Origin of the sequence: Streptomyces sp. NPDC050564 (assembly GCF_044457265.1) — a bacterium.
Lineage (GTDB): Bacteria > Actinomycetota > Actinomycetes > Streptomycetales > Streptomycetaceae > Streptomyces.
The window spans coordinates 57672-114116 of record NZ_JBITGS010000008.1 but is presented as its reverse complement, the minus strand read 5'-3'; the positions used below and the strand labels follow the sequence as shown (position 1 = coordinate 114116).

Below are 56445 nucleotides of genomic sequence, written 5' to 3'. Positions count from 1 at the left end.
TTGGGACGGCACACCGTCGAACAGCTCCGTCACCGACGCGGAGCCGGGCATCCGCCTCACCCCTTCCGGCGGAGGGACGGCCAGTCACCCTCTCCGAGTGCCCGTCGGACGAAGCCGCATGCAGGCCCCAGCGGGGAGGCGCGGGGTGGTGGGTGCCAGCGAGGTCGCCCTCCCGATGAATGATCAGGCTCGATAAAATGAGACGGAAGGGGGTTCGATCATGGCAAAGCAGATCAAATACCGCAGAGTCTATGAGGAGACCTCGCCGCGCGACGGCAGACGGATCCTGGTCGATCGTGTCTGGCCGCGGGGCATGCGCAAGGAGGAGGCGGACATCGACGAGTGGCTGCGCGACGTCGCGCCCTCGACCGAACTGCGGAAGTGGTACGGCCACCAGCCCAGCCGCTTCACGGAGTTCCGCCACCGCTACCTCGATGAACTGCGCGACTCCGAGCACCGAGAGGCGGCCGGGCACCTGCGTGACCTCGCCGACCACGACAAGCTCACGCTGCTGACCGCCACCAAGGACGTGGACCACAGCCAGGCGGCCGTCCTCGCCGAGTGGCTGACCGGTGCGGCCCGACCCACGTAGCGCACGCGCTACGCGATCATGCGACGAGGACCACCGCCACGCCGACCGGGGCCGCCAGAGGGGAGTGGGAGCCGTCCATCGAGTACGCGCCGCGCCTGCCGGAGTCGGACCGGAGCACGCGCCGCACAGCCGCACAGCACGCACAACGGAAGCCGGAATCCTCGGGGGTTCAGCCCGAGCCGCAAGTCGATGCGTGCACTCGCTGTCCTCCTCGGAGAGCTCGTTCAGAGTGCGGCCAGTGCGTACGGAGTCGGGGTCGGTGCTCACCGGGTTCCGGCGGGCGTCGGCCCCTTCGTCGGACGGCTTGATCATGATCCAGCGCTCACGCTCGCCATCATGTCCCGTCCGGGTCAGCGCAGAGTCGCCGCGCAGCTTCTCGCCCTCCAGCCACACCTTCACGGACCGCGCGGGACGGCGTATTCGGAAAACCGGTGAAACGTTGAATCGGTGAATTGGTGAATTGGTGATGACTACGAAGACCGATGGGAAGCCCGGCAAGAAGGCGACCCACGCGACAGACAAAGCAGTGGTGCGCGCACTGCTCGACCGACAGCGGCGCACTTATACGGCGCGGGCCGGAATACGACTGCGCAATACCCCGGCCCCCCTGTACCAGACGCTCGTGCTGGCGATACTCCTCAGCGCCCGCATCAGGGCCGACATCGCCGTGGCCTCGGCCCGGGCGCTGTTCGACGCCGGGCTGCGCGACGCGCGGTCGATGGCGGACGCATCCTGGCAAGACCGTGTCGATGCACTCGGCAAGGGCGGCTACCGCCGCTACGACGAGCGCACTTCCACCCTGCTCGGCAAGGGAGCGGAACTGTTGCTGGAACGCTACGACGGCGATCTGCGTCGCCTGCGCGAGGAATCCGATCCGAAGAAGGCCCTGTTGGACATACCCGGGATCGGGCCCACGGGCGCCGACATCTTCTTGCGCGACGTGCAGGGAATCTGGCCCGAGTTAGCACCGTACATCGACCGCAAGGCCCTGGACGGCGCTCGACGACTCGGACTCCCCGCCTCGCCGAAGAAGCTGAGCGGCCTCGTCGCCGAGCGCGATATACCCCGCCTGGCGGACGGCCTCGTCGACGCGGCCCTCGACAAACCGCTGGCCGACGAGGTGCTCGCCGCCGCCGACGCAGCGTGAGCCGTCCCCGGCTGGCCCTCTGGAGCGCGAGCCGTCCTCGGCTGGCCCTCTGGAGCGTCAGCGGACGGAGTCCCGGTGACACGCCTCCACAATGCGTGGGCTGGACGGGTGCGAGCGGTTCGAGGCGACGCGCGCGGTGACCCGGGCCGAGATCGACGGCGGCTTGCGGCCTGCGCGGACGGGAGGGCAGGGCCGCGGTCCTGTGTGTCCGCGTGTGCCGGAGGGTGAGGACGTGCTGGAGCGCCGGTGAGCGACGTGGCACGTCAATGACGTGCCACCCCGAACACCGGCGCTCCATCGGGTTGATCGCCCGGCTTGTGGGGTCAGCCCCGGTCCAGGATCGCCATGAGGGCTTGCTCCAACGCCGTCTTCGGGTCCGCCGACGGCCCTTCCGACCGCCACGCGACGAACCCGTCGGGGCGGACCAGTACCGCACCGTCCGCGGTGACGCCGTGGACCTCCGCCCAGTCCATGCCGTCCTCGGGGGACAGCTCCGCGTCGGACCCGCTGCCGATCCGGTACGAGTCGACGGGCACGGACAGCCGTTGCGCGACGTCCTTCGCCGCGGAGTGCCACCCGCCGGCGCCGTCCGCTGAGCTCAGGAGCACCATCGACCGCTCGTACAGGTCCAGGGTGGAGACCCGGGTGCCGGACCGGTTCAGCCACATGTGGGGCGCCCGGCTCCCGGGCTCGCCGGTCAGCCGCATGCCGTCGGGTACGACGGGCATCGCCGGGTCGGCACCCAGAATCGCGCCCCGCCGATAGCGGTAGCCCAGCGCCACGTTGAGGATTCCGTTCTTCCCGCCGGGACCGCCGGGACCGCCGGGACCACCAGGACCGCCAGGACCGCCGGGACCACCAGGGCCCCCATTGCCACCGGGCCCACCGACGCCGGGGCCGGGGGTGAACCCGGGGTGGCTGTGCTCGACCGAACGCGACGAAGCGCGGGCGCTGGTCGCCTCCGCGACCGGCCGGCGCTCCGCGTCGTAGGACCTCAGCAGTCCGGGACCGGCCCAGCCGCCCAGCACGGCGGCCAGCTTCCAGGCGAGGTTGTGCGCGTCCTGGATACCGGTGTTGGAGCCGAACGCCCCGGTGGGGGACATCTCATGGGCCGAGTCCCCGGCGAGGAACACCCTGCCGTCCGTGTACCGCTCGGCGACCCGCTCGGCGGCGTGCCAGGCGGCTCTGCCGGTGATCTCCACATCGAGATCCGGCACTCCGACGGCCCGCCGGATGTGCTCCACGCACCGCTCGTCGGTGAACTCCTCCAGGGTTTCGCCGTGTTCGGGATGCCAGGGAGCGTGAAAGACCCAGTGCTCCTTGTTGTCGACCGGCAGGAGCGCCCCGTCGGCATCCGGGTTGGTCAGGTAGCAGCAGATGAAGCGCCGGTCACCGACGACGTCCGCCAGAGCGCGGGACGTGAACGTGAGGCTCACGTTGTGGAACAGGTCACCCGGTCCGGTCTGCCCGATGCCGAGCCGCTCGCGGATGGGGCTGCGCGGACCGTCCGCGGCGACGAGGTAGTCCGCGCGGATGGTGGTGTGCTCGCCGGAGTCGCGGCTCTTGACCTGTGCGGTCACCCCGCTGGCGTCCTGGTCGAACGACATCAACTCCGTGGAGAAGCGCAGATCTCCGCTCAGCTCCCGCGCACACTCCAGCAGCACCGGCTCGAGGTCGTTCTGGCTGCACAGACACCACGCGCTCGGGCTGAAGCGCGCAAGCCCGCCGCCGGGGTCGATCTCCTTGAACAGCCACTCGCCGGCATCGCCCACCAGGGTCGGCGTCTGCATGATGCCGTGGTTCTCCGCCAGGATCGATGCGGCGTCCCGGATGCGCTGCTGAGCCCCGGCCACCCGGAACAACTCCATGGTGCGCACGTTGTTTCCACGCCCACGCGGATGGATCGACGTGCCCGAGTGACGCTCGACGAGCATGTGCGGCACGCCAAGACGCCCCAGGAACAGAGAGGTGGACAGGCCCACCAGAGAGCCGCCGACGATGAGGACGGGCGTGTGGTGACCGACCTCGCCGGCCTCTTCCGATCGGTTCATTGAATGCCTCCAGCGTCACCTGCGAGGTGAGTCAGGGATGGGATGCAGTTTCCATGCCCTGTGCTGACCGGTTCGCTCGCTCGGGGCACCCGGATGGCACGCGGTTCACTCGTCCGCCCCGTGGGGCTCGCGCACTTCGGAGGTCCCGTCAACGATCGGCTCATGGCGACCCCGGCCTTTCGGGACACGGCGGTCGTTCCTGACCTTCCGTAATGAAGAGGAGAGGTGTGCCGGATGACCACCACGGGACGTATATCGCAGTCGGCGTTCGACGGCTCCAGGCTGCGGGTGATCCTGCTGCTCGATCTGTACGAAGGAGCCCAGCAGCAGTTCCTCGACGCGTATGAGCACATGCGCAATCAGGTCGCGTCGGTGCCCGGTCACCTCAGTGACCAGCTCTGCCAGTCGATCGAAAACCCTTCGCAGTGGCTCATCACCAGCGAGTGGGAGAGCGCTCCGCCCTTCCTGGCCTGGGTGAACAGCGAGGAGCATGTCGAAACGGTCCGGCCGATGCACGACTGTGTCCGGGACACCCGGTCGATGCGCTACAGCATCCTCCGGGAGACCAGCCCGGCTCAGCCGCTCACGCCGGAGTCGGCCAAGGCGGCCATGCAGGTGGAGGCCCGAGTGGGCGACGGTGTGGCACGCCACGCGCTCACCTTCACCGTCAAGCCGGGCTCCGAATCGAAGGTCGCCGAGATCCTGGCGGGGTACAAGTCCCCCCAGGCCCAGGTCGACGACACCACGCGGCTGCGCCGTACTTCACTGTTCATGCACGGCAACCGTGTTGTGCGGGCGGTGGAAGTGGAGGGCGACCTCCTTGTGGCCCTGCGCCACGTCGCGCGTCAGCCCGAGGTGCGGGCGGTCGAGGAGGCCATCAACCCGTATCTGGAGCAGGAGCGGGACCTGACCGACGACGGCTCCGCGCGGGTCTTCTTCACCCGGGCGGCGCTCCCGGCCGTGCACCACGTGGTGGCCGGTCGGCCGGAACCCGCGAACCTGCGGCGGCATGCGCTGTACTACCCGGCCAAGCGGGGCTGCGGGATGGAGCTGGCCCGGTTGCTCGCCCACCAGGACGAGGCCGCGGCGGACGACCCGAAGAGCCCGGTGTACGGAAGCACCGTCTTCCAGCGTGACGACACCGTGGTGCGCCTCATCGACCTGGTGGGCGACTTCGACGCGGACCCCGTCGCCTCGCTGGGCCTCAAGGGTCCCAAGAAGGCGGCGGAGCTGGAGCGCCTCCTCGACGGTGCCGCGATCGGCGTCGAGGGCTCCCTGGAGACGGAACGCAACATCAACCGCCTCCTGTCGCACGCCGACATGATGCCCATCACCGACCGCAGCTCGGCGGATTCCTGACGGAACGGCCGCGGGCCCCTGGCCCGCGGCCGCTCCACCCGGACGTCCCAGCCACACCCGGAGGTATCAACCATGATCAAGCAGCATCCACGCATCGTGGACCTGAGCGAGACGGAGCCCAACCGCAGGCGCGGAGGTGACATCCGGGCCATGCTCACGCCCGCCACGGCGGGTTCCACCAGCGGCTTCATGGGCCTGGCCCTCATCCAGCCCGGCGAGCGCATCGGCGAGCACTACCACCCGTACTCCGAGGAGTTCGTGTACGTCGTCACGGGCGCGCTCGAGGTCGACCTGGATGGCGACACGTACGCGCTGAAGCCCGATCAGGGCCTCTTGATCCCCATCAACATGCGGCACCGTTTCCGCAATGTCGGCGACACGGAAGCCCGCATGGTCTTCCACCTGGGCCCGCTCGCCCCGCGTCCGAGCCTCGGTCACGTGGACACGGAGGGGACCGACGACACCGTGCCCAGCCGCGAGTTCGCCACCGCAGGGACGGATCTGTCCGCGTCGGACCACGGACAGCCGTCCGAGCGAAGTGGGGCCATAAAGTGACCCGGCGGGTGGCCGTCACCGGTATCGGTGTGGTCGCTCCGGGCGGCACCGGGGCGACGGCGTTCTGGGACCTGCTCTCCCACGGCCGCACCGCGACCCGCGGCATCACGCTGTTCGATCCGGCGGGCCTGCGCTCGCGGATAGCCGCCGAATGCGATTTCGACCCGCTCGCGCACGGTTTGGACCCGGAGCTGCGCGACCACGCCGACCGGTACATACAGTTCGCCGTGGTCGCCGCCGGAGAAGCCGTACGCGACTCCGGCCTCGACTCCGGCCGGGAAGACCCCTGGCGCGTCGGAGTGTCGCTGGGCAGCGCGGTCGGCGGCACCACCCGCCTGGAACACGACTACGTCCAGGTCAGTGAGCGCGGCCGGCGGTGGGACGTGGACCACCGCGCGGCCGACCCGAAACTGCACCTGGCGTTCTCGCCCAGCACGCTCGCCTCGGTGGTCGCCGAGCAGTTCGGCGCTCAAGGCCCGGTACAGACCGTATCCACCGGCTGCACCTCCGGACTCGACGCGGTCGGCTACGCCTTCCACACCATCGAAGAGGGCCGGGCCGACGTCTGCATCGCCGGGGCGTCGGACTCGCCGATATCGCCGATCACCATGGCGTGCTTCGACGCCATCAAGGCGACGTCGCCCAACAACGACGACCCCGAGCACGCCTCCCGGCCCTTCGACGCACACCGCAACGGCTTCGTCATGGGCGAGGGCGCCGCGGTGCTGGTCCTGGAGGAGTACGAGCACGCCCGAGCCCGCGGCGCGCACGTGTACTGCGAGATAAGCGGCTACGCCACCTACGGCAACGCCTACCACATGACCGGTCTGACCGGTGAGGGGCTGGAGATGGCCCGGGCGATCGACACCACGCTCGACCAGGCCCGCCTCGACCCCACGCTGATCGACTACGTCAATGCGCACGGCTCGGGCACCCGACAGAACGACCGGCACGAGACCGCCGCGGTCAAGCGGTCCCTGGGCGCGCATGCCTACGACACGCCCATGAGCTCCATCAAATCCATGGTGGGGCACTCGCTGGGCGCGATCGGGGCGATAGAGGTCGTCGCCTGCGTCCTCGCCCTGAAGCACCAGGTCGTGCCGCCGACGGCGAACTACGAGACTCCCGACCCCGAGTGCGACCTGGACTACGTGCCGCGCACCGCCCGCCCACGGAAGCTGAAGAACGTGCTCTCCGTCGGCAGCGGATTCGGCGGCTTCCAGTCCGCGGTGCTCCTGACCGGGCCGGGTGGGAGGACACCATGAGCACTCAGCGCCCACCTCGTGCGGCCATCACCGGAATCGGTGTGATCGCGCCCAACGGCCTGCGCGTCGACGCGTACTGGAAATCCGTCAAGGAAGGCCTCGGCGTTCTGGACCGGATCACCCGCGAGGGGTGCGAGCATCTGCCGCTCCGCGTCGCTGGCGAGGTCCGGGCCTTCGACGCCGCGGCCCTCATCGAGGAGCGATTCCTCGTCCAGACCGACCGGTTCAGCCACTTCGCCATGGCCGCGGCCGCCCTCTCCCTCGACGACGCCGGGCTCGCCAACGGTGACCCCGCGGAGCCCTACGACATAGGCGTGGTCACCGCCGCCGGATCCGGCGGCGGCGAGTTCGGGCAGCGGGAACTGCAGAAGCTGTGGGGACAGGGATCCCGGTTCGTCGGCCCGTACCAGTCCATCGCCTGGTTCTACGCCGCCAGCACCGGCCAGATCTCCATCCGGGGCGGCTTCAAGGGGCCGTGCGGAGTGGTCGCGAGCGACGAGGCGGGTGGTCTGGACTCCATCGCGCATGCGGCCCGGGTGGTACGGCGCGGAACCGCCGCGGTGGTCGTCGGAGCCGCGGAGGCGCCGCTGGCCCCGTACTCGATGGTCTGTCAGCTCGGCTACCCCGAGCTCAGCACCGTCGAGGACCCCGAGCGCGCCTACCGGCCCTTCACTGCGGGAGCCTGCGGCTTCGCTCCGGCGGAGGGCGGCGCCATGCTCGTCGTGGAGGACGAGACCCGCGCCCGCGACCGCGGGGCGGCCGTCCGGGCCACCGTGGCCGGCCATGCCGCCACATTCACCGGCGCCTCCCAATGGGAGCGGTCCAGAGAGGGGCTCGCCCACGCGATCCGGGGTGCCCTCGACGAGGCCCACTGCGCCCCGGAGGAGATCGACGTCGTGTTCGCCGACGCCCTGGGCGTACCGGAGGCGGACCGCGCCGAAGCGCTGGCCATCGCCGACGCGCTGGGGGCGCACGGTACCCGCGTGCCCGTCACCGCGCCCAAGACCGGAATGGGGCGGAGCTACTGCGCGGCACCCGTACTGGACACCGCGGCCGCGGTGCTCGCCATGGAACACGGCCAAGTACCCCCTACTCCGAACGTGTTCGACATCTGCCACGACCTCGACCTGGTGATGTCTCGCGCTCGCCCCGCCGAACTGCACACGGCCCTGGTCCTCAGCAGGGGACTGATGGGCTCCAACGCGGCGCTGGTCGTGCGCCGCGGCGGCGACTCCGCCCGGTAGTACCGGGCGGGAAGGAGAACAACATGATCATCGAAGTGACTGTCGACGAACTGGCCAGGCTGATGAAGAAGGCGGCCGGCGTCACCGTCGACCCCAAGGACCTCGCGCACTCGTCGGACTCGCCCTTCGGCACCCTCGGCCTCGACTCGCTCGGCCTGCTCGGCATCGTCGGCGAGCTGGAGAACCAGTACAGCAAGCCGCTGCCTCCCGACGCGGAGCGCTGCAAGACCCCCCGTGAATTCCTCGACCTCGTCAACACGACCCTCAAGGCTGGAGCCTGAAGTGGTAGGACACACCGAGAACAGCATCACCATCGACGCCCCTCTCGACTTCGTCTGGGACATGACCAACGACATCGAGAACTGGCCCCAGCTCTTCAGCGAATACGCCTCGCTGGAGGTGCTCTCCCGCGACGGCGACACGACGACCTTCCGGCTGACCATGCACCCGGACGAGAACGGGAAGGTCTGGAGCTGGGTCTCGGAGCGGACCATGGACCGCGCCAAGCGCACGGTCCGGGCCCGCCGCGTCGAGACCGGCCCCTTCGCCCACATGAACATCCTGTGGGAGTACAAGGAGACCCCGCAGGGCACCCACATGCGCTGGGTGCAGGACTTCGCGATGAAGCCCGAGGCCCCGGTCGACGACGCCTGGATGACGGACAACATCAACCGCAACTCGCGCGTCCAGATGGCCCTCATCCGGGACCGGATCGAGCAGGCCGCCCGCGACCGTCAGGCCGCCCCCGTCATGCCCCGCTGATCGCCGGCCCAGAAAGGACACTCGATGCACCACGCCCTGATCGTCGCCCGCATGGCGCCGGATTCGGCGCCGGCGATCGCCGACGTCTTCGCCGCATCCGACCGCGGCGAACTCCCTCACCTGATCGGCGTCAACCGTCGCAGCCTCTTCCAGTTCGGCGACGTGTACATGCACCTGATCGAAGCCGACCAGGACCCCGCGCCCGCCATCGCGAAGGTGGCCGGACACCCCGAGTTCCGGAGCATCAGCGAGCAGCTGTCGGCGTACGTGAGCGCGTACGACCCGCAGACGTGGCGCAGCCCCAAGGACGCCATGGCGCAGTGCTTCTACCGCTGGGAGCGGGACGCCTCCGCTTCCTGAACGGGCGCCCGAGAGAAAACCCGAGGCCGCCGGCTCCGCGACAGACGCGGAACCGGCGGCCTCGGGTTTTCTCCGGGGCAGAAAAGCTCAGCTGGGGATGGTGCACTCGAAGGCGTGGAGGTAGGCGTTGACCGGGCGGATCTCGCCGATGACCAGGCCGGCGTCCGTCAGCCGTTCGACCATGCTCTTCTGCGTGTGCTTGGCGCCGCCGACGTTGAGCAGCAGCAACAGGTCCATGGCCGTCGTGAACTTCATCGACGGGGTGTCGTCCACGAGGTTCTCGATGACGACGACGCGGGCACCGGGCCGGGCCGCCTTCCGGACGTTCGCCAGCGCCCTGCGGGTGCTCGCGTCGTCCCACTCCAGGATGTTCTTGATGATGTACACATCCGCCTGGACCGGGATGTCCTCGCGGCAGTCCCCGGCCACGATGCGCACCCGATCGGCCAGCGAACCGCCGCTCCGCAGACGCGGATCGGCGTTCTCCACCACACCCGGCAGGTCGAGCAGCGTGCCGTGCATCTTGGGGTGCTTCTCCAGCAGACTGGCCACGACCTGCCCCTGACCGCCGCCGATGTCCGCGACCGAGGACACGTTCCGCAGGTCGAGCAGGTTGGCGACGTCCCGCGCCGACTGCTCGCTGGACGTCGTCATGGCCCGGTTGAAGACATACGCCGACTCGGGGGCCTCTTCGTTGAGATACTCGAAGAACTCCCTGTCGTACACGTCCTCGAAGACGTTCCGGCCGGAGCGCACCGCCTCGTCGAGCTTGGGCCAGACGTTCCACGTCCACGGCTCGGTGCACCACAGCGCGATGTACCGCAGGCTGTGCGGATCGTCCTCGCGCAGCAGCCGGGACATCTCCGTGTGCGCGAAGGTGCCGTCGGGGTGCTCCATGAAGACGCCCTGGCAGGACAGCGCGCGCAGCAGCCGGCGCAGTGTCCGCGGCTGGGCCTTCACCGCTGTCGCCAGGTCCTCCACGCTCATGGGCGTTTCTTCCAGGGCGTCGGCCACACCCAGGCGGGCGGCCGCGCGTACGGCGGCGGCGCACGCCGCCCCGAAAACGAGCTCGCGCAGCCGCATGGGCGGCGGGGGAGCCGGATCAACGGTCGTCATCTGTTGCCTCGCTTCTGCTGTCGTGCTGTAAGTGGGGTGGGGAGCGGACCGGTCAGCACATTCCGGCGGGCTCGGAGACCGCGCACGTGTTGCCGTGGAAGGTGTTGCCGCTGCCGGTGTCCCTGTTGGCCAGATCGGCGGTGCCGTTGCGCATCGCCACGTTGTCGCGGATCTCGTTGCGCTGGTTGTGGGCGCCTACGAAGCTCTTGAACAGCACGATGCCGCCCGACAGCGGGGAGGTGCCCACGTTGTCCTCGACCCGGTTGTCCGTCACCCGCGTGTCCTCGGCGCCGGTGAGGACGATCCCCGACCCCTGCAGGAAGGGCAGCCGGGCGGTCTTGGGACAGTTCTTGTTGTTGGCGTGAAGGTAGTTGTGGTGCACGCTCAGGGCCCCCACGGCCGGCTTGTTCTCGTCGCCCACGACGAACAGCGCGGTGCAGTTGCCGGTCGCTTCGTTGTGATCGACGGTCAGGTTCCGCAGTCGCCGCACCGTGACACCGATCCGGTTGCCGACCAGACGGTTGTGACTGACCACCGTTCCCTTGGTGTCGCGGGCGCCCTCCTCGGTGTTGACCGTGTTGGACACGAACAGGCCCGCGTCGCCGTTGTTCTGGGCGGTGTTGTAGCGGAACACGCCGCGGATCGACTTCTCCTGGGCGATGCCCCACTGACCGTTCTTCTCGGCGGTCACGTTCCGCACGGTCAGCCGATCGGTCCCCGACGCCCACAGGCCCTGCTTGGCAAAGCCTCTGAGGGTCAGTGAGCGTACGGTGACGCCCGCGACGCGCTTACTGTCGGTCCCGGTCACGCAGATGCCGTTGCCGGCCTTGGCACATGCGCTGTCGGCGGAGGCGGGGCCGGGCACGATGACGGTGGACTGGGCGTCGGAGCCCCGCAGCGTCAGGTTGGACACGGTGATGCTGACGCTCTCGTGGTAGGTGCCGGGGGACAGGATGATGGTGTCCCCCGGTTTGGCGGCGTTCGCAGCCTTCTGGATCGATTCGCCGGCGCTGACCCGGTGCACCGTCAGGCTGTGGGCCGGCGGGGCGCAACCCAGTCCCGACGCCACGACAGCCGCGATGCAAGCGAGGTAGGCCATCTGTCGTTTGGTCATAGGCCGAAGCTATGAGCGGGAGTTCCGGCTCGCCACCGCTGATCACCCAGGTGGGCAGCCCCCGTCACAGAGCCAGAGCCAGGGCGGTGACGCGGTGAGAAAACGGGCCGCCGAGTGGTATGCATCGCGTGAGCACCCCCGGAGCGGCCACAGGCCGAGTCGTCGGCACCGCTTCGGGTGAAAAGAGAGACGATCATGGCTACAGGCACCGTGAAGTGGTTCAACGCCGAGAAGGGATTCGGATTCATCGCCCAGGACGAGGGCGGCCCTGACGTATTCGCCCACTACTCCAACATCAGCGCATCGGGCTTCAGGGAGCTTCAGGAGGGCCAGAAGGTCGAGTTCGACGTCGTCCAGGGCCAGAAGGGTCTGCAGGCAGAGAACATCCGCCCGATCTGACGGACCTCGTCCTCGGTCTGCAACCGACCGTGCAAGAAGGTCGGTTCGTACGAGCGCAGGGCCTGCGTCGGACTCCGGGCCCGCATGCCGGACGGGTGTGACCCCCGTGTCATGCGGCGCACACGGTTGAAGACATGAGGCCGACCGAGCACCCGTCATACGCAACCGCCCCGACCGGAGGATCCGGCCGGGGCGGCACCGTCACGGACCGGGGTCCGCGGGGTGGTGCGTGTGTCAGGCGAGGGTCGCCAGCGCCTGGTTCCAGGTCGTCGACGGGCGCATGACCGCCGCGGCCTTGGCCGGGTCGGGCTGGTAGTAGGCGCCGATGTCGGCCGGGGAGCCCTGGACCGCGATCAACTCGTCCACGATCGTCTGCTCCTGCGCGGTGAGCGTCTCGGCGAGCGGGCCGAACGCCTTGGCGAGGTCGGCGTCGTCGCTCTGCCCCGCCAGCTCCTGAGCCCAGTACAGGGACAGGAAGAAGTGGCTGCCGCGGTTGTCGATACCGCCGACGCGACGGGTCGGGGACTTGTCCTCGTTGAGGAAGGTCGCCGTGGCGCGGTCGAGGGTGTCCGCGAGGACCTGGGCGCGCGCGTTGCCCGTGGTCGTCGCGAGGTGCTCGAAGCTGGACGCCAGCGCGAGGAACTCGCCCAGGCTGTCCCAGCGCAGGTAGTTCTCCTTGACCAGCTGCTGCACGTGCTTCGGTGCGGAGCCGCCGGCGCCCGTCTCGAAGAGACCGCCACCCGCCATCAGCGGGACGATCGACAGCATCTTGGCGCTGGTGCCCAGCTCCAGGATCGGGAAGAGGTCGGTCAGGTAGTCACGCAGCACGTTGCCGGTGACGGAGATCGTGTTCTCGCCGCGGCGGATGCGCTCCACGGAGAGCTTGGTCGCCTCGACGGGGGACAGGATGCGGATGTCCAGGCCCTCGGTGTCGTGCTCCGGCAGGTACTGCTTGACCTTCTCGATGAGCACGGCGTCGTGCGCGCGGGTCTCGTCCAGCCAGAAGACCGCCGGGTCGCCGGTCGCGCGGGCGCGGGTGACGGCCAGCTTCACCCAGTCCTTGATCGGGGCGTCCTTGGTCTGGCAGGCGCGGAAGATGTCACCGGCGGAGACGACCTGCTCCAGGACGACGTTCCCGGCCTCGTCGACGAGGCGGACCGTACCGGTGGTGGGGATCTCGAAGGTCTTGTCGTGGCTGCCGTACTCCTCGGCCTTCTGCGCCATCAGACCGACGTTCGGGACCGAGCCCATCGTGGCCGGGTCGAAGGCGCCGTTGGCACGGCAGTCGTCGATGACGACCTGGTAGACACCGGAGTAGCTGCTGTCCGGCAGAACAGCGAGGGTGTCGGCCTCCTGGCCGTCCCGGCCCCACATGTGACCGGAGGTGCGGATCATGGCCGGCATCGAGGCGTCGACGATGACGTCGGACGGGACGTGCAGGTTGGTGATGCCCTTGTCGGAGTCGACCATCGCCAGCTCCGGGCCCTCGGCGAGCTCGGCGTCGAAGGAGGCCTTGATCTCGGCGCCCTCGGGCAGCGCCTCCAGGCCCTTGTAGATGCCGCCGAGACCGTCGTTCGGGGTGAGGCCGGCGCCGGCGAGGATCTCGCCGTACTTCGCGAACGTCTTCGGGAAGAAGGCGCGCACCACGTGACCGAAGACGATCGGGTCGGAGACCTTCATCATCGTGGCCTTGAGGTGCACCGAGAACAGCACGTCCTCGGCCTTGGCGCGGGCGATCTGCGCGGTGAGGAACTCGCGCAGCGGCGCGACGTGCATGACGGACGCGTCGACGACCTCGCCCGCGAGGACGGGTACCGACTCGCGCAGCACGGTGGTGGAGCCGTCGTCGCCAGTCAGCTCGATACGGAGCGTGCCCGGCTCGGTGATCACCGCGGACTTCTCGGTGGAGCGGAAGTCGTCGACGCCCATGGTGGCGACGTTCGTCTTCGACTCCGGCGTCCACTTGCCCATGCGGTGCGGGTGGGTCTTGGCGTAGTTCTTGACCGACGCGGGGGCGCGGCGGTCGGAGTTGCCCTCGCGCAGCACCGGGTTCACGGCGCTGCCCTTGACCTTGTCGTAACGGGCGCGGATGTCGCGCTCCTCGTCCGACTTCGGGTCGTCCGGGTAGTCCGGAAGCGCGTAGCCCTGCTCCTGCAGCTCGGCGATCGCGGCCTTCAGCTGCGGGATCGACGCCGAGATGTTCGGCAGCTTGATGATGTTCGCCTCGGGCGTCTTGGCCAGCTCACCGAGCTCGTGAAGGGCGTCCGCGATGCGCTGGCCCTCCTGGAGGAACTCGGGGAAGAGGGCGATGATGCGCCCGGCCAGCGAGATGTCACGGGTCTCCACAGTGACACCCGCCTGCGAGGCGTACGCCTGGACCACCGGCAGGAACGAATACGTCGCCAGGGCCGGGGCCTCGTCAGTGTGCGTGTAAATGATGGTCGAGTCAGTCACCGGGTGCTCCGCTCCACGTCTGCAACATTGCTCGACATCAAGATATCTCGTGAGCGGCCCCGACTCGACAGGGGTCCGCGCCGGGTTGGTCGGGCGGTGTCCTCCGACCGCCGCTGATCAGCGGCCGAGGCGCCAGTGAAAACACAAGCGCAAGTGAAAGCGGGAAGTGGTGCGCCGCGGGCAACCGCACTGCCCGCTCTCGCGTACCTCAGGTAGATCACCCGCCTGATCCGACGGCAGGGCCACCGGCCCCGACCCCCCCGAACGAAAGCGAACCATGAGATATCGCACCAGAGTGACGGCCCCCGCGGCCGCCTTTGATTGGCGGGATTCCGCCGTGGTGACGTGAACCACACAGTATGGTGATCGCGTGGTTACGGAATGTGTGCAGGAGCAGCGGCAGTTCGGGCATCGCGCCCGACTGGCGCTGACGCCTGCGCAGATCCGGCTCATGGACGATCAGGCGCACGCGGCCCGCACGATGTGGAACTGCCTGCACGACTGGTGGACGATGCTGCCGAAGCAGAAGCGTTCCCTGGCCGCGGCCGACGCGGCGATCCGCCAGGCCCGCAAGGAGATCGACTGGCTCGGCGTGCTTCCCGCCCAGGCCGCGCAGGCAGTACTGAAGACCTACTTCCAGGCGTGGAAGAACTGCTGGGACCACCACGCCGACGCACCGAACTTCAAGGCGCGCCTGCACACGGTGATGTCGGTGGACATCCCGCAGGGCCGGGACCTGAACATCACCCGTGTGCACCGCCGCTGGGGCATGGCCAACATTCCCAAGATCGGCCGTATTCGCTTCCGCTGGACAAAGGATCTCCCGGTCGGCCGGCACGCCGACACCGACAACCGCATCACCGGGGCCCGGCTGGTCAAAGACGCGCTCGGCTGGCACATCGCCTTCCGCGTCCAGACCTTGGAGCCGAAGCCCGAGCCTCACCCAGGGCCGGAGGTCGGTATCGACGTCGGCGTCACGGTGCCTTTGGCCCTCTCCGACGAAAACCACCAGGACCACGGGCGCCCGGCCAGGACCCGGGACGGCACGGCCGACCGGGACAAGTGGCTGAACGCCGACGAGAAGGCCAAGCTGCTCCGCCTTCAGCAGCGGGCCGCACACCGCAAGAGCTTTGGCAGGCCGGGGCAGAAGACCTCGAACCGGCTGCGGGCCACCTACGACCAGATCGCCAGCCTTCGTGCGAGAGCCAAGCGCAGGGCAACCGACTGGCAGCACCGGACCACCACCCAACTCGCCCGCACGTGCGGCGTGATCGTGGTGGAACAACTGGACATCACGAACATGACCAAGAGCGCCAGGGGCACCGTCCAGGAACCCGGGACGAGGGTCGCTCAGAAGTCCGGCCTGAACCGCTCCATCAGCCAGGAGGCCTGGGCCCGCACCATCACGATGCTGACGTACAAGACCGCCCGCCAGGGCGGCACCCTGCACAAGGTCCCCGCCCCCGGCACCTCCCAGCGCTGCTCCGCCTGCGGCGCCACCACACCGGGCAACCGGGAGTCCCAGGCCGTGTTCGTCTGCAAGAACGAAGACTGCGGATGGCCCGGCAACGCCGACCACAACGCAGGCCGGAACATCTTGCACCTGTACCGGATGGGCCACACGCTCATCCCGGCTGCCGGGAGTGCAGTCGTCAGGCGTCCCCGCGGCGTCAAGCCCGCCACAGAAAGGTAGGCAGGAATCTCCCGGCTTCAACCGAGAGAGCACTTCAAGGACTGCTCTACCGCTACGAGCGGGGCTGGGCCGACTCGCTCGGCCTGACCAGTATGGAAGCCCGCATGAAGGACACCTACGCCAAGGGCGACCTGTGGCGACAGTCCTCCGGTCCTGTCGCCGCGCCGAACGCCGCCAACCTCTTCGACAGCCAGCGGTACCTGGGCGGCGTCCTGGTCCTCTACGCGCTGCGCGAGGTCGTCGGCGAGGACGTCTTCAACCGCATCGAGCGCACCTTCCTGGAGTGTCACCGCAACTCCGCCGCGACCACCGAGGACTACATCGCGGTCGCCTCCGAGATCTCCGGCCAGGACCGGTCCGGCTTCCTCAGGGACTGGCTTTACGGCACGAGGACACCACGTATGCCGAACCACCCCGACTGGCCGGTCACCCCGGTGACCCCGAGCCTGGTCGCACCCCGCCACCGTGAGCCCGGCCACTACCCGGACTCGTCGGCCACGCTCTGAGCCCTGACACCGGAGCCGGGCGGACGAGCTCCGTCCGGCTCCGGTGCCGTGTCGTGCTCTACGTGCGTGCCGTGGCGTCGCGCTGATGGGGGATGACCGGCTCGAGGAGCCCGGCGCCGCCCGGCTGCAGCGCCACCGTCCGCGCGGGCGACGGAATCCGGATGCCCTCCTCCCGGTAGCGCTTGTGCAGGCGCTTGATGAACTCGTGCTTGATCCGGTACTGGTCGCTGAACTCGCCCACGCCGAGGATCACCGTGAAACCGATACGGGAGTCGCCGAAGGTGTGGAAGCGGACGGCGGGCTCGTGGTCCGGGACGGCGCCGGTGATCTCGGTCATCGTCTCGGTGACGACCTCGTTGGTCACGCGCTCGACATGCTCCAGGTCGCTGTCGTAACCGACCCCGACCTGGACGGTGAGGGTCATCTGCTGCTCGGGCCGGGTGAAGTTGGTCATGTTGGTGCCCGAGAGCTGGGCGTTGGGGATGATGACCAGGTTGTTGGAGAGCTGACGGACCGTGGTGTTGCGCCAGTTGATGTCGACGACATAGCCCTCCTCTCCGCTGCTCAGGCGGATGTAGTCGCCCGGCTGGATCGTCTTCGAGGCGAGGATGTGCACGCCCGCGAAGAGGTTGGCGAGGGTGTCCTGGAGGGCGAGGGCCACCGCCAGACCGCCCACGCCCAACGCCGTGAGCAGCGGGGCTATCGAGATCCCCAGCGTCTGCAGCACGACGAGGAAGCCGATCGCCATCACCACGACCCGGGTGATGTTGACGAAGATCGTGGCCGAGCCGGCGACTCCCGACCGTGACTGGGTCACGGACCGGACCAGGCCGGTGATCGCCCGGGCCGCGGTGATGGTGGACGCAAGGATCAGCAGGACGGTCAGCGATCGGTTGACGGTGCGCCCGACCTGCGCGGTCAGCGGCAGCACCGCGGCTGCCGACGCGAGCCCCCCGGCGATCGCGGCCCAGGGCACCAGCGCGCGCAGCGCGTCCACGATGACGTCGTCGCCGCTCCAGCGGGTGCGCGAGGCATGCTTGCCCAGCCAGCGCAGCAGCATGCGCAGCAGGAACGCGGCCACAAGGCCCGCCGCGACGGCGATTCCGGCGACCATCAGGTCGTCCAGGGTGAGGGAGCGCTTCACCGGTGACCTCCCTGGTGACCGGAGAGAAGGCCCGCGGGCCGGATGTGCTGTGTCGTCACTTGCCACCTGCTCGAATCCGGGAATGCACGATCAAGCCCGGACCGGTGTTCGTCGTCCGGGGCGACCGCTCATCCTGCCGCATCCACCTGCCCTCCCGTCACCGGGCCGCCGCGGACCCGCCATTGACGGCCGGGGGCGCCCTGAAGCAGGCTGGCAGGCGGTGATCACAGGGGAGGGTCATGTCCGGTTCGGTGCTCGCGATCGACCAGGGGACGTCCGGGACCAAGGCCCTGGTGATCTGTCCCGACCGCGGTGTGATCGGTTCCGGGACCGCTCCCGTACGCCCCCGTCATCTGCCCGGCGGGCGTGTCGAGGTCGATCCGGTCGAGTTGTACGAGTCCGTCGTCGACGCCGGGCGCCGGGCACTTGCTCAGGCGGGCGAGTCCGTGGCGGCGGTCGGGCTCGCCAACCAGGGGGAGACCGTTTTCGCCTGGGACCCGTCGACCGGCGAACCACTGACCGACGCGTTGGTGTGGCAGGACCGGCGGGCGGAGAGCGTGTGTGCCGAACTCGCCCCGCACGCCGAGGAGTTACGCCATCTCACCGGCCTGCCCCTCGACCCCTACTTCGCCGCCCCCAAGATGGCCTGGATACGCCGTCACCGGACCCGGGCCGGAGTCGTCACGACCTCCGATGCCTGGCTCGTGCACCGGCTCACCGGCGCGTACGTCACCGACGCCGCCACCGCGGGGCGTACCCAACTCCTCGACCTGGACCGGGTGGGGTGGTCGCGCGAGGCGCTGGACGTCTTCGGACTCTGCGACGAGCGACTGCCGGAGGTCGTCGACGCGGACACCCGGGTCGGCACCACGTCCGTCTTCGGGAGGGAGATTCCCCTCACCGGTCTGCTCGTCGACCAACAGGCAGCGCTCCTCGCCCAGCGCGTCACCGAGCCGGGAAACGCCAAGTGCACCTACGGCACCGGGGCGTTCCTCCTCGCGCAGACCGGAACGACACCTCGGCGCGGCGACTCGGGCCTGGTGAGCTGTGTCGCGTGGCGCCTCGCGGGGCGGACGAGCTACTGCGTCGACGGCCAGGTGTACACCGCCGCGTCCGCCGTCCGCTGGCTCACCGACCTCGGCGTCATCTCCGGGGCGGCCGACCTCGACCCGGTCGGCGGCGCGGTACCCGACAGCGGTGGTGTCACCTTCGTCCCGGCCCTCGCCGGGCTCGCCGCACCCTGGTGGCGGGGCGATCTGCGCGGCTCGCTCACCGGGCTCGGCCTCGACACCGCGCCCGGGCATCTGGTGCGTGCCCTGTGCGAGGGCATCGCCGCCCAGGTCGTCGAACTCGCCGACGCGGCCGCCGCCGACCTGGGCGCACCGCTCACCGCGCTGCGCGTCGACGGCGGTCTGACCCGCTCGGCGCTGCTCATGCAGACCCAGGCCGATCTCCTCCAACTCCCCGTCGAAGTATCGGCGTTGCCCGACGCCACCGCCCTCGGTGCGGGTGCCGTGGCCCGGCTGGGCCTCGATCCGGCACTGACCGTGGACGAGGCGCTCCCCGACCGGAAACCCTCCGCCGTGTACGAGCCGCGCATCAGCCGGGACGAGGCCGCCGAACGCCTCGCCGGCTTCCGCTCGGCCGTGACGGCCCTGCTCGACCGGACCCCCGCATGACGGTCACGGCGCACGGCTCGCTGCCGGACGTGACGTACGACGTCGTGATCGTCGGCGCGGGTGTCGTCGGCTGTGCCATCGCCCGGGAACTCGCCCGCCATCGGCGGCTGCGCATCGCGCTCGTCGAGGCGCAGGACGACGTCGGACAGGGCACGTCGAAGGCCAACACGGCCATCCTGCACACGGGTTTCGACGCCGTCCCCGGCTCGCTCGAAGCCCGCCTCGTACGAGAGGGCTCCGGTCGACTCGCCGGGTACGCGGCCGAGTCGGGGATTCCCGTCGAACCCGTGGGTGCCCTGCTCGTCGCCTGGGATCGTGAACAGCTCGCCGCATTACCGGAGTTGGCGGCCAAGGCGGAGAAGAACGACTACCGCCAGGCCCGCATGCTCGACCCCGACGAGGTGTACGCGCGCGAACCACACCTGGGGCCCGGCGCGCTCGGCGCGCTCCACGTCCCCGGCGAGAGCATCATCTGCCCGTGGACCACGACGCTCGCCTACGCCACCCAGGCGGTACGCAACGGCGTCGACCTGCACCTCGACTGCCGTGTGGAGAGGGCCGACGGCGGGGTTTTGCGCACGAGCCGTGGGACCGTCCGCACGCGCCACCTCGTCAATGCCGCGGGCCTGTACTCCGATGAACTCGACCGACGGCTCGGCCACCGCGACTTCACCGTCACCCCGCGCCGGGGCCAGCTCCTCGTCTTCGACAAGTTCGCCCGCGAACTGGTCCGACACATCCTGCTGCCCGTCCCGACGGCGCTGGGCAAGGGCGTACTGGTGGCACCCACGGTGTACGGGAATGTGCTGCTGGGGCCCACGGCCGAGGAGGTGGACGACAGGACAGCCACCGGATCGACCGAGGCGGGCCTCGCCCTGCTGCGCGACAGGGGGCGCCGGATCCTGCCGGATCTGCTTGACGAGGAGGTCACCGCCGTCTACGCCGGGCTCCGCGCCGCCACCGAGTACGACGACTACCGGATCCGCGCCCACCCCGACCAGGCATACGTCACCGTCGGCGGCATCCGCTCCACCGGCCTGACCGCGTCCATGGCCATCGCCTCGCACGTCACCGGCCTCCTCGCCGACTGCGGCCTCGACCTCGGCGAGGCCGACGACCTGGAACCCGTCCGCATGCCCCACCTCGGCGAGGCCTTCCCGCGCCCCTACCAGCGCCCCGAACTCATCGCCGCCGACCCGGAGTACGGCACCCTGGTCTGCCACTGCGAGCGCGTCTCGCGCGGCGAGATCCGTGACGCCCTCGCGAGTACGATCCCGCCGCGCAGCCTGGAGGGGCTGCGGCGCCGGACGCGTGCGCGGGGCGGGCGCTGCCAGGGGTTCTACTGCGGCGCCGCGTTACGAGAGCTGTTCGAGGGGCGGGCATGAGTCAGCGGCATGTGGACGTCCTGGTCGTCGGCGCGGGACCTGCCGGTCTCGCTCTCGCCGCCCGGCTCGCGGCCGGGGGAGACACCCGCGTCGAGGTGCTGGAGCGCGAACAGGAAGCCGGCGGGGTGCCTCGCCACTGCCGTCGCCGAGGCTTCGACGGGCCGGGCTTCGCGCGGCGATACGCCGAGGCCGCGATCCGGGCCGGGGCCGCCCTCCGCACCGGGGTCACCGCCCTCGGCTGGTGCGGACCGCTGGCGTTGGACACCGTCGGCCCGGCGGGACTGGAGACGGTCACCGCCACGGCCGTCGTCCTCGCCACGGGAGCCCGCGAACGGCCCCGCGGCGCGCGGCTGGTGGCCGGGACCAGACCCGCAGGAGTGTTCACCACGGGAGAGCTTCAGCAGGCCGTGCACCTCTACGGGCAGCGCATCGGCCAACGCGCGGTCGTCGTCGGCGCAGAAGCCGTCAGCTACGCCGCCGTGGACACCTTGCTGGATGCTGGGGTCGACGTCGTCGCGATGGTGACCGACCTGGCGCGTCACCAGGGCAACCGACTGCGGGCGGTCAACTCCCGCCTGGGACAACGGATTCCGCTCCTCACCCGAACGACCGTCATCGAACTCTGGGGGCGCGGACGCCTGAGCGGAGTCGCCCTGCGCCACCACGACGGCCTGACCGCGAGCCTCGCATGCGACACCGTCGTGTTCACCGGAGACTTCGTGCCGGACCATGAACTCGCCCGGCGCGGCGGCCTCACCCTCGACACGGGCACGCGCGGACCCGCGGTCGACGGCGCCTTCCGCACGTCACGCGAGGGCGTGTTCGCCGTGGGCAACGTGCTGCACGCCGTGGAGAGCGCCGCCGCCGTGGCCCGCGAGGGCGTACGGGCGGCGCGGTACGTACGAGATCACCTGGCGGGCGCGCCCTGGTCCCCGACGGTTCCGCTCCTCGTGGCGCCGCCTCTGCGCTGGGCCGCCCCGAACCGGCTCGCGCCCGCGATGCCGTACGGCCCCTTCGTGCTCGGCGCGGCGGAGTTCCTCACCCGGCCGGTGCTGGCCGTCACGCAGGACGGTCGGGTCCTGCACCGACAACGCCTTCTCACCACCGTCGTACCGAATCGGCCGCTGCGTCTCGACGGACGCTGGGTCGGTTCGGTCGATCCGGCCGCAGGCCCCGTCCGCGTCACAGCTCGCTGAACGAACCGTGCCGACCGGCACCCGACGCGAAGCGGGCGGCGCCTTCCAGGCTCTCGGCCAAGACGTCCATGCCGTAGTGGAGTTCGGTGCGCATGGCCACCTTCTCGACCAGGCCCTCCTGGTCGAGGACGGAGGCACGGTCGCTGCGCAGACAGGACTGGGGGAACTCGGCGATCTCGGCCGCCAGGCGCTCCGCCTCCGCGCGGGCGCGGCCGGCCGGGACGAGGCGGTTGGCGAGCCCCATCTCGTACGCCTCGGGAGCGGGGACCGGGCGGCCGGTGAGGATCATGTCCATCGCGCGGCTGGTACCGATGAGACGGGGGAGCCGGACCGTGCCGCCGTCGATGAGCGGCACACCCCAGCGGCGGCAGAAGACCCCGAAGACGGCCTCCTCCTCCGCGACCCGCAGATCGCACCAGAGAGCCAGTTCCAGGCCGCCGGCCACGGCGTGTCCCGCGACCGCCGCGATGACCGGCTTGGTCAGGACCAGCCGGGTGGGGCCCATCGGTCCGTCGCCGTCCTCGGTGACCTGGTTGCCGCGTTCGGTGCCGATCGCCTTGAGGTCCGCGCCCGCGCAGAACGTGCCGCCCTCGCCCCAGAGCACCGCGACCCGCGCGCCATCGTCCGCCTCGAACTCCCTGAAGGCGTCGGCGAGTTCGGCGGCGGTCGGTCCGTCCACCGCGTTGCGGGCCTCGGGCCGGGAGAGGACGACCGTGGTGACGTAACCCTGGCGCTCGATCCGGACCGGCATCGTGGTGTCCCTTCTCCGACGGTGTACGCCGAGGTTACCCCTCGGTAGCGCAGCTTCGGGTGGCATGGACGGCCCGCGCCGGGAACGGGTCGTCGTACACCGCTTTCGCGGACAGCTCGTCCTCGGTCAGCAGGCACCGCGACAGCGCGAGCGGCAGCGACCGGTGCCGGGGGCCGGCAGGAGGTCGTCGCCCTCGACCGGGGCGATCGCGCCGTACATCCGGAGTTCGCCTCAGATCACCTTCCAGCGGACCAGCGCCCCGAGCGTCAGGGCCCCCGGCAGCAGCGGGACCCACACCGTGATGATCCGGTACGCCAGCACCACCGCCGTCGCCACGGCCACCGGACCGCCCGCCGCGACCAGTGCGACGACCAGCGCGGCCTCCACCGAACCGATCCCGCCCGGCGTCGGCACCAGTGCGACCGCGACCGTCGCCGCCAGATACGCGACCGCCATGTGCACCGGCGGTACCGGCAGCCCCAATGCCTGCCCCACTGCGGCCAGTCCGGTCGCCTGGAGCAGCGGGAAGGCGAGCGATCCGCCCCACAGGGCGAGTGCGCGGGACGGGCGGGAGTGCACCGAGCGGGCCTCCCCGAGCGCGGTGCGCAGGAAGGAGAGGACGGCCGTACGGAGCCGTCGTAGGAGGAGGAGTGTCGTCACGGCGGCGCACAGCACCAGGCCGACGCCGAGCAGCAGGGGGCCGATCGCCCCGTCCGGCAGGAGGCTGCCGAGCCGCAGCGCCCCCGGGAACGCGATCAGCAGGCCGAGCAGCAGGCTCAGCCGGGCGATCGACTCCGCCAGCATGTACAGCGCGAGCGCGGCCGACGAGCGGGCGAGCGGCACACCGCACACCGTCATGAACCGCAGATTGACCGCGCCGGCGCCCAGGCCCGTCGGCAGCAGATGGTTGGCCGCGCCCGCCGCGAACTGGGTGGCGAGCAGCCGGCGCGCGGGCAGCCGCTCGATGACCGCCCCCTGGCGGGTGAAGGCCGCCGCGACCCAGGTCAGGCAGGTCGCCGCGGCCGCGGCCGCGAGCCAGGGCCACTCGGCCGACTTCAGGTGGCCGAAGCCCTCCACGAGTACGGAGCGGTGGCGTACCGCGACCACCAGCACAAGGGCGAGCGGGAGCAGACACAGGACCGGCCGGACGGCAGCCCGCAGGGGCGGGCGTCGGGGGAGTCCCTCGGGGAGGCGTACCGCTGTCACATCGGGAGAGGGTTTCCACACCGCACCAACGTGGGGTTGCGGGCGCGGAGACGGCGGCTGACACGCCGGGCAAGGGGAGGGAGGTGGCGCCAGGCGGTTGACCCCAACTTCGCTTGAGGTCTTAGTGTCTCTTGCATGAGCATGGAGACCACAGCCTGGACACAGCTGCACAGCGTCATGAACGCGCAGCAGGAGCGCCGTCCCTTCGCCCGCGCGACCCTGCGCCGCATCGCCGCCTTCGCCCGCCCGCACCGCCGCCGCATCGGGCAGTTCGTGGTGCTCAGCGTGGTGACCGCGCTGCTGGCCGTCGCGACGCCGGTGCTCGCGGGGCACGTCGTGAACGCGATCGTGTCCGGCGGCGACGAGAGCACCGTCGTCCGCCTTGCCGTGCTCATCGCCGTCATCGCGCTCGCCGAGGCGGCACTCGGGATCCTCGGCCGCTGGCTTTCGTCGACGCTCGGCGAGGGACTCATCCTCGATCTGCGGACGGCTGTGTTCGATCATGTGCAGCGCATGCCGGTCGCGTTCTTCACACGTACACGTACGGGCGCACTCGTCAGCCGACTCAACAACGACGTCATAGGCGCCCAACGCGCCTTCTCCAACACGCTGTCCGGAGTCGTCAGCAACGTGGTGACGCTGCTGCTCACCCTCGTCGTGATGCTCACCCTGTCCTGGCAGATCACGCTGCTCGCGCTCGTGCTGCTGCCGGTGTTCGTGATCCCCGCCCGGCGGATGGGCAGCCGGATGGCCAAGCTCCAGCGGGAGGCGGCCGACCTCAACGCCTCGATGGGCACCCGGATGACCGAGCGCTTCTCGGCACCCGGCGCCACCTTGGTGAAGCTCTTCGGGCGGCCCGGGGAGGAGTCCGCCGAGTTCGCGGAGCGCGCCCGGCGGGTGCGGGACATCGGGGTCCGCACTGCGATGGCGCAGTCGGCGTTCATCACGGCCCTGACACTGGTGTCGGCCCTGGCGCTCGCCCTCGTGTACGGGCTCGGCGGCTGGTTCGCGCTGCGCGGCAGTCTGGAGCCGGGCGCCGTCGTCTCACTGGCCCTCCTGCTGACCCGGCTGTACGCGCCGCTCACCTCGCTCGCCGGGGCGCGCGTCGAGGTCATGAGCGCCCTCGTGAGCTTCGAGCGCGTCTTCGAGGTGCTGGACCTGAAGCCGCTCATCGAGGAGAAACCGGACGCGAGGAAGGTGCCGGAGGGGCCGGCGGCCGTGGAGTTCGAGGACGTCCGCTTCGCCTACCCCTCCGCCGACAAGGTCTCCCTGGCCTCCCTGGAGGAGGTCGCCGCCCTCGACACCCGCGGTGGCACGGAGGTCCTGCGCGGTGTCTCCTTCCGTGCCGAACCCGGCCAGACCGTCGCGCTCGTCGGCTCCTCCGGCGCGGGCAAGTCGACCATCGCGCAGCTGCTGCCGCGGCTGTACGACACCGACGAGGGCGCCGTACGCATCGGCGGCGTCGACGTCCGTGAACTGAGTGCCGACTCGATGCGCGAGACCCTCGGCATGGTCACCCAGGACGGGCACCTGTTCCACGACTCGGTCCGGGCGAACCTGCTCCTTGCCCGCCCGTCCGCGACCGAGGACGAGCTGTGGGACGTACTGCGCCGCGCCCGCCTCGAAGACCTCGTGCACTCCCTGCCCGACGGCCTCGACACCGTGGTCGGCGAGCGCGGCTACCGGCTCTCCGGCGGCGAGCGCCAGCGCATGACCATCGCCCGGCTGCTGCTCGCCCGCCAGCGCGTCGTCATCCTCGACGAGGCCACCGCCCACCTCGACAACACCTCGGAGGCGGCCGTCCAGGAGGCGCTCACCGAAGCGCTGGAGGGCCGCACGGCCGTGGTGATCGCGCACCGCCTGTCGACCGTGCGGGCCGCCGACGTGATCCTCGTCGTCGAGGCGGGGCGGATCGTGGAGCGGGGTACGCATGAGGAGCTGCTGGCGGCCGACGGGCGGTACGCGGAGCTCTACCGCACGCAGTTCAGTAAGCCCGGGACGGGCGACGCGGCGCACACCGCCGACGTGACGGACATCGCCACCGCGGGCGAGGCCGTGGCCTGACCGAGGCCGCGGCTGCCGGAGAGGCCGTTGCGTACCTACTGTCCTTCCAGGGGCGGAGAGTCCATGACGACGGGCTCGCAGGTCCGGCACACCGCAGCCGCCGCGGCCGGCCATTGGGTGATCTGCCGTCACGGTCAGGCGTCGCCGGGCGACGCCTGACCGTTCTGGGCGCACCGTGCCGCCCACCGGCGGCTCAGCCGGCCAGTTGCTCGTTCTTGGGGCCCACTCCTCGTTCTTGGGGCCCACTCACTGACGCACCGCGATGCGGCCGCTCTTCGTGACGCCGGTGTCGAGGGGAGGCGCCGTGGTGCGCGGGGGGGGGGGGGGGGGGGGGGGGGGGGGCGGGGCGGCGCCCCCCCCCCCCCCCCCCCCCCCCCCCCCCCCCCGCGAACGCCGTTCACCACGCCGACCGGGCGGCGCATCCGGAAGATGCCCATCATGATCGAGGACCCGCTCCGGCAGCGGGCCACCGGTGTCCGGCGCCGTCGGGGCCGCTCACGCGTTCGCCGGAATCCGGCCCCTTTGGGCAACGACCATGGCCATGTCGTCGTCCATGCGACCGCCGGCATATTCCTCCAGGTCGGCGGTGATGGCTTCGACCAGCGCTCCGGGCGCCTGATCCGCCCAGAGCGCGACACGTTCGGCGAGCGGATAGAAGCGGATAGAAGTCGCCCCTTTGGTCGCGGGCCTCGGTGACCCCGTCGGTGTAGAGGATCAGGCGGTCGCCCTCCTGGAAGGGGAAGGTGGCGGGGACGTACGCGCTGTCGGACATGTCGCCGAGGGCCAGGCCGAGCGGCGGCGCGGGCTCGGGCACCTCGAGCGTCGTCACGGTGGCGCCCGACTGGCGCAACAACAGGGGCGGCGGATGCCCGCAGCTGACCACCTGCACCACCGGCTCGTCATCGGGGATGTCCACCATGACGGCGGTCACGAAGCGCTCGGCGAGGTCCGTCTCGGACGCCGAGAACTCCGCAAGGCCCCAGCGGACCGCGTCCTCCACGTAGGCGACCAGTTCGGGCAGCGGGATGTCGCGATGGGCGGCGGCGCGGAAGGCGCCCAGCACTATCGCCGTGTCGCTGATGGAGGCGAGGCCCTTGCCGCGGACGTCCCCGATGATCAGCCGGGTGGAGTGGGCGGTGCGGAACAGAAGGACGGAGAGCGCGGCGAGGGCGCACAGTTCGACCAGAACGCTCTCGGTCGTCAGGGCGTGCCGCTCCACCCCGGCGGCGACGAGCGCGAGCAGCGCGACGAAGCAGATCAGCGTCGTCGCGCGCGTGCCGGCGCCGATGGCGGTGACCGCAGTGGCGACGACGAGCAGGTGGGCGAGGTGGATGTCCGCAGGCAGGAACGCGTCGGCCACCGGAACGGCCACGATCACCATCAAGGGACCAACCAGCCACAGTGGATGCGGCGCCACCCGCCGACAGGCCCGCGAGAGCCCGGCCGCCAAGGTCCTGATGGTCGCGGTGCTCATTTCGCTGCTCCGGCGGGCGTCACTGTGTGGCGAGGCGGACATGGTGCGGGGCTGTCCCGGAGCGAGCAGGGCGAGCGCGACTGATCGACCACCGCGGCCAGGAGCGGTCCTTGTCGCCGAAGAGCCGGCAGATGACCGGTTGCTGTACACCGGCCTTCTCGGCGACGCTGCGGGTCGCTCAGAGCCATGGCATCCGCGTCCGGAAATGGTCAGTATGAGGCCGGGCGGTGTCCCGGGAGACGGGTGCCACCCGCTGCCGAGGCCCGGGGCGCCAATGGCGAGGGCATCATGGCGGACGGCCCTGTACTGACTGTCGCCGATGAAGATCTCGCGCTTGAGGTCGTCATGATGGTCGGCTACAGCTTCAGAAGCCCGGACGGTGACTGTCGGCCGACTCCGCGCGGACCTGCGCGGTCAGCCGACGTCGATCACGACCTTGCCCTGCGCGGTGCCACCCTCAACGGCCGCGTGGGCATCGGCGACATCGGCGAGGGTGAAGTGCCGGGGGTCGAGCAGGGGCTTGAGCGCCCCCGCCTCGGCGAGCGCGGCCGCCTCGCGCATGATCTCGCCGTGGTGCTCCCGCCCGCTCCCGGTCAGCAGGGGCAGCAGGGTGAAGACTCCGGAGTAGGTCGCCCCGCGGAAGGACAGGGGCGCGATGCTGTGGGTTCCCCAGCCCAGCGCGCTCACGACGTGACCCGTGTAGGTGCGCACCGCCGTGAAGGAGGCGTCGAGCACGGAACCGCCGACGGTGTCGAAGACGACGTCGAAGCCCTCGCCGCCGGTGTGCTTGGCGACGTACTCCTCCACGGCGGTGGTCGTGTAGTCGATCGGGTGGGCCCCCAGGCGCTCGATCACCGCCAGTCGAGCGGGCGACCCGGTGGCGAAGACCTCGGCGCCGCGGGCACGGGCGATCTGCACGGCGACCTGGCCGATGCCGCCGGCCCCGCCGTGGATGAGGACCTTCTGCCCCGCGTGGACCCCTGCCCGGTCGACCAGTCCTTCCCAGGCCGTGATCACGACCAGGGGCAGGGCCGCGGCCTCGCGCATGGTGAGCGCGGCCGGCTTGCGGGCGAGGAGGCGGGCGTCGACGGCCGCGTACTCGGCGAGCGAACCCTGCACGTCGCCGACGCCACCGGTCATCCCGAAGACCTCGTCGCCGGGCGCGAAGGTGTGGACGCCGGGGCCCACCTCCTCGACCACGCCGGCCAGGTCCAGGCCGAGGACGGCCGGCAGCGTGCGCTTGGCGTGGGCGGCCTTGCCGGCCCGGATCTTGGTGTCCAGCGGGTTGACGCCACTGGCCTTGACCTCGACCAGCACCTGGCCCGGGCCGGCGGTGGGCTTGTCGATCTCGCCGAGGACCAGCGGGGTGTCGAATTCATGGAGAACCACTGCGCGCATGACTGCGCCTCTTTCCTGTCGTGCTGGGTGGGTGTGGGGCCGGCGCGGCGATGCACCGGGTGGATCAGGTGTGGGCGGCGACGAGCAGGCGCGCCGCGGACTTCGCCTCCTCCACGACTGCGCGGTCCTGGAGGAGGCGTCCCGAGGCCAGGGCGCCGTCGATCAGCAGCCCGATGTGCCGGGCGAGCGCGCCGGGGGCGTCCGCGCCGGCCTGCTCGCTCAGCTCGGTCAGCCATGCCTGACGGCGCCGCGTGTGCTGCACGGTGATGGCCCGCGCCTCTGAGTCGAGGTCCGCCTCGACCGCGGCGCTGACGAAGGGGCAGCCGAAGAAGCCGTGCCGCTCGAAGGCGTCCGTGAGCGCGTCGAACAGTCCGACGAGTTGCTCGCGAGGGCCGTCCCCGCTCCGTGCGGCGGCGTCCTGCAGCTGTGCCGTCCAGGAGTCGTCCGTCCTGCGCAGGTACGCCGCGACGAGCTCCTCCTTGGTGCGGAAGTGCACGTACAGCGTCGACTTCGCGACGCCCGACGCCGCGATGACCTGATCGATGCCGACTCCCCGCAGCCCGTTCGCGTAGAACAGCTCCGCCGCCGCCATGAGGATCCTCTCCTCGGACTTCGTCTTCCTGATCCGCGTCGCCATTACCGTACCTCCTTAATCAAACAGACTAGTCTGTTCGATTAAGGGCTGCAAATGAGGACTCCGGGCACGGGCGGGGGGTGTCCCGCAGGTCGGTGACCTCTTGTTCCGTGGGGTGGGAGGACCGTAGTTCAGCTCGTCGGGCCGGCGGTGCCGAGATCGTCGGCGAGTACGGTCCGGATCTCGGTCCGGGAGACGATGCCGCGCTTGGCGAAGACCTTGCGCAGGTGGTACTCGACCGTGCGCGGGCTCATGAACAGCCTGCTGCCGATCTCGGGATTGGTCAGGCCCTCGCTCGCGAGCCTGGCGATCTGCAGCTCCCTCGGGGTCAGGTCGCCGCTGGTCTCGACGGTTCTCCTGCGGGCGGTCTCCCCGGTGGCCCGCAGCTCACGTGCCGCGCGCTCGGCGAACGCCTCCATGCCTGCCGCGGTGAACATCTCATGGGCGCGGCGCAGTTGCTCACGGGCTTCGAGCCGGCGCTGCTCCCAGCGCAGCCATTCGCCGAACAGAGGTGGGCGCGGGCGTCTCCGACCGCAGCCGGGTGCGGCCGCGCCGGTCGATCGCCTCGCAGTGGAATGCCTCGGCGTCCGCGCCGTCCCCGACGAGGGCGTGCGAGCGCGCCTCGATGCCCCGCGTCCATTGCGTCCGGCTCGCCTGCGTGGTCTCCAGCAGCCGCTCGAGCGCGCCGGAGGCGAGCCGGGTGTCACCGCAGCGGAGGGCGCCTCGACGAGTTCGATGGGAGCCCACTGGGCCGCGACGCCCGGTGCCGGAGGGTCCGCGCAGGCCTGCCGGGCGGCGTCGCGGGCCTCCTCGTACCGGCCCAGGCCGTTGCAGAGCACGGCGCTCGCCCAGTGGGCCACGCTCAGGCCGGCCCCCTCACCGCGCGACGTCGCTTCGCTCGCGGCGGCCCACTTCAGTTCCTCGGCCTTCGCCGCGCGGCCCCGCCACGCGGCGGGCGCGACGGCGCCGTAGTTGGTGATCTGCCGTGCTCGTGGCCGTGGCGGACGATCCAGCGGGCGGTGGCGTACCCCTTCTGTTCGAGGGCGATCGGGTAGCGCGCCTCGGGGGAGCGCGTGTACTGGACTAACACGACGGCGGCCCCTGCCCCGACGGCGAGTTCGCGGACCAGCCGGTCGTGGGTGCCGGCGTTGCCGAGGATCCACCCGCCGCCGTGCATGCACAGCACGGCCGGCAGCGGCTGCGCCGCGTTCTGGGGGCGCACGACGCGCACCCGCACGTCGCCGGCGTCGGCGGGGACGGTGATCCACTCCGAGTCGACCGGGAGCTTCTCGACCGGTTCCGCCTGAAGGTCGTCGAGCACCTTGCGGGCCTTGTCGACTCCCAGCTCGTACAGGAAGGGCGGCTGCGAGGTGGCGTCGGCGAGCTGCTGCGAGGCGGGCTCCAGCACGATGTCATGCGCGGGCTGAACGGTCATGAGGGAACCCCTTACTCGTGGGCGGCGGATGCGGCCACGGCCTCGCGGACGAGGCCGACGACGGCGGCGGCCTCCGGGCTGCCGACGGTGTGGGAGCCGTCCGGCAGCTCCACGGTCCGCCGGGATCCCGCCCGCTCGGCCATGAAGCGCTGGGACGCGGCGGGGATGTTCTTGTCCTTGCCGCCGATCAGGAACCAGGACGGGATCGTCCTCCACGCCGGCTCGCCCGAGGGCTCGGCGAGCGCGGACTCGGCGATCGGGCGCTGCGTCACGGCCATCACCGCCGCCTCGCGCTCGGGTGAGTCGGCGGCGAACTGCGCGTGGTAGAGCTCCTGCCGTATGTACGGGTCCACCGAGCCGTCGGGCAGTTTGACGGGCGCGAGCGTCTCCCCGAGGGTGCTGCCCGGGTAGCGGCCCGCGAGGTCGGCGGCGCTCTCCCCGGCGTCGGGGGCGAACGCGCCGATGTAGACCAGCGCCTTGACGTCGGCGTTCCCGGCGAGGACGCCGCGCAGATGGTCGGCGTCGTCGACGACCCCGCGCAGCGGGTTCGCGACGGCGAGTGTGCGGGGAAGCCCTCGTCGAGCAGTGCGGGGATGACGCCGTTCCGGCTCGACCACTCGGCGCACGCCCCGTGTGCGAGCACGAGGGTGGGCTTGGCCGAGGTGGTCGTGGTGATGCTCATGGCCTGCTCCTCTTCGTCTGCGCCGGCATGCGCCCACCCTGGTCCCGGCGCCGTGCCGCTCGCATCCGTGGGTCCCTGGCGAAGTCCCCGGTGTGTCCGTGTCGCAGCACCGGTCCCGTTGCGCTGGACGTGATCTTAGACATGCTGTTAGACACTGTGTCCAACCTTTGTCTAGGCTTCGGCTGCAGCGCAGTTCAGTGCCCTCTTCCTCCGAACTCGAGAGTGGAATCTCCGTGACTGCTGGTGGTACATCCCGTCCGACCCTCCTCCTGGTGCACGGCGCGTGGCACGGCTCGTGGTGCTGGGAGCGACTGACCCCGGTGCTCCGTGCCGACGGCTGGAACACCCGGGCGGTCGACCTGCCCAGCGCCGGCTCGCAGGCCGGCGTGCGGGACGACGCGCGCGTGGTCCTCGACGAACTGGCGCGCACCGACGGCCCGGTGGTCGTGGTCGCCCACTCCTACGGCGGTGTGCCGGTCACCCAGGCCGTCGCCGAAGCCGCCGAAGCCGCGGAGGTCGTGCACGTCGTGTACCTGGCGGCGTACCAGCTCGACATCGGCGAGAGCCTGCTGGGCCATCACGGCGCGCCGGTGCCGTCGGAGCCCGACGGCTTCCAGGCCGTGCCGGACCGGCCGGTCCCGCTGTTCTACGCGGACGCCCCCGCGGCCGACGCCGAGGCGGCCACCGGGCGGCTGGTGCCGCAGAGCACCAGGTCCTTCAGCGACACGCTGACCGCGGCCGGGTGGCACACCGTCCCCTCGACGTACGTCGTCTGCGAGCAGGACCAGGCTCTGCCGCCGCACCACCAGGAAGAGCTCGCCGCCAGGGCCGGCTCGGTCCACCGGATCGCGAGCGGCCACTCACCGTTCCTGTCGATGCCCGGCGAGTTCGCGGCGCTCCTCGCGAAGATCGCGTCCGAGTCGGCCGGCTGAGGCCCCGCGCCCGCCCGCAGCCCCCACCCGAGCCCGTACCAGCCCGTACAAGGAGAAACCGGTGACCAACCATCGCGACGCCACAGCCGGCGCACCGTCGAAGGAAGAGCTCAGAGCCCGGCTTGTGGCACGCGCCGCCGCCCTGCGGCCGTTGCTGCGCGAGCACGCCGGACGCGGCGAGACGGACCGCGTGGTGCCGGCGCAGGTCGTCGACGCGCTGGGGGAGGCCGGCGTCTTCCGGCTGCTCACGCCGCGCCGCTACGGCGGTCCTGAGACCGACCTGCGCACGCTGACCGAGGTGTCGGAGACGCTCGGCGCTGCCGACGGCTCGTCCGCCTGACCGGCCTGATCGTCGCGGTGACGAACTGGCCGGCCTGTCTGTTCCCGGACAAGGCACAGGAGGAGGTCTTCGGCGCCGACCCCGACGCGCGCGTGACCGGTGTGGCGGCGCCGACGGGAAGGGGGGAGAAGGCACCGGGCGGCTGGCGGGTCAGCGGCCGCTGGTCCTACAACTCCGGCTCCCCCTACGCCACATGGGCCGCCGTCGGCGCACTGCTCAAGGACGACCGCGGCGCGGCCGCCGACCAGGCGCTGGTCCTGATTCCCGCCGGCGACCTCACCGTCGAGGACACCTGGCACATGGCCGGCATGCGGGGCACGGCGGCAACACGCTGATCGCCCAGGACGTGTTCGTCCCCGAACGCCGCGTGCTGTCCGTCCCCGCCACCGCCGAGGGCGCCCGCGTGCGCTCCCGCACGGAGGAGACGCTGTACGGCTCCAAGTTCGGCCCCATGCTGCTGCCGTGCCTGGTGGGGCCGCTCCTCGGGCTGGGCAGGGCGGCCCTGGACACCGTGCGGGAGGCGGCCGGGGCCAAGCCGCTGTCCTTCACCACCCATGCCCGGCAGGCGGACTCCGTGGCGGTTCAGATACAGGTGGCAGAGACGGCACTGAAGCTGGAGACGGCCCGGCTGCACACCTACGACGCGGTCGACCGGGCCGCCCCCTCGGGCCCCCTGGACTACGCGGCACGCGCACACGTCAGGGCGCAGGCCGGCCACGCGGCCCAGCAGGTCCTCGGGGCGATCGAGATCCTGCTGAACGCGCACGGTTCGTCCGCGTTCGGCGACGGGCACCCGCTGCAGCGCATCTGGCGCGACGCCGGTGTCGCGGCCCGGCATGCGGGCCTCGTCCCGGCCGTCGGCCTGGAGGTGTACGGCAAGTCGCTGCTGGACGTCGATGAGCGCGTGAGCCTTATGGTCTGACCGGCCCCGAGCCGTGCCGCCGCCCCCACGAGAGCCGTTCCGGTCGCTCCGTAGGATGGCGGCATGGTTTCCACCACGCGACGACGTTCCACCGCGACCGACCGACGGGCCGCACTCGAGGAGCGGATCGTCTCCGCGCTCGAGGAACTGCTGCGGGGTGGTCCGACCTACACCGAACTGAGCGTGGAGCAGATCGCGCACGCGGCGGGCATCTCGCGGTCCACCTTCTATCTGTACTTCCGCGACAAGGTCGACGTCCTGCTGCGGGTGAGCGGTTCGCTCAGGACGCGGAGCTACGAGATCGCGGAGGCGTGGCAGCCCTGCGGCCCGGACGGCGGCGCCGACGGCCTGGCCCGCACCTACGAACAGATCATGCGGCACTACCGCCGGCACGCTGCCCTGCTGTCGGCCATCCACGAGGTGGCCGCCTACGACCCCGCGGTCCGCGACTCGTGGGCGGCCCACCAGGACCGCTTCGTCGACAACGTCGTGGCGGTGCTGAAGGAGGAGCGGCGGGCGGGCCGCACACCGGCGGACATCGACCCGCAGCTCGCCGCGCGGCTGATCGTCCAGGGAGGCGGTGAGGTCATCACCCGGCAGGTGGTCGGCGGCGACGGCAGCGACGACGCTGTCGTGGCCCGGGAACTGGCCTACGGCTACTGGCACGGCGTGTACCGCCGCCCGGCGGGGCGGCCCGCCGACTGATCCCGGTCCCTTCAGGGGGCTTGGAGTTCGAACTCCGCGCGGTCCGACGTCACGCCGTTGATCTGCAGGGCGAGGGCGTGCGGGCCCGGGTGGTAGCGGCGGGTGGTCAGGAGCCGGAAGGAGTGGTCCCGGCTCACCTCGATCGTCTCGTCCGGGCCCAGGGTGCGGGTCGTGAGCTTGAACGTCTTGTTGCTCTGCGAGCCGTTGGCCTTGTGGTGGTGGACCACGTAGTCGATCGCCAGCCGGGCGTCCTCGGCACCGATGTTGCGGATGGTCGCGGTAAAGCGGACGCTCCCGCCGATTGGCACGCGGGTGCGATCGAGCACCGGGCCCTCGATCTCGAGCGTCGCCGGAGCGAAACCGAGCAGTCCGAGGGCGCCGGGGTGACCGCGTTTGACGAGCGTGCGCAGCCCGTGGCGCACCAGCCGTCCGCTCGTCGGGGCCGGGTCCGGGGCCTCCAGCCAGCGCCGGGCGGTTGCCACGGCCTGGTCGGCGTGGTCCCGGCTGAGGTCGTTGAGGTGGTTGGCGACGGAGCGCCGGACGTACTCGCTCTCGTCGTCGTGGAGGGCGTCGAGGAGGGGTACGGTCGCGCCGGGGCGGGCGAAGAGTTCCGGCACCCGTGCCGACCAGGGAAGGTAGGGACGGGTGCCCTCCGAGGCGAGGCGGCGCACATCGGTGTCGGGGGACGCCGTCCATCCGGCGATGATGCCCAGCGCCCGGTCCAGATTGTGCCGCAGCAGGACGCGCAGGGCGAACTCGGAGGTGAGCCGTCCGGTGAGCTCGGCCAAGAGCGCCATCGCGTCGTCGAAGGCGGCGTCCGTGCCCTCGGCGACGGCCTTCGTGGCGACGGCACTCGTGACCGGCCAGATGAGCCATCCGCCGAACTCCGGTACGCCGTCCCGGGCCGCCCGCACCACGCGTGCCAGCTCGGCGTAGTCGCCCGGTACGTCCGCGAGGAGGGCATCGCGCAGCAGGTCGGCCCGCTCGCGCAGCGAGAGGGGGTCCAGGTGCCGTGCGGCCGCCCGCAGCGCGGCCAGGTCCGCGCCGGGCAGCGCGACGAGGACGGCCCGGGTCAGCGACTGCGCGGTGCGGCCGTTGACGAGTTCGTCGGCGAAGGGCATGGTCGTCCGTTCCAGTCTTCCAGGTGGTCAGTGCTCGACGTGCTGGAGCACGGTCGTGAACTGCCAGTCGACGGTGCCGTGGTCGATCGCCTCGTGCACGGGCGAGCCGCCCATCTCGCCGGTGATCCCGGCGGCTCCGGAGCGGGCGTGCTCCATGCTGTCGTAGGCGACGATGTCGAGGATCGTGCCGTCGTCGCGCACTACGATCCGGCGCCACTGGAAGCCGGGGCGGGCTTTGAGGTACTCGTTGATGTCCGCGTTCGCCGCGCCGAAGTCCTCCGGCGTGAGGCCGGGCGCGGGGCGGAGAGTGGTCACTTCCAGGATCTCAGGCATGACGGGGCGTCCTTGTCCGATGGTGGGTGAATGCCGCGGCTCGGCGGATGTCGTCCGCCGGCGTGCGGGGCGGGGCGGTGGGCGGGGACTGCTTGGGGGCACGGCACCCGGGAAACGGCCGTGAGCCGGGCGGGGCGGAGCGGCGGACGGTCAGGCGGGCCCCGCCATCGAGGCCAGATACGTCAGGGCCTCCTCGCTGCGGCTGCCGGGCTCGGGGGTGCCGACGAGCAGCAGCTGCCCGGGAGCGTCCACCACGTCGAACGTCTGGTAGGTCAGCTCGATGCGGCCTGCTTAGGGGTGGACGAACACCTTGAATGCCCGGGTGAGGCCCGCGACGTCGTGGTCGGCCCACAGCGCCCGGAACTCCGGTGAGTCCTCGCCGAGTTCGGCGACGAGGCCGATGATGTCAGGGTCGTTCGGGAACCGTCCCGCGTTCAGGCGCAGCGCGTACACGGTGCTGCGCCGCAGCAGCTCCCAGTCGGTGAACACCGCCTTGGCCCGGGGGTGGGTGAACAGGATGCGCGGCATGTTCCGCTCGGTGCCGAACGGCGACAGCAGCGCATCGGCGACCGCGTTGGTCGAGAGCACGTCGAAAGCCGGGCCAGCACGTACGCCGCCGCCTGGGGAAAGGCCTCCAGCAGACGCAGCAGCGACGGGTGCACGAGGTCCCGCGTGCTGTCCGGGCCCAGCCGGGGATTGAGCCCCGCCAGCCGGAACAGGTGCTCGCGCGCCTCGGGCGCAAGGCGCAGCGCGTGCCCGATGGCCCTGATCACCTGCGCGGAGGGATTGCGCTCGCGCCCCTGCTCAAGACGGGCGTAGTAGTCCGCTCTGACCCCGGCGAGCACCGCCACCTCCTCGCGGCGCAGGTCGCCGACGCGCCGCCCGGAGACCCCGTCGGCCAGCCCGGCGTCGGCCGGGTCCACCCGCGAGCGGCTCGCGCGAAGGAACACACCGAGCTCGTTGTCGCGTGGCGTCATGGCCTCGATGCTAGCCGCGCCCGCCGGATCGCCGACCCGGCGGTTGAGGACCGTCAACCGCGTGATCACGGGTGCTCCCCGGTCCCGCGCCGCCGCGGCGCCCAGGTCAGACCCGGGAATGACATACGGCATGTCCAGCAGGATGCGGTGCCCCACGATCTTCCACTCGCCGTCGATCCGGCGCAGGTCGGTGTCGTAGTACCCGGACTCGATCGGCTGCACGGTGCCCTGGGCGCCGAAGGTGCCGTCCGCCCAGCCGCTCTCGGGACGCGCGGCGGCCTGGATGCGGAAGACAACGAACTGGGCGTTCATAGGGGCGCGGTCACTGTTGACCTCGATGATGTGGTCGGCGGTCAGGTGGTGGCTGGAGCCGCCCGCCGGATGCGGGGCCATGTCAGAAGAATCAAAGACCGTCCTGATCACCGGGGCCAGCAGCGGTATCGGCGAAGCCACCGCCCGCCGGCTCGCGGAGCTCGGCCACCGCCTGCTCCTCGGCGCCCGCCGGACCAGCCGCCTGGCCGCCCTCGCCGAGGAACTGCGCGCGGCCGGTGCCTCGGTCGCCCACCGAGAGCTGGACGTGACGAGCCTCGACTCCGTACGTGCCTTCGCCGCCGCCGGAGTGGAGGAGTACGGCCGTATCGACGTGCTGATCAACAACGCCGGGGTGATGCCGCTGTCCCCGATCGAGGACCTGCGCATCGCCGAATGGGAGCAGACGATCGACGTCAACCTGCGGGGTGTGCTCTACGGGATCGCCGCGGTGCTGCCGCAGATGCGACGGCACGCGGGCGGGCACATCGTCAACGTCTCGTCGGTGTCGGGGCACCGGGTCGACCCGACCGCCGCCGTCTACAGCGCCACCAAGTTCGGTGTGGCAGCGCTGTCCGAGGGGCTGCGCCAGGAGAGCCGGGAGATCCGTGTCACCGTCGTCAGCCCCGGCTTCACGCAGAGCGAGCTGACGGATTGCCGCGGCTCAGCGGAAGCGCAGGGCGCTGCCCGCGCGGCGGCCGAGCAACTGGCGATCCCCGCCTCGGCCATCGCGCAGGCCATCGCCTTCGCCATCGATCAACCGGCGGACGTCGACGTCAACGAACTGATCGTGCGTCCTACGGCACAGGGCTGACGACCGCGACCGCCGGTCCGGCGCGGCGACAGCATGTGTGCCTTCCGGGGCGGGCCGCAGACCGGACATGTCGGTGCAGGTGCGCACGCGGCGCGCGCCGGGCCGATCGTCCGGCCACCGGAACGCGCAGGTGCCGAGGAACACGGCAGCGAGTGATCCCAGGCCGCCTCCTGGCCGCACAGGGCCGGACCTCGGCCCGGCAGGTCTCGCTGATCGCGGTGGGTTACTCCTCAAGTACCCGGTCGGGGACTGAGTGGTCCGAAGCGAGTCGGCAGAAACCGGCACCGCGGCCGGGGGCATCGCCGTCGCCGAGGTACCAGGTCGAGCCCTCGCGGCCCTGGCCCACCCGCAGCTGGCGCAGCCCGCCCGATGACAGGTCACGAAAGTCAGCAACCGGTCAGTGCAAGCCCTGGAACAGCTGGCGACAGCTTGACCGGACATGCGAAACGGCAGTATTCAAGTCCAAGATCTAGCATCTGGACGTTTGTGCAGGTCAGAGCCCTGTCGGCTCGCCCCGGGTCAGCACAAGGTCAGTCACCCTGCCCTGCTCGGTGCGGGTAGCGATGACGGGCCCGCTCCGTGGCGGTGCCCCTTCGCCGTCAACTGCTGGGCGCCGGGATCGTCCCAGCTAGCCGGAGACGGCCTTCGCCCAGCCCTGGGTGACCGTCTCCTTCGCCATATCCAGTTGCGCGTCCGTCGGGAACTGCGGCGTTCCCTCAACCGTCGGCAGTCGTGCAGCGGCGGCCTTGTCGAGGGTGCCATCCTGCCTCATGGCGTCCATGAGCACCGGGCGCGCATAGGCGCGCAGCCGGAGGTTCTGGCCCTCTGGGCTGAAGAGGTACTCCTGCCACAGGCGGGCAGCCGCCGGGTGCGGGGCGTTCTTGTTGATCGCCAGCGCGAAATACTGGGCGAAGCTGCCGTCGAAGGGGATCGAGACCTGCAGGTTCACGCCTTTGTCGCGGAGTTGGTCGGTGTAATGGAGGTTGATGTAGTCCCAGCTGATGCTGATGGGGGTCCAGCCGCTCGCGACCGTCGCCGAGTTGGAATTGAGAGGATTGAAGTTGCCGCGATTCTTGAGCTCGGCGAAGAAGTCGAGACCCGGCTGGACGTTGTCGAACGACCCGTTGTTCGCCAGCGCGGCCGCGTAGACACTGGCGAAGGCAGTGGCCGACCGGGGCGGGTCGCCTTCGAGTGCGACCTTGCCCTTGTAGCCGGGCTTCAGCAGATCGGCGAAAGTCTCGGGACAGGGTTTGACCCGGTTGGCGTCGCAGCCGATGGAGATGTAGCCCCCGTAGTTGTTGGACCAGCGGGCCTTCGAATCCTTCTGATTGCCGGGGATCGAATCGAAAGCGGCTACCTTGTACGGCGCGAGAAGATTCTGCGCCGCTGCTTTCCGCGCGAACGTATCGCCCACGTCGACCACGTCGGGCGCGGTCGGCCGGTTCCCCCTCTTCCTCAGGGCGTCGATCTCGTCCTCGCTGTGGCCCAGCGGATCCTCGACCGTGACCTTGATCCCGTACTTCTTCTCGAAGCCGTTGATCAGGCCGCCGTAGTTGGCCCAGTCATGCGGCAGTGCGATCGCTCTGAGCGTGCCCTCCCGTTTCGCTGCGGCGATCAGTGCGCGCACGCCGCCCATGCTCTCGGCGGACGTGGCCACCGACGGCTGTGCGAGGCCGGCGGTCGGTGTGTTCTCGCAAGCGCTCAGGCCCGGTGCCACAAGAGCGAAGCAGCCGAAGACCGCGGCTGCTCGGGCACACGGTGTAGTCACGGCTGCTCCCGGACGTGGGGGGCGAGGTGGTCACCTCGACCGGCTGTCGGCAGTGCCACTGGGCCCGGAGTGGCGGGCCTTCCGCTGTGCCTCCCGGCTTCCTCGGCTCCACGGCGTCGGCGAAGTGGTCATCAAGGCCAGAGTACCCGGCAGCCTGGATGGCGGAATGTCGTCCGGGAAGCCCGCGATCACCGTCTTTGCCCCGGCACTCGGCTTCGCCGTACGTCCCGGGCCCGGCCGCGCCCATGCCGGCACGCGGCGTGCGCGACGGCGGAGGGAAGGGATGTACCGGCGTACCTCACAGCGCGGTGTCGTCCCATTGGCCGAGCAGGATCTCGCCGAGATCGTCGCCCTCCAGCGTGGCGCCGTGGTGCAGGGACTGTTCGGCCCAGATGACCTTGCCGGTGGGCGTGTAGCGGGTCCCCCAGCGTTCGGCGAAGCGGGCGACCAGGAAGAGTCCGCGGCCGCCCTCGTCGGTGACCTTCGCCCGGCGCAGCCGCGGGGAGGTGCTGCTGCCGTCCGCGACCTCGAAGATCAGGGTGCCCGCATCGGGGCTGCCGATCGGCTCCGTGCGCAGCACCCGCACGGTGATGGGTTCGGCACCGTAGCGGACGGCGTTGGTGATCAGCTCGCTGAGGATGAGTTCGGCGGTGAATCCGACCTGCTCCAGCCCCCACTCCGTCAGCCGACGGGCGCAGGCGCTGCGCACCGGGGCCACCGCCGCCGGGTCACGGGGCACGTCCCACTCGGCGACCTGCTCCGGCCCGAGCCGGCGCGTGCGGGCCACCAGCAGCGCGATGTCATCCCTGGGCCGGTCGGACAGCATGGCCTCCATCACCGCCGCACAGGTGGCCTCGGGCGTGCGACCCGGCCCTGTCAGAGCATCGTGCAGGGCCTCCAGACCGGCGTCCAGGTCGCGGGTGCGGTCCTCGATCAGTCCGTCGGTGTAGAGCACCAGTCGGGAACCCTCGGGCACGGTGAGCTCGGCGGTCTCCACAGGCAGGCCTGCTCCGAGTCCCAGTGGCGGGGAGACGGGCAGCTCAGGGAAGTCGACGGCCCCGTCGGGCCGGACCACCGCCGGTCCCGGATGGCCGGCGGTGGCGATGGACAGTCGCCCGGAGGTGGGGTCGTAGACGGCGTACTGGCAGGTGGCCCCTGTGATCATCCCCTGCTCGTCCTCGGCGGCGCCGGCCTCCTCGGCGTCGATCTGCGCCACCAGCTCGTCCAGCCGGCCCACCAGCTCCTCCACGGGCATGTCCAGGCTGGCGAAGTTGTGCACGGCGGTGCGCAGCCGGCCCATCGTCGCCGCAGCGTGCAGACCGTGGCCGACGACGTCGCCCACGACCAGCGCCACCCGGGTACCGGACAGCGGGATGACATCGAACCAGTCCCCGCCCACTCCGGCCTGGGCCGGCAGATAGCGGTAGGCCACGTCGAGGGCGGACCGCTCGGGCAACGCGCGGGGCAGCAGGCTGTGCTGCAGGGTGACGGCCATGGCGTGTTCGCGGGTGTAGCGGCGGGCGTTGTCGATGCACACCGCTGCCCGGGCGGCCAGCTCCTCGGCGAACGACACGTCCTCGTCCTCGAACTGCGGGGAGTCCTGCGCGCGCCAGAAGTCCACCACTCCCAGCACCACGCCGCGGGCGCGGAGGGGCACCACGAGCATGGAGTGGATGCCGCGATCCAGGATCCGCCGGGCACGTTCGGGCTGCTGGGCCAGCCAGCCGTCGGAGGCGCTCAGGTCCCCGACCAGGACCGGTCGGCCCTCGGCCATCGCCGTGGAGACGGGGTGGTCCGGGACGAACCGGATGAGCTCGCGGACGGGATGGAGGTGATGGTCCGCATCGAGACCGGCGACGGCACTGCGGCGCAACTCGGTGATCCCGGCGGTCGCACCGGAGGACTCCTCACCGCGCAGGACCGGGTCCAGCAGCTCGACGGTGACGATGTCGGCGAACCGGGGCACCGCCACCTCGGCCAGTTCCTCGGCTGTGCGCTTCACATCGAGCGTGGTGCCGATCCGCAGCCCGGCGTCGTAGAGCAAGTTCAACCGTCCGCGCGCCACCTCCGCCCGGCCGGAGAGGGCCCGCAGCTCGGTGGTGTCCCGGAGCGTCACCACGCTGCCGGCCGGTCCGTGAGGTGCGGTGAGCCGCTTGCTGACCGCGAGCAGCCGGTCGGCCGCCAGGCACACCTCGTCGGTTGCTGGGCGATCGGAGGCCAGCAGCCCGGCGAGGTCCTCATCCAGCCCCAGATCGGTGATGTCTCGCCGCTCCGCGTCCGCCGGCAGGTCCAGGAGCCGTCGCGCCTCGTCGTTGGCCAGCAGCAGCCGGCCGTCACCGCCGACGATCAACACTCCTTCCCGCACCGCATGCAGCACCGCGTCGTGGTGCTCGTACACCCGGGTCATCTCGGTCGGCCCCAGCCCATGGGTCTGCCGCCGCAGCCGCCGGCTCACCAGGCCCGACCCGCCCGCGGCGACTACCAGGGCCGTGGCGGCGCCGCCGAGGAGGACCGGCAGCTGCATGTTCAGCCTGTGCTGCACCCTCTCGACCGTGACGGGCACGGAGACGATGGCGACGACCGAGCCGTCGGGACCCCTGACGGGAACCGCCGAGATCACGGAGAGTCCCAGGGACCCCTGGAAGGTACTCGTGAAGGGCTTGCCCGTCGCCGCCTTCGCATAAGGCCCGATGATGTGTTTCCCGACCTGATGCGGGTCGCTGTGGGTGAGGGTGATCCCGTTCAGCCCGTACACGATGATGGCGTCGACGCCTGCGGCCTTCCGGGCCGCCTCGGCCTGTGGCTGCAGCACGGCGGTCGGGTTCGCGCTGTTCAGTGCCGCCACGATCCCCGGGGAGTGCGCGAACGTCTGTGCCGTGGCGAGCGTCCGGTGGCGGGCGTCTGCCATCACGTCGCGTTGAGCCTGCACCACGAGCGCCACCAGGGCGGCGGCGACGAGGAGCATCACAACGGCCAGCTGGAGCAGGAACACCTGGCCTGCGAGGCTGTGCACGCTCAGCAGCGAGCCCGACCGCCTCGCCTTCTCCGCCCGACGGGGCCGACCGGGCCGATGAGTCCCCACGGACACATCCTGCCCGGATTGATCCGAAACTCCACTCATATCCCCTTTCTATCGTTTCTGGGTGGCCGACCACGACGCGACCGGGACGGACTGGTCCGCTCAGGGACGGCGACGAGCGCATGAGCCCTGCCGGAGGGCTGCGGTCACACACCGCTTCTGAGGTCTGGTCCGAGCCCACACGGCGACGTCATTCGGCACCAGGGCCAGCCGGTCGGCCGACCTTTGAAGGCGGCTTCCCTACGGCGCGAGCTGCACCGACGTGGGCGCCCGGCCGGTACACCGGGTCGGCGCCGCGTCCGCGGTACCGGCTCGTGCTGCACACCGACGGGCTGATCGAGGCCCGGGACCGCGACATCGACGAGAGCCCGGCGCGGCTGAGCGCAACCCCGGTGCAGGTCTGCTCCTGGCAGACAACCGGTTCGCCGCCCGTGGGGGGGTGCCCTCCGATCCCGCCGCGGTGGCCGATGTGCGGACCAGGGTCAACCCATGCTGTCAGGTTGGACGTTGGACGCGTCGCCCGGCTCGCGGCCCAGTGGCGGACCCGGTACCTGTCCACCGGCAAGATCATCTGGGCTGGGCAGACGTTCCCGGTACCGATGGCGGACACCGCCGGACCACACAGAAGGCGACTGTCGGCGTACCCCCCGTGCGGTGCTGCCGCCGGCATCGCCGGCCTGTGTGTCAGCAGTCGGTCCAGGTGTGTGCTGCCTGGGTCTGGGCCGACCATGGATGAAGGCAGAACACCCGCCGGTACGGCAAGAGCCGGGGCGCCGAGCGGGAAGGAAAATGAGGCATGGGTACGACTGACTCCTCCCGAGCAGGCCGCGGCCGGTCGGTGGCAGGTCCTGCCGCGCCGCCCAGTGGCCTGCTCGATCTGCTCAGCGTCGCTGCGGTGGTGCTGAATGCGCAGGGCCAGGTGGTCTTCTGGAGCCCGAAGGCCGAGGAACTGTTCGGCTATACCGCGGAGGAGGCGCTGGGTCAGCACGCGGCCCGGCTGACGGTCCACGAGGAGCACCAGGACGCGGTGATCAAGCTGTTCGCCGAGGTCATGGAATCCGGCACCGACTGGGCAGGGGCGTTCCCGATCCGGCACAAGGACGGCAGCACCCGCTTGGTGGAGTTCCGCAACATGCGGCTGCTGGACGACCTCGGTGACGTCTACGCCCTGGGCCTTGTTGCGGACCAGGCCGCTGTGGAGCGTATCGAGCGAGATGCCGCCCTGGCGATGCGTCTGGTGTCCCAGTCCCCGGTCGGGCTGGCCATTCTGGACCCGGAGCTGCGGTACGTGGCCGTGAATCCCGCTCTCGAACGCATCACGGGTCAGTCCGCCGCCGAGCGTCTCGGCCGGCCGGTCGGCGAGGTCCTGACGTTCCTGGACACGGACCCCGAGGCACGTCTGCGCCGTGTCCTGGAGACGGGCGAGTCGGTCGTGGACCGGGACATCGTCTGCCGTCCCCCCGCCGATCCGGACCACGAGCATGCCTGGTCCGTCTCGTACTACCGGCTGGAGGATTCCGGTGGGCGAGTGCTGGGCCTGGCCTACTCCGTCATCGACGTCACCGAGCGTCATCGTGCCGCTGCCGAGGCGGCACAGGCCCGGCAACGGCTGACGCTGATCGCCAGGGCTTCCGCCTCCGTGGGTACCACCCTCGATCTGGAAAGGACAGCGCGCGAGCTTGCCGACGTCGTCGTACCGGTCCTGGCCGATGTGGCAGCCGTGGACGTACTCGAGAGCGCCCTTGACGGCCGGACCGCGCCGCCGGAGGGACCCGCCCTCTTCCGCGCCCTCGCGGTCAGCGCGTCCCAGTCCACCGATGCGGTCCGCGCGGCCGATCCGCCAGGGGGACTCGCCCCCTACGACAGCGATCGCCTGATCACCCAGTGCGTGCGCATTCGCCAACCGGTACTGGTGCCCCACACCACCCGTCAGGATCTGGAGCGCATCGCCCGACATGGCGAGGCCGCCTCCCTCCTAGCGGCGGCCGGCGTTCACTCCTACCTGGCCGTACCGCTCCTGGCACGGGGCGAAGTCCTCGGCGCTCTCGACCTCAAGCGCACCCGGAACCCCGCACCCTTCGATGACGACGACGCGTTCCTCGCCTGGGAGTTGGCCGCCCGAGCCGCGGTCTGTATCGACAACGCCCGCGGATACCAGGCGCAGCGCCAAGCGGCCCTCACCCTCCAACGCAGTCTGCTTCCGGAGCGCCCCTCGCACCTGCCCGGCTTGGAGGTTGCCTGCCGCTACCAGCCGGCCGGCGCCATGAGCGAGATCGGCGGCGACTGGTACGACGCCATACCTCTCCAGGGTGACAGAACCGCCCTGGTCGTCGGGGACGTCATGGGCAGCGGCATCAAAGCCGCCGCCACCATGGGTCAACTCCGCAGTGCTGCCCGCGCCTTCGCCGAGCTCGCCCTCGCCCCCGCCGAGGCCCTTCATCACCTGGATCACCTGACCGAAGGTGTCGAGCAGACCATCACCACCTGCATCTACTGCGTCTACGATCCTCACCAGGGCACGTGCGAGATCTGCCTCGCCGGCCACCTGCCCCCGGCCCTGATGCGGCTCGGCCACGCAGCGCAGCTTCTCGACCTTCCCACCGGCGCGCCGCTGGGCGTCGGCGGGGTGCCCTTCGAGGCCGCCACGATCACCTTCCGCCCCGGTGACGAACTGGTCCTCTACTCCGACGGCTTGGTCGAAACCCGAAGCGAACCCATCGACGCTCGCCTGGACACCCTCCTCGACGCCCTCACGGCGACACGTGGCCACGATCTGGAAGGCACCTGCGACCGCATCCTGGAGACTCTGCGTTCGCCCGGTGGTGAGGACGACGTGGCGCTGCTCATCGCCCGAGCCCGGTCCTGAGGATCGCCGTACGCGAGGCTTCGACGGGCACTACGCCGTGTCCGGTGCCCAGCCGGACGAATTGTTCCTCCAGGTACTCGACATCGCCTGGAACGGAAAACGCGCCGAGAAGCCCTGACGCGCGTGCGCACGTGACTGCGTCGCAAAGGTCAGCAACGGGTCAGTGTGAGTCCTCGAACACCCGGGTACAGCTGACCGGACATGCGAATCGAGGTAGCCTCCGGAGACCGCCCTTGACCTGCAATAGCAGGCAGGGAGCAGACGAATCGGGAGTTTCTTCGTGTTTCGTACAATGTTCAAGTCCAAGATCCACCGCGCCACGGTCACCCAGGCCGACCTGCACTACGTCGGGTCCGTCACCATCGACACCGACCTGCTCGACGCCGCCGATCTGCTGCCGGGCGAGCTCGTGCACATCGTCGACATCACCAACGGCGCCCGGCTGGAGACGTACGTCATCGAGGGCGAGCGCGGCTCCGGAGTCATCGGCATCAACGGAGCGGCGGCCCACCTCGTCCATCCCGGGGATCTGGTGATCATCATCAGTTACGCTCAGGTCTCCGACGCCGAGGCGCGGGAGCTGCGGCCGCGGGTCGTGCACGTGGACCGCGACAACCGGATCGTGGCCCTCGGGGCCGATCCGTCCGAGCCGGCGCCGGGCTCGGACCAGGAGCGCAGCCCGCAGGCCGTCACCGTCTGACTTGGCGGAGGAATCGGCGGACCCGTGGACCCGAGGACCCGAGGAGTGCCCATGAGTGACATCGAGATCCGCGACGACCGGGCGGGCGGCCGCCTGGAGGCGGTTGCCGGGGATGAAGTGGTCGGCCACATCGAGTACTTCGTGCTCGAAGCGCCCGCGCGGGCGCTCGTCCCTGTGCATACCATCGTGGAACCCGAGCACGAGGGAAAGGGGATCGCCGGTTCCCTCGCCCGTGAGCTGTACGCCATCGCCGCGCGCGAGGGCGTCGTGGTCGCGCCGCTGTGCCCGTACGTCGTGAAGTGGGCGGCGCGTCACCCCGAGGAGGCTCCGGCGGCCGATCCGCAGCTGCTGGAGGCGGCGGTGGACTGGCTCAAGGCGCACCCCGGGCGCTTCTGAGGACGGTGCCCCTGATGCCCCGGTCCGGCCCGCTCGCCCTGCTGCACACCTCGCCCGTGCACGTCCCCGTCTTCGACGCGCTGCGCGACGAGGCCCACCAGGGGCTGGAATTGCGGCACTTGGTGGCCGAGGAGCTGCTGGCCCGCGCCCGGAGCGAGGGCCCCGACGCGGTGGCCGACGAGGTGCGGGCGCTGCTCGACCGGGCCGTCGCTCAGGGCGCGAGGGCGGTGCTCTGCACCTGCTCGACCATCGGCGCCGTCGCCGAGTGCGCCGGCGCCGGGGTGCCCGTGCTCCGCGTGGACCGCCCGATGGCCGCCGCCGCGGTGGCCGCGGGCCCGCGTGTCGTCGTCCTCGCGGCGCTGGAGAGCACCCTGGAGCCGACGGTCGCCCTCGTCGAGGAGGAGGCCCGCAGCGCGGGGCGCCCTGTCCATGTTCGTACGGTGCTGGTCGAGGGCGCGTGGGCCCTCTTCGAGGCGGGCGACAGGGACGGGTACGTCCGCACGGTGGCAGCGGCCGCCGACGCGGTCACCGGCGCCGACGCGATCGTCCTCGCCCAGGCATCCATGGCTGCGGCCCAGCGCCTGACCGCGACCTCGACCCCGGTGCTGTCGAGCCCCCGCCCGGGGCTCGCCGCCGGAGCGGAGGCGGCGTGCGGCGGTCGGTCGGCCGCGGCGGCGCACGCCGAGTAGGACCACCTGGTCTCCATCCCCCGCGCGACGGGGTGAGTGGGTGCGCGGGGGCCGGGTACGCGTGGGACAAGTCCAGGGCCGACGTATCGACTGGCTGGAGGACACCATGACGCATCCGTTCCCCGACCCGGTGAAGCCGGGCCCCACTCCGGGCCCGGGCCCCGACCGCCCGGAGCCCTTCCCGGAGCCGTCCCCGGACCCGGGCCCCCACCCCTCCCCGGAGCCCGTCCCGTCTCCGTCCCCGATCCCGAAGCCACCGGGCCCCGACCCGGTACCGGAGCCGGAGCCCCAGCCGGGGCCGATCTCCTGAGCGGGCACCCGACCAGACACCCGACGGCAACGCGGCCGGCGCGTACGACGCGCCGGCCGCCCCCATCGACCACGACGAAGCCGTCACGCCCCACTCCAGGGACGTGACGGCTTCGGCCGTGCGGGCGCCTACGCCTCGACCTCCGACCGATCGTCGCCCCACAGCGTGTGGAACGACCCCTCCCGGTCCGTACGGCGATACGTGTGCGCTCCGAAAAAGTCGCGCTGCCCCTGCGTGAGGGCGGCGGGCAGACGCTCGGCGCGCAGGGCGTCGTAGTAGGCGAGGGCGGCGGAGAAGCCGGGCGTCGGCACGCCCTGGCGGGTGGCGGCGACGAGCACCTCGCGCCAGTCGTCCTGGGCCGCCGCGATCTCCTGCGCGAACGTCTCGTCCGACAGCAGGCTCGGCAGGTCGGGCCGGGCATCGTAGGCGGCACGGATGCGGTCGAGGAAGGCCGCGCGGATGATGCAGCCGCCGCGCCAGATGGAGGCGACGGCGCCGAGGTCGATGTTCCAGTCGTACTCGTCGCTGCCCGCGGTGATCTCGTGGAAGCCCTGCGTGTACGAGACGATCTTCGACGCGTACAGCGCCTGCTCCACCCGGTCGGCGAACGCCGCCGCCTCGGCCTCCGCGAGCTGCGTGGCCTTCGGACCGTCGAGTCCGCGCGAGGCGGCCCGCAGATCGGCGTGCCCGGACAGCGAGCGCGCGAAGACCGCCTCGGCGATACCGGACACCGGAACCCCGAGGTCGAGCGCGATCTGGACCGTCCAGCGGCCCGTGCCCTTCTGCTCGGCCCGGTCCTCGACGATGTCCACGAACGGCTTGCCCGTCGCCTCGTCCACGTGCGACAGGACCTCGGCGGTGATCTCGATCAGATACGAGTCGAGCCGTCCGGTGTTCCAGGTGCGGAAGATGTCCGCGATCTGCGCCGGGGAGTAGCCCGCCACATCGCGCAGCAGCTGGTACGCCTCGCCGATCAGCTGCATGTCGGCGTACTCGATGCCGTTGTGGACCATCTTCACGAAGTGGCCCGCGCCGTCGGGACCGACATGCGTCACGCACGGAGCGCCGTCGGCCGCCTTCGCGGAGATCTTCTCCAGCATAGGACCGAGGGACTCGTACGACTCCTTCGAGCCGCCCGGCATGATGCTGGGCCCGTGCAGCGCGCCCTCCTCGCCGCCCGAGACCCCCGTGCCGACGAAGTGGATGCCCTGCTCGCGCAGTGCGCGCTCGCGGCGCCGGGTGTCTGCGAAGTGCGCGTTGCCACCGTCGATGATCATGTCGCCGGGCTCCAGAAGCGGTGCGAACTCCTGAATCACCGTGTCCGTCGGCTCACCGGCCTTCACCATGATCATCAGGCGCCGCGGGCGCTCCAGCGCCGCCACGAACTCCTTGGCCGTCTCGGCCGCGACGAACTCGCCTTCGTGACCGAACTCCTCCACCAGCGCGTTCGTCCGTGCCACGGTGCGGTTGTGCACGGCGACCGTATAGCCGTTGCGTGCGAAATTGCGGGCGAGATTGCGCCCCATGACCGCGAGACCCGTGACGCCGATCTGGGCTGAAGTGCTCATACGGTTGGCTCCCAAAGCTGCTGGAATCGGTAATGCCGTTCTGCCCGCCAGTATTACGCCACCGCGACCCCGACTCGCCGATTCGCCGTCCGCGTATCCTGACTTGCCGACGTTGTGTACGCACAAGGTGCCCCAGCTGCCTCAGTGACCCGAGGAACGCGTGGTGAATCCCGGTCACTTGGGGCGCGGGGACGGCCGATTGCCCCCTTGTCATGGCCTGTTCGCAGCGCTTACTTTTGCCGCTCCTGACGCATGTCGAGGGGGGCTCGTTCATGGCCGTACGCGGTCGGCACCGCCGGTACCAGCCCAACAGGATCAACCGCGCCTCACTCACTGTCACGGCAGGGGGCGCGGGTATCGCGCTCCCGCTCGTCGGAACCAGTGTTGCCCACGCGGCCGATGTGGGCACCTGGAACAAGGTCGCCGCCTGCGAGTCCAGCGGCAACTGGAGCATCAACACGGGCAACGGCTACTACGGCGGCCTGCAGTTCACCCAGTCCACCTGGGAGGCGTACGGCGGCAAGGTGTACGCGCAGCGCGCGGATCAGGCCACCAAGGACCAGCAGATCGCCGTTGCCGAGAAGGTGCTGAGGGGACAGGGCCCCCGGGCCTGGCCGGTGTGCTCGGTCCGTGCCGGGCTGACCAGAGGCGGCGACACCCCCGACATCAGCCCGTCCGGCACCACGCCCCAGTCGACGAAGCGCTCCGTACGGGACGTGCAGCCGCAGACCACGCCCCAGTCGCAGGCGGGAACCGCCGAGATGTACACGGTCGTGCACGGCGACACGCTCTCCGGCATCGCCGACTCCCGGCATGTCCAGGGCGGCTGGCAGCGGCTGTACGCCGCCAACCGCAAGACCGTGGGCTCCGATCCGGATCTGATCCTGCCGGGCCAGCGGCTGAACCTGCGCGGCAAGGCCCAGGCGCCCACGCACACGGAAACCGCGCCGGCGCCGACGAAGAAGCCCTCGGCCGACAGGACCACCTCGGACACGGCCAAGAAGGCGCCCTCCTTCGTCGCCCCCGTGAACGCGGCGACGGGCACGCCCTACCGTGCCGCCGGTTCCTCCTGGTCGAAGGGCTACCACACGGGCGTCGACTTCCCCGTGCCCACCGGGACCTCCGTGAAGGCAGTCGCGGCCGGTCAGGTCGTCAGCGCGGGCTGGGGCGGCTCCTTCGGCTACCAGGTGGTGATGCGGCATGCCGACGGCCGCTACACCCAGTACGGCCACCTGTCCGCGATCTCCGTGAAGGCGGGGCAGAGCGTGGTGAGCGGACAGCGCATCGGCCGCTCGGGGTCCACGGGCAACAGCACGGGCCCGCATCTGCACTTCGAGGTGCGGACGGGGCCCGGCTTCGGATCCGACATCGACCCGGTGGCCTACCTGAGGGCGGGCGGGGTCAGGATTTGACCCTCGTGCGGTGATGGTCCACGAAGGGCATCGGCACGTACGGCCCGCCGCACAGGACGGTGTAGTACGGCAGTGCGTCCACCGGTGCGCTGTCCTGCGAGGTGTTCTCCGCGGCCGGCACCGGCATGGGCCCGGGCAGGAAGACCCCCTCGTCCGGCGCGAAGACGTCCACGTCGGCCCCGATGAGGTCCTCGCCCGGTACGAGCAGGTCGTCGGCAGGTCCGAAGACCTCCTCGCGGACGCCGGCGACCGGCTGGTCGGGAAGGCCCACGAGCAGCCCGTCCACCTCCGATTCGGCGATGGTGAGTGCGGCGAGGTCCGACCCGGCCCCGACGGGGACCGGGACCGTCTCGATCGTGAACGCAGCCGTGTCGGGCCTGCCGGCGGCGAACGTCGACCCGACCGAGGACTCGGCCGGTACGGTCGTCGGCCGTGTGCCGCCGATCCGCTCCGTCGTGAGCAGGATCAGACCGCCGGCGGCGACGACTCCACAGCCCAGCGCGAGGGCGGTACCCGTCGAGCCGTAGCGGAAGGTTTCGCCGAACATCGTGATGCCTACGGCGGCCGCCACGACGGGGTTCACGACCGTCAGCGTGGCCAGCGGCGCCGCCAGGCCGCCGCCCCGGTAGGAGGCCTGCGACAGCAGCATCCCGGCGGTCGCGAAGACACCGATCACGGCGAGGCTGGACAGGTCGGAGAGCGAGGCCTGCTGCGACCAGTCCACCGCGACCGTCTTGGTGAACACCGAGGACATGCTGAAGGCGATGCCCGCGGCGACCGCGAGCAGCACACTGCGCACCGCCGGGTGGCGGTGGGCGGCACGGCCCGCCACCATCAGGGCCGCCACCGAGCCGCCCGCCACCACGGCCAGTGCCACCCGCTGGGCGCCGCCGAGCGACTGCGCCTCGGAGGCGCCGACCAGCGACAGCAGGCCCGCGAGGCCCACGGTGGCCATGATCGCGCCGCGCCAGGCGGTCGCTCCGGCCCTGCGGCCGACGAACAGAGCCGCCATAGGAAGGGCGAAGACTATGGTCAGCGCGCCGAGCGGCTGTACAAGGCTCAGCGGGCCGTAGGCGAGGGCCACCACGTGCAGCAGCCCGCCCAGGCCGTTCAACGCCACGGCGGCCCACCAGGTCGGCCTGCGCAGCGGTGCGTAGGTCTGGCCGGGGGAGGTCAGGGCGACCTGCTCCTGGACGATCGCGCCGCCTGCGTACGCGACGGCGGAGACGAACGAGAGCAGCACGGACAAAGCGAGGGCGCTCATGAGTCCCTCCTCTGCGTACGGCGGGCGCGTTCTGCCCGGTGCGACGAACGGTCGGCTTCCATGGAAACAACGATGCCTCGCGAATTAGTTCACGTCGTCGTACCTGAGCAGGCATTGAGTCCTACTGCCGATGGAGTACGAATCGCCCACTGTCCTCCCCAAGGTGGGTTACACGGTCGGCCGACCCGCTGGTGGAATCCCCTAGGGGGCTTGGTACTACTGCTCTTCGTGGACCTCGACCCGGAACTCGCGGCGCTCGGCCCGCTCGGCGGCTTCTTCGTACTACGCACCGGCGTACCGTCGCGCGGGCCGCTGCCGACCCTCGCGCAGGCCTACGCGACGCCACGACCTGAGGCCCAAGATGATGTTTACCCGGATCCGATAACTTTTCGTGTCCAGAAAGTCACACAGAGTCTCCATGCGCCGGAGCCGCGGATCGCGGTCTCGATCGCCCACCAGGCCCTCGCCGCCCGGCTGTGGTCGATCGCGCTCGGCGCCGCCACGCTGTACGGGCAGGTGCCCGACCTCGATCCGGAACTCCTGCGCTGGGATCCGGACGCAAGCGCCCCGCAAGACCTGTGGCTGTCCGAGGTGCGCGCCCTGCCCGCCACGGCCGTCGACGAGGTCGTACGAGCCGGTCACCTCGCCCCGCTGGCTGCCGCCCTGCACTCCCGGTACCGCATCTCACCACGCCTGTTGTGGGGCAACGCGGGCTCCGCCCTGGCCGGCGCGGTACGCCAGCTCGACCGCTGGGCGCGTGCCAACGGCCGTACGGACGTGGCCGATCGGGCCCACGCACTCGCCTCCCGTCTCTTCGCGCACCCCGACCTCTCCACCGCCCTCGACCCCCACACGCTCCGCCGCCGCAGCTGCTGCCTCTACTACCGCCTGCCCGGCGGTGGACTGTGCGGCGACTGCTGCTTCGACCGGCTGCCGCGGCCGGGGGCCGACCGTTTCTGACAGCCGTGGTCTTCGCGTGGTCTTCCCCAACTGCCCCATCTGAGTGACCATGAGGAGCACCAGCCGCTATGACGGGGGGTTCTGTGTGCGCGTGGGACTGCTGACCCGGGAGTACCCGCCGGACGTGTACGGCGGTGCGGGCGTCCATGTCGAGTTCCTCGCCCGGGAGTTGCGCAGCCTCACGGAGCTGGACGTGCACTGCTGGGGCGAGGGCGCCGCGGGCGGAGTACTGCGCCACCGGCCCTGGTCCTCGCTGGACGGCGCCAACGACGCGCTGCGCACCTTCTCCGTGGACCTCTCCATCGCGGCCGCCCTCGAAGGCCGCGAACTCGTCCACTCACACACCTGGTATGCCAACCTCGCGGGCCACTTCGGCAAGCTGCTGTACGGCATCCCGCACGTCATGACCGCGCACTCGCTGGAACCGCTGCGCCCCTGGAAGGCCGAGCAGCTCGGCGGCGGCTACGCCCTCTCCAGCTGGGCGGAACGCGCCGCCATCGAGGCCGCGGACGCGGTGATCGCGGTCTCCGGCGCGATGCGCGAGGACATCCTCGGCTGCTATCCGGCGCTGGACCCGGCCAAGGTGCGCGTCGTGCACAACGGCATCGACACCTCCCTCTACCGGCCCGACCACGGCACGGACGTCCTCGACCGTATCGGTCTGGACGCCAGCCGCCCGTACGTTCTGTTCGTCGGCCGCATCACCCGCCAGAAGGGTGTGCCCCAACTCCTGCGCGCGGTGCGGGACATCGACCCGGCCGCTCAAGTGGTGCTGTGTGCGGGCGCCCCCGACACCCCCGAGATCGACCGGGAGTTCCGTGACCTCTTCCGGGAGCTGAGCGGCGTACGCGAGGGAGTGCACTGGATCCCGCAGATGCTGCCGCGCCCGGACGTCATCCAACTCCTCACGCACGCGGCCGTGTTCGTCTGCCCCTCGGTGTACGAGCCGCTCGGCATCGTCAACCTGGAGGCGATGGCCTGCGGTACGGCCGTGGTGGCCTCGCGCGTCGGCGGGATCCCCGAGGTCGTCGAGGACGGACGCACCGGGCTCCTCGTGCCGGTCGAGGAGGACTTCGAAGAGCGGCTGGCGCGCGCCCTCGACGCGCTGCTCGCCGACCCCGAGGCCGCCCGGCGCATGGGCGAGGCCGGGCGGGAGCGCGCCGTGGGGGAGTTCGGCTGGGACGCGGTGGCCCGGCGGACCGTCCAGTTGTACGAGGAAGTCCTCAAACCGGGGTAGCCATCGGACAGGCGTAGTTCAGCGACACGGGGTTCGGCCCGACACGGGGCAGGGCCCGACCGGGCGTAGAGGGGCGGCGGCATGCGGCGCGGTGGACCTTCGGTGCTGGGAATCGTACTTGCGGGTGGAGAGGGCAAGCGTCTGATGCCCCTCACCGCGGACCGCGCGAAACCCGCGGTCACCTTCGGCGGCACGTACCGCCTCGTCGACTTCGTACTGTCCAATCTCGTCAACGCCGACATCCTGCGCATCTGCGTCCTGACGCAGTACAAGTCGCACTCGCTGGACCGGCATGTGACCACGACCTGGCGGATGTCGAGCCTGCTCGGCAACTACGTCACTCCCGTCCCGGCTCAGCAGCGGCTCGGCCCGCGTTGGTACCTGGGCAGCGCCGACGCGATCCTGCAGTCGCTGAACCTCGTGTACGACGAACAGCCCGACTACATCGCGGTGTTCGGCGCCGACCACGTCTACCGGATGGACCCGAGGCAGATGCTCGCCCAGCACATCGAGGGCGGCGCGGGCGTGACGGTGGCCGGGATACGGGTGCCGCGCGCCGAGTCCTCCTCCTTCGGGGTCATCAGCCCCGGCTCGGACGGCCAGACCGTGCAGGGCTTCCTGGAGAAGCCCGCCGATCCGCCCGGGCTGCCCGACGATCCCGAGTGCGTCTTCGCCTCGATGGGCAACTACCTCTTCACCACCAAGGCGCTGGTGGAGGCGCTCCAGCGGGACGCCGAGGACGAGCGCTCCGTGCACGACATGGGCGGTTCGATCCTGCCCATGCTCACCGACCGGGGCGAGGCGCAGCTCTACGACTTCAGTGCCAACCACGTACCCGGCGAGACCACCCGCGACCAGGGCTACTGGCGCGATGTCGGAACCCTCGACGCGTACTACGACGCCCACATGGATCTGATCGCCGAGCGCCCCGCCTTCAACCTCTACAACCGCAGCTGGCCCATCTACACCCACTCCGGGCAGCTGTCGCCGGCGAGATTCAACGCCGGTGGCATCGCGAGCGAGTCCATCATCAGCGCGGGCTGCCTGATCCGCGGGCAGGTCACGAGGTCCGTGCTCTCGCCGGGCGTTGTCGTCGACCCGGGAGCCGTCGTCCAGGGTTCGGTCCTGCACGACAACGTCCACATAGGACGGGGCGCGGTGGTGCGCGGCGCGGTCCTCGACAAGAACGTCGAGGTGCCGCCGGGCGCGACGATCGGCGTCAACCCTTCGCGGGACGCGGAGCTCTACACGGTCTCCAAGGGCGGGGTGATCGCCCTGGGCAAGGGGCAGCTCGTGTCCTAGACGTACGGCAACGGCCCCGGTGCGCCAATGCCCGCGATGACCGCCGGGGTGGACCCGGGCGCCGCGTCCCGCGCCGAGTACGAGCGCGAGATGAAGCAGATGATCGATGAGCACATCAGCAGCCCGTCGGTGGTCATGTGGGTGACGTTCAACGAGGGCTGGGGCCAGTACGACGAGGCCCGGATCGCCGAGCAGGCCAAGGCGTGGGACCCGACGCGGCTCGTCAACAGCATGTCGGGCCTCAACCTCGGGGTGGACGGCGGCACCGGCGACATCATGGACGAGCACGGCTATCCGAGCCCGGCCCTGCCGCCTCATCCCGACGGGAGACGCGCGCTCGTCAGCGGCGAGTACGGCGGCCTCGGGCTCGCCGTGCCCGGACACGCCTGGTCGGTGCAGCAGTCGTACGTGGACGTCGACCCGGCGACGTACACCGACGGCTATCTGACCCGCCTCGCCGAGGTGCGCGCCCTCGTCTGCCGGGGGAGCGACGGTGCCGTCTACACCCAGATCTCGGACGTGGAGGGCGAGCTCAACGGGCTCCTGACCTATGACCGCAAGGTCGTGAAGCCGGACGTGCGGCGGCTCAAGGCCGCACACGACGCGCTGATCCGCGACGCGTCGCAAGCGGTACCGGCAGGTTGCCGGGGAAGCTGACACCCCACCGCGATCATGAGGGCACCGATGTCAACTCTCCGGAGGTCTCCCGCATGAGATGGACCCGGCGCCTGCGCCTGTGCACGGCCGGGCTGGTGACAGCGTCCGCCCTGATCGCC

49 protein-coding genes and 4 pseudogenes (1 of these 53 cut by a window edge) are annotated in these 56445 nt (G+C 70.9%); 32 read left to right on the top strand and 21 right to left on the bottom strand.

Annotated features, from left to right (window positions below):
* Positions 1–220 precede the first annotated feature (220 nt).
* A complete protein-coding gene (locus ACIBK0_RS14790; RefSeq protein WP_399079484.1) occupies positions 221–592 on the top strand; it encodes a DUF488 domain-containing protein in 372 nt (123 codons plus the stop codon).
* Between the two features lie 466 nt (positions 593–1058).
* Positions 1059–1739, top strand: a complete 681-nt coding sequence (locus ACIBK0_RS14785) for an endonuclease (protein WP_399079482.1) — start codon at positions 1059–1061, stop codon at positions 1737–1739.
* A gap of 323 nt (positions 1740–2062) precedes the next feature.
* On the opposite strand, the gene ACIBK0_RS14780 is transcribed toward ACIBK0_RS14785, so the two are convergent.
* The gene (locus tag ACIBK0_RS14780; protein WP_399079480.1) at positions 2063–3790 is read right to left on the bottom strand and encodes an FAD-dependent oxidoreductase; all 1728 of its coding nucleotides are present in this window, start codon (positions 3788–3790) and stop codon (positions 2063–2065) included.
* 234 nt (positions 3791–4024) lie between these two features.
* Here ACIBK0_RS14780 and ACIBK0_RS14775 point away from each other — a divergent pair, with 234 nt between their 5' ends.
* From ACIBK0_RS14775 to ACIBK0_RS14745, 7 genes are all read left to right on the top strand, one after another.
* A complete protein-coding gene (locus ACIBK0_RS14775) occupies positions 4025–5149 on the top strand; it encodes a SchA/CurD-like domain-containing protein (RefSeq protein WP_399079477.1) in 1125 nt (374 codons plus the stop codon).
* Positions 5150–5221: 72 nt separating this feature from the next.
* Complete coding sequence (locus ACIBK0_RS14770) at positions 5222–5704, top strand: cupin domain-containing protein (RefSeq protein ID WP_399079475.1); 483 nt, start codon at positions 5222–5224, stop codon at positions 5702–5704.
* Entirely contained in the window at positions 5701–6969 is a 1269-nt protein-coding gene (locus ACIBK0_RS14765) for a beta-ketoacyl-[acyl-carrier-protein] synthase family protein (RefSeq protein ID WP_399079472.1), read from the top strand. Before ACIBK0_RS14770 ends, ACIBK0_RS14765 begins: the two co-directional genes overlap by 4 nt.
* Positions 6966–8213 carry a ketosynthase chain-length factor gene (locus ACIBK0_RS14760; protein ID WP_399079470.1) on the top strand — a complete coding sequence of 416 codons (1248 nt, stop codon included), beginning with the start codon at positions 6966–6968 and terminating at the stop codon, positions 8211–8213. The genes ACIBK0_RS14765 and ACIBK0_RS14760 overlap by 4 nt, the downstream gene beginning before the upstream one ends.
* 23 nt (positions 8214–8236) lie before the next feature.
* Positions 8237–8494: a phosphopantetheine-binding protein gene (locus tag ACIBK0_RS14755; RefSeq protein ID WP_399079468.1), complete on the top strand. Its 258-nt coding sequence runs from the start codon at positions 8237–8239 to the stop codon at positions 8492–8494.
* Between the two features lies 1 nt (position 8495).
* Positions 8496–8975 (top strand): SRPBCC family protein, encoded by a 480-nt coding sequence (locus ACIBK0_RS14750; RefSeq protein WP_399079466.1) that lies wholly within the window; start codon positions 8496–8498, stop codon positions 8973–8975.
* Positions 8976–8999: 24 nt separating this feature from the next.
* Positions 9000–9335, top strand: coding sequence for a TcmI family type II polyketide cyclase (locus ACIBK0_RS14745; protein ID WP_399079464.1), 336 nt, complete (start codon positions 9000–9002; stop codon positions 9333–9335).
* An 87-nt stretch (positions 9336–9422) separates the two neighbouring features.
* On the opposite strand, the gene ACIBK0_RS14740 is transcribed toward ACIBK0_RS14745, so the two are convergent.
* Positions 9423–10451 carry a methyltransferase gene (locus ACIBK0_RS14740; protein WP_399079462.1) on the bottom strand — a complete coding sequence of 343 codons (1029 nt, stop codon included), beginning with the start codon at positions 10449–10451 and terminating at the stop codon, positions 9423–9425.
* Positions 10452–10503: 52 nt separating this feature from the next.
* Positions 10504–11565, bottom strand: a complete 1062-nt coding sequence (locus ACIBK0_RS14735; protein WP_399079460.1) for a nitrous oxide reductase family maturation protein NosD — start codon at positions 11563–11565, stop codon at positions 10504–10506.
* A 195-nt stretch (positions 11566–11760) separates the two neighbouring features.
* Between ACIBK0_RS14735 and ACIBK0_RS14730 the strand changes: the two genes are divergently transcribed.
* A complete protein-coding gene (locus ACIBK0_RS14730; RefSeq protein WP_399079458.1) occupies positions 11761–11964 on the top strand; it encodes a cold-shock protein in 204 nt (67 codons plus the stop codon).
* Positions 11965–12198: 234 nt separating this feature from the next.
* On the opposite strand, the gene ACIBK0_RS14725 is transcribed toward ACIBK0_RS14730, so the two are convergent.
* Positions 12199–14418 carry an NADP-dependent isocitrate dehydrogenase gene (locus ACIBK0_RS14725; protein ID WP_399079456.1) on the bottom strand — a complete coding sequence of 740 codons (2220 nt, stop codon included), beginning with the start codon at positions 14416–14418 and terminating at the stop codon, positions 12199–12201.
* Positions 14419–14869: 451 nt separating this feature from the next.
* Here ACIBK0_RS14725 and ACIBK0_RS14720 point away from each other — a divergent pair, with 451 nt between their 5' ends.
* Together ACIBK0_RS14720 and ACIBK0_RS14715 are read left to right on the top strand one after the other, a co-directional pair.
* Positions 14870–16111 (top strand): RNA-guided endonuclease InsQ/TnpB family protein, encoded by a 1242-nt coding sequence (locus ACIBK0_RS14720; RefSeq protein WP_399079856.1) that lies wholly within the window; start codon positions 14870–14872, stop codon positions 16109–16111.
* 38 nt (positions 16112–16149) lie between these two features.
* A pseudogene (locus tag ACIBK0_RS14715) lies at positions 16150–16617 on the top strand (M1 family aminopeptidase); the annotation flags it as partial.
* Between the two features lie 58 nt (positions 16618–16675).
* Here ACIBK0_RS14715 and ACIBK0_RS14710 read toward each other — a convergent pair.
* A complete protein-coding gene (locus ACIBK0_RS14710; protein ID WP_399079454.1) occupies positions 16676–17761 on the bottom strand; it encodes a mechanosensitive ion channel family protein in 1086 nt (361 codons plus the stop codon).
* A 239-nt stretch (positions 17762–18000) separates the two neighbouring features.
* Between ACIBK0_RS14710 and ACIBK0_RS14705 the strand changes: the two genes are divergently transcribed.
* From ACIBK0_RS14705 to ACIBK0_RS14695, 3 genes are read left to right on the top strand one after another with little or no spacing between them, the layout of a single operon-like run.
* Positions 18001–19440 (top strand): FGGY family carbohydrate kinase, encoded by a 1440-nt coding sequence (locus ACIBK0_RS14705; RefSeq protein ID WP_399079452.1) that lies wholly within the window; start codon positions 18001–18003, stop codon positions 19438–19440.
* Entirely contained in the window at positions 19437–20825 is a 1389-nt protein-coding gene (locus ACIBK0_RS14700) for an FAD-dependent oxidoreductase (protein ID WP_399079450.1), read from the top strand. The genes ACIBK0_RS14705 and ACIBK0_RS14700 overlap by 4 nt, the downstream gene beginning before the upstream one ends.
* The gene (locus ACIBK0_RS14695) at positions 20822–22021 is read left to right on the top strand and encodes an NAD(P)/FAD-dependent oxidoreductase (RefSeq protein ID WP_399079448.1); all 1200 of its coding nucleotides are present in this window, start codon (positions 20822–20824) and stop codon (positions 22019–22021) included. The genes ACIBK0_RS14700 and ACIBK0_RS14695 overlap by 4 nt, the downstream gene beginning before the upstream one ends.
* On the opposite strand, the gene ACIBK0_RS14690 is transcribed toward ACIBK0_RS14695, so the two are convergent.
* Both ACIBK0_RS14690 and ACIBK0_RS14685 read right to left on the bottom strand, forming a co-directional pair.
* Positions 22008–22772, bottom strand: coding sequence for a crotonase/enoyl-CoA hydratase family protein (locus tag ACIBK0_RS14690; protein WP_399079446.1), 765 nt, complete (start codon positions 22770–22772; stop codon positions 22008–22010). The genes ACIBK0_RS14695 and ACIBK0_RS14690 overlap by 14 nt on opposite strands.
* A 231-nt stretch (positions 22773–23003) precedes the next feature.
* Positions 23004–23978: a YbhN family protein gene (locus ACIBK0_RS14685; RefSeq protein ID WP_399079444.1), complete on the bottom strand. Its 975-nt coding sequence runs from the start codon at positions 23976–23978 to the stop codon at positions 23004–23006.
* Positions 23979–24119: 141 nt separating this feature from the next.
* On the opposite strand from ACIBK0_RS14685, the gene ACIBK0_RS14680 reads away from it, so the two are divergent.
* On the top strand, positions 24120–26042 hold the full coding sequence (locus tag ACIBK0_RS14680) for an ABC transporter ATP-binding protein (protein WP_399079854.1): 1923 nt from the start codon (positions 24120–24122) through the stop codon (positions 26040–26042).
* 436 nt (positions 26043–26478) lie between these two features.
* Here ACIBK0_RS14680 and ACIBK0_RS14675 read toward each other — a convergent pair whose 3' ends face one another.
* From ACIBK0_RS14675 to ACIBK0_RS14650, 6 genes and pseudogenes are all read right to left on the bottom strand, one after another.
* Positions 26479–27516: a PP2C family protein-serine/threonine phosphatase gene (locus ACIBK0_RS14675; protein ID WP_399079442.1), complete on the bottom strand. Its 1038-nt coding sequence runs from the start codon at positions 27514–27516 to the stop codon at positions 26479–26481.
* Between the two features lie 414 nt (positions 27517–27930).
* Positions 27931–28914: a zinc-dependent alcohol dehydrogenase family protein gene (locus ACIBK0_RS14670; protein ID WP_399079440.1), complete on the bottom strand. Its 984-nt coding sequence runs from the start codon at positions 28912–28914 to the stop codon at positions 27931–27933.
* Between the two features lie 64 nt (positions 28915–28978).
* Positions 28979–29551, bottom strand: coding sequence for a TetR/AcrR family transcriptional regulator (locus ACIBK0_RS14665; RefSeq protein ID WP_399079438.1), 573 nt, complete (start codon positions 29549–29551; stop codon positions 28979–28981).
* Between the two features lie 128 nt (positions 29552–29679).
* A complete protein-coding gene (locus ACIBK0_RS14660) occupies positions 29680–29985 on the bottom strand; it encodes a helix-turn-helix transcriptional regulator (RefSeq protein WP_399079436.1) in 306 nt (101 codons plus the stop codon).
* Between the two features lie 545 nt (positions 29986–30530).
* Positions 30531–30983, bottom strand: a pseudogene (locus tag ACIBK0_RS14655) (alpha/beta hydrolase); the annotation flags it as partial.
* Between the two features lie 11 nt (positions 30984–30994).
* The gene (locus tag ACIBK0_RS14650) at positions 30995–31609 is read right to left on the bottom strand and encodes an alpha/beta fold hydrolase (protein ID WP_399079434.1); all 615 of its coding nucleotides are present in this window, start codon (positions 31607–31609) and stop codon (positions 30995–30997) included.
* A gap of 289 nt (positions 31610–31898) precedes the next feature.
* Between ACIBK0_RS14650 and ACIBK0_RS14645 the strand changes: the two genes are divergently transcribed.
* The 5 genes from ACIBK0_RS14645 (at position 31899) to ACIBK0_RS14625 (ending at position 34564) form a co-directional block, all read left to right on the top strand.
* The gene (locus ACIBK0_RS14645) at positions 31899–32597 is read left to right on the top strand and encodes an alpha/beta fold hydrolase (protein WP_399079432.1); all 699 of its coding nucleotides are present in this window, start codon (positions 31899–31901) and stop codon (positions 32595–32597) included.
* Positions 32598–32658: 61 nt separating this feature from the next.
* Positions 32659–32937, top strand: coding sequence for an acyl-CoA dehydrogenase family protein (locus ACIBK0_RS14640; protein ID WP_399079429.1), 279 nt, complete (start codon positions 32659–32661; stop codon positions 32935–32937).
* Between the two features lie 17 nt (positions 32938–32954).
* Positions 32955–33272: a hypothetical protein gene (locus tag ACIBK0_RS14635; RefSeq protein WP_399079427.1), complete on the top strand. Its 318-nt coding sequence runs from the start codon at positions 32955–32957 to the stop codon at positions 33270–33272.
* Between the two features lie 11 nt (positions 33273–33283).
* The gene (locus ACIBK0_RS14630) at positions 33284–33859 is read left to right on the top strand and encodes an acyl-CoA dehydrogenase family protein (RefSeq protein ID WP_399079425.1); all 576 of its coding nucleotides are present in this window, start codon (positions 33284–33286) and stop codon (positions 33857–33859) included.
* A 63-nt stretch (positions 33860–33922) separates the two neighbouring features.
* Positions 33923–34564 (top strand): TetR/AcrR family transcriptional regulator, encoded by a 642-nt coding sequence (locus tag ACIBK0_RS14625; RefSeq protein WP_399079421.1) that lies wholly within the window; start codon positions 33923–33925, stop codon positions 34562–34564.
* 11 nt (positions 34565–34575) lie between these two features.
* Here ACIBK0_RS14625 and ACIBK0_RS14620 read toward each other — a convergent pair whose 3' ends face one another.
* From ACIBK0_RS14620 to ACIBK0_RS14605, 4 genes and pseudogenes are all read right to left on the bottom strand, one after another.
* On the bottom strand, positions 34576–35685 hold the full coding sequence (locus ACIBK0_RS14620) for a DNA alkylation repair protein (RefSeq protein ID WP_399079419.1): 1110 nt from the start codon (positions 35683–35685) through the stop codon (positions 34576–34578).
* Positions 35686–35712: 27 nt separating this feature from the next.
* Positions 35713–36018 carry a hypothetical protein gene (locus ACIBK0_RS14615; protein ID WP_399079417.1) on the bottom strand — a complete coding sequence of 102 codons (306 nt, stop codon included), beginning with the start codon at positions 36016–36018 and terminating at the stop codon, positions 35713–35715.
* A 291-nt stretch (positions 36019–36309) separates the two neighbouring features.
* Positions 36310–36606, bottom strand: coding sequence for a hypothetical protein (locus ACIBK0_RS14610; protein ID WP_399079415.1), 297 nt, complete (start codon positions 36604–36606; stop codon positions 36310–36312).
* A gap of 188 nt (positions 36607–36794) precedes the next feature.
* Positions 36795–37388: pseudogene (locus ACIBK0_RS14605) on the bottom strand (nuclear transport factor 2 family protein); the annotation flags it as partial.
* Between ACIBK0_RS14605 and ACIBK0_RS14600 the strand changes: the two are divergent.
* A complete protein-coding gene (locus ACIBK0_RS14600; RefSeq protein ID WP_399079413.1) occupies positions 37387–38118 on the top strand; it encodes an SDR family oxidoreductase in 732 nt (243 codons plus the stop codon). The pseudogene ACIBK0_RS14605 and the gene ACIBK0_RS14600 overlap by 2 nt on opposite strands.
* Positions 38119–38746: 628 nt before the next feature.
* Here the strand turns inward: ACIBK0_RS14600 and ACIBK0_RS14595 are convergent.
* A complete protein-coding gene (locus ACIBK0_RS14595; protein ID WP_399079411.1) occupies positions 38747–39886 on the bottom strand; it encodes an ABC transporter substrate-binding protein in 1140 nt (379 codons plus the stop codon).
* A 298-nt stretch (positions 39887–40184) separates the two neighbouring features.
* Positions 40185–43007, bottom strand: a complete 2823-nt coding sequence (locus tag ACIBK0_RS14590; RefSeq protein ID WP_399079409.1) for a SpoIIE family protein phosphatase — start codon at positions 43005–43007, stop codon at positions 40185–40187.
* A gap of 754 nt (positions 43008–43761) precedes the next feature.
* Here ACIBK0_RS14590 and ACIBK0_RS14585 point away from each other — a divergent pair.
* The 4 genes from ACIBK0_RS14585 to ACIBK0_RS14570 all read left to right on the top strand — a co-directional run bounded on the left by ACIBK0_RS14585 (position 43762) and on the right by ACIBK0_RS14570 (position 47616).
* Positions 43762–45831, top strand: a complete 2070-nt coding sequence (locus ACIBK0_RS14585) for a SpoIIE family protein phosphatase (protein WP_399079407.1) — start codon at positions 43762–43764, stop codon at positions 45829–45831.
* Between the two features lie 280 nt (positions 45832–46111).
* On the top strand, positions 46112–46531 hold the full coding sequence (gene panD / locus ACIBK0_RS14580; protein WP_399079405.1) for an aspartate 1-decarboxylase: 420 nt from the start codon (positions 46112–46114) through the stop codon (positions 46529–46531).
* Between the two features lie 51 nt (positions 46532–46582).
* Complete coding sequence (locus tag ACIBK0_RS14575; RefSeq protein WP_399079403.1) at positions 46583–46927, top strand: GNAT family N-acetyltransferase; 345 nt, start codon at positions 46583–46585, stop codon at positions 46925–46927.
* A 14-nt stretch (positions 46928–46941) separates the two neighbouring features.
* Positions 46942–47616 carry an arylsulfatase gene (locus tag ACIBK0_RS14570; RefSeq protein WP_399079401.1) on the top strand — a complete coding sequence of 225 codons (675 nt, stop codon included), beginning with the start codon at positions 46942–46944 and terminating at the stop codon, positions 47614–47616.
* 438 nt (positions 47617–48054) lie between these two features.
* Here ACIBK0_RS14570 and gndA read toward each other — a convergent pair whose 3' ends face one another.
* Positions 48055–49494 carry an NADP-dependent phosphogluconate dehydrogenase gene (gndA, locus tag ACIBK0_RS14565; protein ID WP_399079399.1) on the bottom strand — a complete coding sequence of 480 codons (1440 nt, stop codon included), beginning with the start codon at positions 49492–49494 and terminating at the stop codon, positions 48055–48057.
* 272 nt (positions 49495–49766) lie between these two features.
* On the opposite strand from gndA, the gene ACIBK0_RS14560 reads away from it, so the two are divergent.
* Positions 49767–50906 carry a transglycosylase family protein gene (locus ACIBK0_RS14560; RefSeq protein WP_399079397.1) on the top strand — a complete coding sequence of 380 codons (1140 nt, stop codon included), beginning with the start codon at positions 49767–49769 and terminating at the stop codon, positions 50904–50906.
* On the opposite strand, the gene ACIBK0_RS14555 is transcribed toward ACIBK0_RS14560, so the two are convergent.
* Positions 50896–52170, bottom strand: coding sequence for a DMT family transporter (locus ACIBK0_RS14555; protein ID WP_399079395.1), 1275 nt, complete (start codon positions 52168–52170; stop codon positions 50896–50898). The genes ACIBK0_RS14560 and ACIBK0_RS14555 overlap by 11 nt on opposite strands.
* Before the next feature lie 210 nt (positions 52171–52380).
* Between ACIBK0_RS14555 and ACIBK0_RS14550 the strand changes: the two genes are divergently transcribed.
* The 5 genes and pseudogenes from ACIBK0_RS14550 to ACIBK0_RS14530 form a co-directional block, all read left to right on the top strand.
* A complete protein-coding gene (locus ACIBK0_RS14550) occupies positions 52381–53130 on the top strand; it encodes a (2Fe-2S)-binding protein (protein WP_399079393.1) in 750 nt (249 codons plus the stop codon).
* An 85-nt stretch (positions 53131–53215) separates the two neighbouring features.
* On the top strand, positions 53216–54367 hold the full coding sequence (gene glgA, locus ACIBK0_RS14545; protein WP_399079852.1) for a glycogen synthase: 1152 nt from the start codon (positions 53216–53218) through the stop codon (positions 54365–54367).
* Positions 54368–54448: 81 nt separating this feature from the next.
* Positions 54449–55669: a glucose-1-phosphate adenylyltransferase gene (gene glgC, locus ACIBK0_RS14540; protein WP_399079391.1), complete on the top strand. Its 1221-nt coding sequence runs from the start codon at positions 54449–54451 to the stop codon at positions 55667–55669.
* Between the two features lie 27 nt (positions 55670–55696).
* A pseudogene (locus tag ACIBK0_RS14535) lies at positions 55697–56326 on the top strand (glycoside hydrolase family 2 TIM barrel-domain containing protein); the annotation flags it as partial.
* 53 nt (positions 56327–56379) lie between these two features.
* Positions 56380–56445 carry the 5' portion of a GH92 family glycosyl hydrolase gene (locus ACIBK0_RS14530; protein WP_399079389.1) on the top strand. The gene runs 2265 nt beyond the window's last position, so the window shows 66 of its 2331 coding nt (coding positions 1–66); the start codon lies at positions 56380–56382; its stop codon lies off the right edge, out of view.

Bases quoted from the DNA above. Each gene is read 5' to 3' on its own strand.
- ACIBK0_RS14790 (WP_399079484.1), top strand. From the start codon at position 221: ATGGCAAAGCAGATCAAATACCGCAGAGTCTATGAGGAGACCTCGCCG.
- ACIBK0_RS14785 (WP_399079482.1), top strand. From the start codon at position 1,059: ATGACTACGAAGACCGATGGGAAGCCCGGCAAGAAGGCGACCCACGCG.
- ACIBK0_RS14780 (WP_399079480.1), bottom strand. From the start codon at position 3,790: ATGAACCGATCGGAAGAGGCCGGCGAGGTCGGTCACCACACGCCCGTC.
- ACIBK0_RS14775 (WP_399079477.1), top strand. From the start codon at position 4,025: ATGACCACCACGGGACGTATATCGCAGTCGGCGTTCGACGGCTCCAGG.
- ACIBK0_RS14770 (WP_399079475.1), top strand. From the start codon at position 5,222: ATGATCAAGCAGCATCCACGCATCGTGGACCTGAGCGAGACGGAGCCC.
- ACIBK0_RS14760 (WP_399079470.1), top strand. From the start codon at position 6,966: ATGAGCACTCAGCGCCCACCTCGTGCGGCCATCACCGGAATCGGTGTG.
- ACIBK0_RS14755 (WP_399079468.1), top strand. From the start codon at position 8,237: ATGATCATCGAAGTGACTGTCGACGAACTGGCCAGGCTGATGAAGAAG.
- ACIBK0_RS14745 (WP_399079464.1), top strand. From the start codon at position 9,000: ATGCACCACGCCCTGATCGTCGCCCGCATGGCGCCGGATTCGGCGCCG.
- ACIBK0_RS14740 (WP_399079462.1), bottom strand. From the start codon at position 10,451: ATGACGACCGTTGATCCGGCTCCCCCGCCGCCCATGCGGCTGCGCGAG.
- ACIBK0_RS14735 (WP_399079460.1), bottom strand. From the start codon at position 11,565: ATGACCAAACGACAGATGGCCTACCTCGCTTGCATCGCGGCTGTCGTG.
- ACIBK0_RS14730 (WP_399079458.1), top strand. From the start codon at position 11,761: ATGGCTACAGGCACCGTGAAGTGGTTCAACGCCGAGAAGGGATTCGGA.
- ACIBK0_RS14720 (WP_399079856.1), top strand. From the start codon at position 14,870: ATGGACGATCAGGCGCACGCGGCCCGCACGATGTGGAACTGCCTGCAC.
- ACIBK0_RS14705 (WP_399079452.1), top strand. From the start codon at position 18,001: ATGTCCGGTTCGGTGCTCGCGATCGACCAGGGGACGTCCGGGACCAAG.
- ACIBK0_RS14700 (WP_399079450.1), top strand. From the start codon at position 19,437: ATGACGGTCACGGCGCACGGCTCGCTGCCGGACGTGACGTACGACGTC.
- ACIBK0_RS14695 (WP_399079448.1), top strand. From the start codon at position 20,822: ATGAGTCAGCGGCATGTGGACGTCCTGGTCGTCGGCGCGGGACCTGCC.
- ACIBK0_RS14690 (WP_399079446.1), bottom strand. From the start codon at position 22,772: ATGCCGGTCCGGATCGAGCGCCAGGGTTACGTCACCACGGTCGTCCTC.
- ACIBK0_RS14680 (WP_399079854.1), top strand. From the start codon at position 24,120: ATGGAGACCACAGCCTGGACACAGCTGCACAGCGTCATGAACGCGCAG.
- ACIBK0_RS14675 (WP_399079442.1), bottom strand. From the start codon at position 27,516: ATGAGCACCGCGACCATCAGGACCTTGGCGGCCGGGCTCTCGCGGGCC.
- ACIBK0_RS14670 (WP_399079440.1), bottom strand. From the start codon at position 28,914: ATGCGCGCAGTGGTTCTCCATGAATTCGACACCCCGCTGGTCCTCGGC.
- ACIBK0_RS14665 (WP_399079438.1), bottom strand. From the start codon at position 29,551: ATGGCGACGCGGATCAGGAAGACGAAGTCCGAGGAGAGGATCCTCATG.
- ACIBK0_RS14660 (WP_399079436.1), bottom strand. From the start codon at position 29,985: ATGTTCACCGCGGCAGGCATGGAGGCGTTCGCCGAGCGCGCGGCACGT.
- ACIBK0_RS14625 (WP_399079421.1), top strand. From the start codon at position 33,923: ATGGTTTCCACCACGCGACGACGTTCCACCGCGACCGACCGACGGGCC.
- ACIBK0_RS14620 (WP_399079419.1), bottom strand. From the start codon at position 35,685: ATGCCCTTCGCCGACGAACTCGTCAACGGCCGCACCGCGCAGTCGCTG.
- ACIBK0_RS14615 (WP_399079417.1), bottom strand. From the start codon at position 36,018: ATGCCTGAGATCCTGGAAGTGACCACTCTCCGCCCCGCGCCCGGCCTC.
- ACIBK0_RS14600 (WP_399079413.1), top strand. From the start codon at position 37,387: ATGTCAGAAGAATCAAAGACCGTCCTGATCACCGGGGCCAGCAGCGGT.
- ACIBK0_RS14590 (WP_399079409.1), bottom strand. From the start codon at position 43,007: ATGAGTGGAGTTTCGGATCAATCCGGGCAGGATGTGTCCGTGGGGACT.
- ACIBK0_RS14585 (WP_399079407.1), top strand. From the start codon at position 43,762: ATGGGTACGACTGACTCCTCCCGAGCAGGCCGCGGCCGGTCGGTGGCA.
- ACIBK0_RS14575 (WP_399079403.1), top strand. From the start codon at position 46,583: ATGAGTGACATCGAGATCCGCGACGACCGGGCGGGCGGCCGCCTGGAG.
- ACIBK0_RS14570 (WP_399079401.1), top strand. From the start codon at position 46,942: ATGCCCCGGTCCGGCCCGCTCGCCCTGCTGCACACCTCGCCCGTGCAC.
- gndA (WP_399079399.1), bottom strand. From the start codon at position 49,494: ATGAGCACTTCAGCCCAGATCGGCGTCACGGGTCTCGCGGTCATGGGG.
- ACIBK0_RS14560 (WP_399079397.1), top strand. From the start codon at position 49,767: ATGGCCGTACGCGGTCGGCACCGCCGGTACCAGCCCAACAGGATCAAC.
- ACIBK0_RS14555 (WP_399079395.1), bottom strand. From the start codon at position 52,170: ATGAGCGCCCTCGCTTTGTCCGTGCTGCTCTCGTTCGTCTCCGCCGTC.
- glgC (WP_399079391.1), top strand. From the start codon at position 54,449: ATGCGGCGCGGTGGACCTTCGGTGCTGGGAATCGTACTTGCGGGTGGA.